The 57,671-nt window shown below is 38.0% G+C and carries 47 protein-coding genes, 1 other RNA gene and 1 pseudogene; 26 read left to right on the top strand and 23 right to left on the bottom strand.

The features are described 5' to 3' along the window. Nucleotides 1–344: 344 nt before the first annotated feature. The gene (locus tag VB797_RS01930; protein WP_323235931.1) at nt 345–1,946 is read left to right on the top strand and encodes an AAA-like domain-containing protein; all 1,602 of its coding nucleotides are present in this window, start codon (nt 345–347) and stop codon (nt 1,944–1,946) included. A gap of 207 nt (nt 1,947–2,153) precedes the next feature. Continuing rightward, nucleotides 2,154–4,823: a GUN4 domain-containing protein gene (locus VB797_RS01925; protein ID WP_323235930.1), complete on the top strand. Its 2,670-nt coding sequence runs from the start codon at nt 2,154–2,156 to the stop codon at nt 4,821–4,823. Nucleotides 4,824–5,273: 450 nt separating this feature from the next. Here VB797_RS01925 and VB797_RS01920 read toward each other — a convergent pair whose 3' ends face one another. The 4 genes from VB797_RS01920 to VB797_RS01905 form a co-directional block, all read right to left on the bottom strand. Beyond that, nucleotides 5,274–6,212 (bottom strand): peptidoglycan-binding domain-containing protein, encoded by a 939-nt coding sequence (locus tag VB797_RS01920; protein ID WP_323235929.1) that lies wholly within the window; start codon nt 6,210–6,212, stop codon nt 5,274–5,276. 139 nt (nt 6,213–6,351) lie between these two features. After that, complete coding sequence (locus VB797_RS01915; RefSeq protein ID WP_323235928.1) at nt 6,352–7,620, bottom strand: pitrilysin family protein; 1,269 nt, start codon at nt 7,618–7,620, stop codon at nt 6,352–6,354. A 110-nt stretch (nt 7,621–7,730) separates the two neighbouring features. Then, nucleotides 7,731–7,914: non-coding RNA, 6S RNA (gene ssrS, locus VB797_RS01910), on the bottom strand. Between the two features lie 71 nt (nt 7,915–7,985). Further along, nucleotides 7,986–9,146, bottom strand: a complete 1,161-nt coding sequence (locus VB797_RS01905; RefSeq protein ID WP_323235927.1) for a 5-(carboxyamino)imidazole ribonucleotide synthase — start codon at nt 9,144–9,146, stop codon at nt 7,986–7,988. A gap of 546 nt (nt 9,147–9,692) precedes the next feature. On the opposite strand from VB797_RS01905, the gene VB797_RS01900 reads away from it, so the two are divergent. The 11 genes from VB797_RS01900 to VB797_RS01850 all read left to right on the top strand — a co-directional run bounded on the left by VB797_RS01900 (nt 9,693) and on the right by VB797_RS01850 (nt 26,846). Beyond that, complete coding sequence (locus VB797_RS01900) at nt 9,693–10,016, top strand: hypothetical protein (RefSeq protein ID WP_323235999.1); 324 nt, start codon at nt 9,693–9,695, stop codon at nt 10,014–10,016. A gap of 656 nt (nt 10,017–10,672) precedes the next feature. Beyond that, complete coding sequence (locus tag VB797_RS01895; protein WP_323235926.1) at nt 10,673–12,859, top strand: GumC family protein; 2,187 nt, start codon at nt 10,673–10,675, stop codon at nt 12,857–12,859. Between the two features lie 42 nt (nt 12,860–12,901). After that, a complete protein-coding gene (locus tag VB797_RS01890) occupies nt 12,902–14,341 on the top strand; it encodes an oligosaccharide flippase family protein (protein WP_323235925.1) in 1,440 nt (479 codons plus the stop codon). Nucleotides 14,342–14,706: 365 nt separating this feature from the next. Then, nucleotides 14,707–15,678 (top strand): glycosyltransferase family 2 protein, encoded by a 972-nt coding sequence (locus tag VB797_RS01885; protein WP_323235924.1) that lies wholly within the window; start codon nt 14,707–14,709, stop codon nt 15,676–15,678. Between the two features lie 18 nt (nt 15,679–15,696). Continuing rightward, nucleotides 15,697–16,800 carry a glycosyltransferase family 4 protein gene (locus tag VB797_RS01880; protein WP_323235923.1) on the top strand — a complete coding sequence of 368 codons (1,104 nt, stop codon included), beginning with the start codon at nt 15,697–15,699 and terminating at the stop codon, nt 16,798–16,800. Next, nucleotides 16,797–18,056, top strand: a complete 1,260-nt coding sequence (locus tag VB797_RS01875) for an O-antigen ligase (RefSeq protein WP_323235922.1) — start codon at nt 16,797–16,799, stop codon at nt 18,054–18,056. The genes VB797_RS01880 and VB797_RS01875 overlap by 4 nt, the downstream gene beginning before the upstream one ends. 248 nt (nt 18,057–18,304) lie before the next feature. Beyond that, complete coding sequence (locus VB797_RS01870) at nt 18,305–21,556, top strand: amino acid adenylation domain-containing protein (RefSeq protein WP_323235921.1); 3,252 nt, start codon at nt 18,305–18,307, stop codon at nt 21,554–21,556. Nucleotides 21,557–21,747: 191 nt separating this feature from the next. Next, nucleotides 21,748–22,851: a glycosyltransferase family 4 protein gene (locus VB797_RS01865; protein WP_323235920.1), complete on the top strand. Its 1,104-nt coding sequence runs from the start codon at nt 21,748–21,750 to the stop codon at nt 22,849–22,851. 60 nt (nt 22,852–22,911) lie between these two features. Beyond that, on the top strand, nt 22,912–23,670 hold the full coding sequence (locus tag VB797_RS01860; RefSeq protein WP_323235919.1) for a WecB/TagA/CpsF family glycosyltransferase: 759 nt from the start codon (nt 22,912–22,914) through the stop codon (nt 23,668–23,670). Between the two features lie 9 nt (nt 23,671–23,679). Beyond that, nucleotides 23,680–24,855 (top strand): endo-1,4-beta-xylanase, encoded by a 1,176-nt coding sequence (locus VB797_RS01855; RefSeq protein ID WP_323235918.1) that lies wholly within the window; start codon nt 23,680–23,682, stop codon nt 24,853–24,855. Between the two features lie 548 nt (nt 24,856–25,403). Then, nucleotides 25,404–26,846, top strand: coding sequence for a sugar transferase (locus VB797_RS01850; RefSeq protein ID WP_323235917.1), 1,443 nt, complete (start codon nt 25,404–25,406; stop codon nt 26,844–26,846). A gap of 716 nt (nt 26,847–27,562) precedes the next feature. Here the strand turns inward: VB797_RS01850 and radC are convergent. From radC to VB797_RS01830, 4 genes are all read right to left on the bottom strand, one after another. After that, complete coding sequence (radC, locus tag VB797_RS01845; RefSeq protein WP_323235916.1) at nt 27,563–28,294, bottom strand: RadC family protein; 732 nt, start codon at nt 28,292–28,294, stop codon at nt 27,563–27,565. Nucleotides 28,295–28,448: 154 nt separating this feature from the next. After that, the gene (locus VB797_RS01840; protein ID WP_323235915.1) at nt 28,449–29,405 is read right to left on the bottom strand and encodes a phosphoribulokinase; all 957 of its coding nucleotides are present in this window, start codon (nt 29,403–29,405) and stop codon (nt 28,449–28,451) included. Between the two features lie 332 nt (nt 29,406–29,737). Then, nucleotides 29,738–31,576, bottom strand: a complete 1,839-nt coding sequence (gene cobJ / locus VB797_RS01835) for a precorrin-3B C(17)-methyltransferase (RefSeq protein WP_323235914.1) — start codon at nt 31,574–31,576, stop codon at nt 29,738–29,740. 148 nt (nt 31,577–31,724) lie between these two features. Beyond that, on the bottom strand, nt 31,725–32,999 hold the full coding sequence (locus VB797_RS01830; protein WP_323235913.1) for an ankyrin repeat domain-containing protein: 1,275 nt from the start codon (nt 32,997–32,999) through the stop codon (nt 31,725–31,727). 212 nt (nt 33,000–33,211) lie between these two features. Here VB797_RS01830 and VB797_RS01825 point away from each other — a divergent pair, with 212 nt between their 5' ends. Next, nucleotides 33,212–33,682 carry a DUF4079 domain-containing protein gene (locus VB797_RS01825; RefSeq protein WP_323235912.1) on the top strand — a complete coding sequence of 157 codons (471 nt, stop codon included), beginning with the start codon at nt 33,212–33,214 and terminating at the stop codon, nt 33,680–33,682. Nucleotides 33,683–33,787: 105 nt separating this feature from the next. Here the strand turns inward: VB797_RS01825 and VB797_RS01820 are convergent, their stop codons facing one another. Then, the gene (locus VB797_RS01820; RefSeq protein WP_323235911.1) at nt 33,788–34,450 is read right to left on the bottom strand and encodes a DUF1997 domain-containing protein; all 663 of its coding nucleotides are present in this window, start codon (nt 34,448–34,450) and stop codon (nt 33,788–33,790) included. A 179-nt stretch (nt 34,451–34,629) separates the two neighbouring features. On the opposite strand from VB797_RS01820, the gene VB797_RS01815 reads away from it, so the two are divergent. Continuing rightward, nucleotides 34,630–35,286, top strand: a complete 657-nt coding sequence (locus VB797_RS01815) for an NAD(P)H-binding protein (RefSeq protein WP_323235910.1) — start codon at nt 34,630–34,632, stop codon at nt 35,284–35,286. 422 nt (nt 35,287–35,708) lie between these two features. Next, nucleotides 35,709–36,389, top strand: a complete 681-nt coding sequence (locus tag VB797_RS01810) for a glycoside hydrolase family protein (RefSeq protein WP_323235909.1) — start codon at nt 35,709–35,711, stop codon at nt 36,387–36,389. Nucleotides 36,390–36,421: 32 nt separating this feature from the next. On the opposite strand, the gene menH is transcribed toward VB797_RS01810, so the two are convergent. Both menH and VB797_RS01800 read right to left on the bottom strand, forming a co-directional pair. After that, nucleotides 36,422–37,228, bottom strand: a complete 807-nt coding sequence (gene menH, locus VB797_RS01805) for a 2-succinyl-6-hydroxy-2,4-cyclohexadiene-1-carboxylate synthase (protein WP_323235908.1) — start codon at nt 37,226–37,228, stop codon at nt 36,422–36,424. 85 nt (nt 37,229–37,313) lie between these two features. Beyond that, the gene (locus VB797_RS01800; protein WP_323235907.1) at nt 37,314–37,685 is read right to left on the bottom strand and encodes a metal-sensing transcriptional repressor; all 372 of its coding nucleotides are present in this window, start codon (nt 37,683–37,685) and stop codon (nt 37,314–37,316) included. A gap of 328 nt (nt 37,686–38,013) precedes the next feature. Here VB797_RS01800 and VB797_RS01795 point away from each other — a divergent pair, with 328 nt between their 5' ends. Next, nucleotides 38,014–39,195: an HhoA/HhoB/HtrA family serine endopeptidase gene (locus VB797_RS01795; RefSeq protein WP_323235906.1), complete on the top strand. Its 1,182-nt coding sequence runs from the start codon at nt 38,014–38,016 to the stop codon at nt 39,193–39,195. Nucleotides 39,196–39,420: 225 nt separating this feature from the next. Further along, nucleotides 39,421–39,723: a hypothetical protein gene (locus tag VB797_RS01790; protein ID WP_323235905.1), complete on the top strand. Its 303-nt coding sequence runs from the start codon at nt 39,421–39,423 to the stop codon at nt 39,721–39,723. 31 nt (nt 39,724–39,754) lie between these two features. Here the strand turns inward: VB797_RS01790 and VB797_RS01785 are convergent, their stop codons facing one another. From VB797_RS01785 to xseB, 3 genes are all read right to left on the bottom strand, one after another. Then, nucleotides 39,755–39,985, bottom strand: coding sequence for a hypothetical protein (locus tag VB797_RS01785; protein WP_323235904.1), 231 nt, complete (start codon nt 39,983–39,985; stop codon nt 39,755–39,757). An 80-nt stretch (nt 39,986–40,065) separates the two neighbouring features. Next, nucleotides 40,066–40,878 carry a DUF1838 domain-containing protein gene (locus tag VB797_RS01780; RefSeq protein WP_323235903.1) on the bottom strand — a complete coding sequence of 271 codons (813 nt, stop codon included), beginning with the start codon at nt 40,876–40,878 and terminating at the stop codon, nt 40,066–40,068. A gap of 79 nt (nt 40,879–40,957) precedes the next feature. Next, a complete protein-coding gene (gene xseB, locus VB797_RS01775) occupies nt 40,958–41,164 on the bottom strand; it encodes an exodeoxyribonuclease VII small subunit (RefSeq protein WP_323235902.1) in 207 nt (68 codons plus the stop codon). A 374-nt stretch (nt 41,165–41,538) separates the two neighbouring features. Between xseB and psb28 the strand changes: the two genes are divergently transcribed. Then, nucleotides 41,539–41,901, top strand: a complete 363-nt coding sequence (psb28, locus tag VB797_RS01770) for a photosystem II reaction center protein Psb28 (RefSeq protein ID WP_416350827.1) — start codon at nt 41,539–41,541, stop codon at nt 41,899–41,901. A gap of 67 nt (nt 41,902–41,968) precedes the next feature. On the opposite strand, the gene VB797_RS01765 is transcribed toward psb28, so the two are convergent. The 3 genes from VB797_RS01765 to VB797_RS01755 all read right to left on the bottom strand — a co-directional run bounded on the left by VB797_RS01765 (nt 41,969) and on the right by VB797_RS01755 (nt 43,779). Continuing rightward, entirely contained in the window at nt 41,969–43,027 is a 1,059-nt protein-coding gene (locus VB797_RS01765; protein ID WP_323235901.1) for a spore photoproduct lyase family protein, read from the bottom strand. Between the two features lie 242 nt (nt 43,028–43,269). Then, complete coding sequence (locus VB797_RS01760; RefSeq protein ID WP_323235900.1) at nt 43,270–43,449, bottom strand: zinc ribbon domain-containing protein; 180 nt, start codon at nt 43,447–43,449, stop codon at nt 43,270–43,272. A gap of 75 nt (nt 43,450–43,524) precedes the next feature. Then, nucleotides 43,525–43,779, bottom strand: coding sequence for an AbrB/MazE/SpoVT family DNA-binding domain-containing protein (locus VB797_RS01755; protein ID WP_323235899.1), 255 nt, complete (start codon nt 43,777–43,779; stop codon nt 43,525–43,527). A gap of 166 nt (nt 43,780–43,945) precedes the next feature. Here VB797_RS01755 and rplI point away from each other — a divergent pair, with 166 nt between their 5' ends. Then, entirely contained in the window at nt 43,946–44,407 is a 462-nt protein-coding gene (rplI, locus tag VB797_RS01750) for a 50S ribosomal protein L9 (RefSeq protein ID WP_323235898.1), read from the top strand. Nucleotides 44,408–44,608: 201 nt separating this feature from the next. Then, complete coding sequence (gene dnaB, locus VB797_RS01745) at nt 44,609–47,212, top strand: replicative DNA helicase (protein WP_323235897.1); 2,604 nt, start codon at nt 44,609–44,611, stop codon at nt 47,210–47,212. Between the two features lie 114 nt (nt 47,213–47,326). Here the strand turns inward: dnaB and VB797_RS01740 are convergent, their stop codons facing one another. Both VB797_RS01740 and VB797_RS01735 read right to left on the bottom strand, forming a co-directional pair. Beyond that, nucleotides 47,327–47,851: an FKBP-type peptidyl-prolyl cis-trans isomerase gene (locus tag VB797_RS01740; RefSeq protein WP_323235896.1), complete on the bottom strand. Its 525-nt coding sequence runs from the start codon at nt 47,849–47,851 to the stop codon at nt 47,327–47,329. Between the two features lie 141 nt (nt 47,852–47,992). Next, complete coding sequence (locus VB797_RS01735) at nt 47,993–48,316, bottom strand: phasin family protein (RefSeq protein ID WP_323235895.1); 324 nt, start codon at nt 48,314–48,316, stop codon at nt 47,993–47,995. Nucleotides 48,317–48,448: 132 nt separating this feature from the next. Here VB797_RS01735 and VB797_RS01730 point away from each other — a divergent pair. Together VB797_RS01730 and VB797_RS01725 are read left to right on the top strand one after the other, a co-directional pair. Continuing rightward, nucleotides 48,449–48,759, top strand: a pseudogene (locus tag VB797_RS01730) (TIGR03792 family protein). Nucleotides 48,760–48,874: 115 nt separating this feature from the next. Then, the gene (locus VB797_RS01725; RefSeq protein ID WP_323235894.1) at nt 48,875–49,054 is read left to right on the top strand and encodes a hypothetical protein; all 180 of its coding nucleotides are present in this window, start codon (nt 48,875–48,877) and stop codon (nt 49,052–49,054) included. Nucleotides 49,055–49,065: 11 nt separating this feature from the next. Here VB797_RS01725 and VB797_RS01720 read toward each other — a convergent pair whose 3' ends face one another. Next, on the bottom strand, nt 49,066–50,952 hold the full coding sequence (locus VB797_RS01720) for a DUF3352 domain-containing protein (RefSeq protein WP_323235893.1): 1,887 nt from the start codon (nt 50,950–50,952) through the stop codon (nt 49,066–49,068). Between the two features lie 156 nt (nt 50,953–51,108). Further along, the gene (locus tag VB797_RS01715; protein ID WP_323235892.1) at nt 51,109–52,065 is read right to left on the bottom strand and encodes a Gfo/Idh/MocA family oxidoreductase; all 957 of its coding nucleotides are present in this window, start codon (nt 52,063–52,065) and stop codon (nt 51,109–51,111) included. Between the two features lie 376 nt (nt 52,066–52,441). Here VB797_RS01715 and VB797_RS01710 point away from each other — a divergent pair, with 376 nt between their 5' ends. After that, the gene (locus VB797_RS01710) at nt 52,442–52,741 is read left to right on the top strand and encodes a ferredoxin (RefSeq protein WP_323235891.1); all 300 of its coding nucleotides are present in this window, start codon (nt 52,442–52,444) and stop codon (nt 52,739–52,741) included. Nucleotides 52,742–52,906: 165 nt separating this feature from the next. On the opposite strand, the gene VB797_RS01705 is transcribed toward VB797_RS01710, so the two are convergent. Beyond that, on the bottom strand, nt 52,907–54,493 hold the full coding sequence (locus VB797_RS01705; RefSeq protein WP_323235890.1) for a SpoIID/LytB domain-containing protein: 1,587 nt from the start codon (nt 54,491–54,493) through the stop codon (nt 52,907–52,909). A 199-nt stretch (nt 54,494–54,692) separates the two neighbouring features. Between VB797_RS01705 and VB797_RS01700 the strand changes: the two genes are divergently transcribed. Further along, nucleotides 54,693–54,953, top strand: coding sequence for a sulfiredoxin (locus VB797_RS01700; RefSeq protein ID WP_323235889.1), 261 nt, complete (start codon nt 54,693–54,695; stop codon nt 54,951–54,953). Between the two features lie 295 nt (nt 54,954–55,248). Here VB797_RS01700 and VB797_RS01695 read toward each other — a convergent pair whose 3' ends face one another. Then, nucleotides 55,249–56,499, bottom strand: a complete 1,251-nt coding sequence (locus VB797_RS01695) for a CsgG/HfaB family protein (RefSeq protein ID WP_323235888.1) — start codon at nt 56,497–56,499, stop codon at nt 55,249–55,251. Nucleotides 56,500–57,014: 515 nt separating this feature from the next. Here VB797_RS01695 and VB797_RS01690 point away from each other — a divergent pair. Then, on the top strand, nt 57,015–57,614 hold the full coding sequence (locus tag VB797_RS01690) for a tRNA-(ms[2]io[6]A)-hydroxylase (protein WP_323235887.1): 600 nt from the start codon (nt 57,015–57,017) through the stop codon (nt 57,612–57,614). The last annotated feature ends 57 nt before the right edge of the window (nt 57,615–57,671 follow it).

Genomic DNA, 57,671 nt, shown 5'->3' with positions numbered 1-57,671 from the left:
ATACCTCATTCAATTCGCAAGGTATATATATTATCTTATTGCGGCTAAAATTTGGTTAATTATAGGAATGGCCGCAACTGGCATATTTTGGTCGTAGGGTGCTGTGACACTTCGCTTGATTTCTAACGCAATATAATGGTTTATGTGTCACGCACCGTTCCCTCGGTCTTGTGACAATTGCGGCCATTCCTGAATTACTTAAATGTAACGTTGCGCGATCGCAGTATTAATCATGATGTAGAAACTGCCTAGATTGCTTTTTAAGCCGGAAAACTACATACTTATCTTGTATCAAAATTTGAATCATTGGCTGTTCTTAGTCCAGTGCCATCAAGATATTGCTCATGAATGGAAATAATCAAACTCGAAAAATTTTGCTTCTGTCAGCGAACCCCAGAGGTACTGGTGTACTGCGTTTAGATGAGGAAAAGCGGGAGATTAAGGAGGGGTTGAAGCGAGCTAAGAAGCGGGAGCAATATTCAATAGATTCAGCGGAAGCTGTACGCTATAGAGATATACATAGAGCAATTCTGGAATACGAACCGCAGATTATTCATTTTTGTGGACATGGAACTGGTGAAGATGGTTTGGTTTTTGAAGATGAATCTGGTCAAATCAAATTAGTTGATGCAGAAGCTTTAGCTGGATTATTCCAATTATTTAGCGATCAAGTTGAGTGTGTTGTCCTCAATGCTTGTTACTCAGAATACCAGGCTTTGGAGATATCTCAGTATATTGATTATGTGGTGGGGATGAGTCAAGCAATTGGGGATAAAGCAGCGATTGAATTTGCGGTGGGTTTTTATGATGCACTGGGAGCGGGACAAAATTATGAGTTTGCTTATAAATTAGGTTGTAATTTAATTGGGATAGCAGGAATACCGGAGCAACACACACCCCGATTTATCGCACGGGATTCGGCAAAAACACCTCCAGAAAATCCTGCGGAAGCAGCGACAATATATATTGAACGTCAGAACATTGAAGAAAAATGCTATCAAGCAATTTTGCAACCCGGAGCGCTAATTCGCATCAAAGCAGCGCAGAAAATGGGAAAAACTTTGCTTTTGGAGAAATTACTCGGCTATTCTAGAGAGCAAGGTTATCAAACAGCAAAATTAGATTTAAAACAAGCTGATGTTAATACCCTCGCTGATTTGAAAACATTTTTACAGTGGTTGTGTGCTGATGTTTCTGACAGTTTGGAACTGGAACCAGAACTGGATAAATATTGGAATGATATTTATGGGCTGAATAAAAACTGTACTCGTTATTTTCAAAAATATTTATTACCTGTTAATGATAAGCCTTTAGTTTTTGCGATCGATAATTTTGAGCGACTGTTTGAATATCCCAATATTTTCCCTCAATTCTGCTTGCTGCTGCGGGGTTGGTATGAATCTGCTAAACAAGGAGACAGGATTGGTAAAATTTGGCAGAAATTGCGGTTAATAGTAGTTCATTCTACTGAAGCTTATCCTTCTTTGGACACCAATCACTCACCGTTTAATGTTGGAATCGCGATTGATTTACCTGAATTTAATCTGCAACAAGTACAAACTATTGCCAAGCGCTATGATAACAGTCAATTCGGACAAGAATGTTTAAATAAGTTAATGGAGTTGGTAGGGGGACATCCTTATTTAATACAGGAAGCTATTAGCAATCTCAAAACCAAACAAATAACTCTTGAGCAACTTTTAAATCTTGCACCTACAGAAGAGGGAATTTTTAGCAACCATCTGCGGGAACAATTATGGAATTTACAACATAATCCTTTGTTGGAGTCAGCCTATAAAAAAGTTGTTACAGCAAATGAACCCGTGCGACTTGATACGGAAATTGGGTTTAAACTACATAGCATGGGATTAGTGAAGCTTTTAGGTAATGATTGTGTTCCTAGCTACGATTTGTATCGTCAATATTTCTCGGAGCGTTTGGTGTAATAACCTCACCCCCTTCCCACCCTGTACACACTTATCGTCAGATCCCCCTAAATCCCCCTTAAAAAGGGGGACTTTAACTCCGCTTCCCCCCCTTGGAAAGGGGGGCTAGGGGGGATCAAAAGCCGGATGTAGGAGAGGGCAACGATAGGTTGAGATGAGGTTAAAAGAGATACCTTTTGCCAATTGCGAATTGTAAATTGATTACTTATGGTTGACCAATATATTTTCTCTGGAAGTCTACCGGAAAATGCCAGCACTTATGTAACGCGAGATGCCGATCGCGATTTGTATGATGGATTGCGATCGGGAAAGTTTTGTTATGTGTTGAATTCCCGTCAAAGTGGTAAATCCAGCTTACGTGTGCGAACAATGCGCCGTTTAAGGGAAAATGGTGTGGAATGTGCTGCGATCGATCTTTCTGCGGGTGGTATTCAAAATGTCCCACCAGAGCAATGGTATGCGGATTTGATTGATTCGCTGATTGATATTTTTGATTTGGATGTTGATTTTGGGGAGTGGTGGGGAGCAAATCAATTAAATTCTCTTGTAACCAAATTTCGCAAGTTTTTGGAAGAAATATTACTTGTTGAAGTCAAAGAAAATATTGTTATTTTTATTGATGAAATTGATAGCGTTCTCAGTCTTGATTTTCCTACTGATGATTTTTTCGCTTTTATTCGTTCCTGTTATAACCAGCGTGTTGATAATCCCGCATATAACCGTTTGACATTTTGTTTGTTGGGAGTCGCTTCACCCAGCAATTTAATTCAAGATAAACAACGCACTCCGTTTAATATTGGTAAAGCAATTTCTCTCAAGGGTTTTCAATTACACGAAGTTGAACCGTTAGAAAAGGGTTTTAGGGGAAAATTTAGTGATTCCCAAGCGGTGATGCAAGAAATTTTAGATTGGACGAAAGGACAACCGTTTCTGACGCAAAAGTTGTGTCAGTTTATGGTGGAAGAATCGGATAATAAAAATCCGCGCACTGTTGAAGAAGTTGTCAAATCAAAGATTATTGAAAGTTGGGAATCTCAAGATGAACCCGAACATTTACGCACCATTCGAGCCAGAATATTAAGGAATGAGGAACGGGCTGGGTATTTGTTGGATTTATATCAGCAAGTTCGGAGTTCTGAAGAGCAATCTGAAATAATAGATCCCCCCTTGCCCCCCTTAGAAAGGGGGGTTTATGATTCCTCCTTACCCCTCTCAGTAAAGGGGGTTTATGATTCCTCCTTGCCCCCCTCAGTAAAGGGGGTTTATGATTCCTCCTTGCCCCCCTTTATAAGGGGGGTTGGGGGGATCTCAAATTCTGCATCTTCACAAACAATTGATATTACAGCCGACAATACTTTAGAACAAAGTGAATTATTACTTTCGGGATTAGTTGCCAGACGAGAAGGGAAATTAAGAGTTTATAACCTTATATATCAACAAGTTTTTAACGAGAATTGGGTTGAAAATGAATTAAATAATTTGCGTCCCTATTCGGAAAGTTTTAAATTTTGGGTTGCTTCTGGAGGTAAAGATGAATCTCGACTGCTGCGGGGAAAGGCTTTAGTAGATGCTGAGGAATGGGGGAAAGATAAGAATTTAAGTTATCAAGATAAGCAGTTTTTAGCTGCTAGTAGGGAAAAGGAAATTCAGGAGAAAATTGCTGTTGATGAACGAGACGCGCAGTTGGAAAGGGAGAGGAAGGATAAGGAAGCAGTAGAAAAGAGAAATCTGGTATTGAGTGAAGCGAATCGGAAAGCTAAGCAGCGGATTCGGAATGGGACTATTGTTTTGAGTTTGGCTTTATTAGGAACAGTAACTTCAATAACAATTGCTGGTTGGAAAGTTTTAGAAGCACAAAAAAAACTTGAGGAAACCTACACATATGTTGCAAATCCTCTACAGCTAAAAGAATTGGTAGGAAAATTATCCCCGGATTCAGAAGAAGCTATTGATATATCTAAAAAAGCAGATGTTAAAGTCAAAGATCATCTACTTGAACAAGTGTATCTCCATACTTCTAAATCTTTAACTTATCAATATCTCAACGATTGGAAATCAGCAGAACAATCCATCAAACATAGTATGAACTTTTTAACGGGATGGAAGGAAAATAAAGGTAAAATAGCGGACAATAAATCAAACAGTGAATTTTTGCAGTTGAGGATATTCGCCTTAACTGTTCGAGGCAATGTACTCAAGCAAAAGAAGGATACTCAAAATGCAAAAGCAGCTTACCAAGAAGCATTTGATATCCTTAAAAATAGAAAAATTAACCCTTTCAAACCAGAACTTTCTATTGTAGACAAGAATACTATTGAATCTTTATACCGTGGATTAATTGAGTTACTTCTCGCTGGAAATATTACAGAAAATGACCAGCTTGATGAGGTTAGGAATTCTTTCAAACGGCACTTGTACGATGCACTTGAATACTCTTTAAAAAACCAAAGTTGGCGGGAAGCCGATCAATTAACCAATAAGCTTATGCTTTTCATTGCTAATAGAACAGAAAGAGATTACCTCTTGAACGAAGACATTGAGACATTTTCCTGTTCCGACCTGAAAAAAATTGATAATTACTGGGTACAAAATTCGGATGGACGTTTTGGCTTTAGCGTGCAAAAGCAGATTTGGATTGAGGCAGGTTTAAAAAACTACGAGAGTTTTGCTAGTAGGGTAGGGTGGTATGATAGTAGTGGAAAGACAGGATACCTTTCGATCAATCAAGTGATAGAGATTGTAGAGAAAAATTATCAAGAAGCACCTGTGGGGATACTACCTCGGGGACTAAACATACCTAACTTATCACAATTGAGATTTTACTCTACTCCGAATGAGAGATTACTCTTTTCTCGCGCTGCGACTTGTAAAGTGTAACATATAAGCGTCCCAGTTCTTTATTAAAATTTGTAAATAGAAGTTTTTTTACGAAATCATAGGCTTTTGAGAAATTCGATACCTGGCACCAAGCGGTTAGCGGTTCGAGGTTAAAGGTCAAAGGTCAAAGTTAAATAATTTTTGACTAAATTGCTCAAGCATCATTAAAACCCTTGGTAATGTTGGGTTTCACTCCGTTCAACCCAACCTACTGGCTTGTCATTGCGAGCGTAATGAAATGAAGCGAAGCAATTCCAAACCCTGCGATTGCTTCGCTACCCTTCGGGAACATCTTCGATGAATGCTCGCAATGACAAATGTTCATCCGAAGTTGATATTAATAGTGCGATCGCCATCTACCAAGCTTGACATTGCAAACAATAATGATGCGTTACCATAACGACGATAACGCACCACAAAAATCAGATATTTAATTAAATCACCATTCCCTTAACGTTTACCTCGATCTAAAAGTTGCCAAGTAGCTCCTCCAACAACACCATCGGGTTCTAAACCGTTGCGCTGCTGAAATGCTTTTACTGCTTCTGCTGTTACTGGACCAAAATCTCCATCAACACTTTTGAGAAATCCCAGGTTAGATAATTTTTCCTGTAACTCAACAACTTGAGAACCTTGCATTCCTGGACGCAAAATCGGTAGTCCTTGAGCAGTATATTGGATTCCAGGAGTTGTTTTCTGGGAAGATGTGGTAGTTTGACGAATACGTGTTGTAGCAGCTTGTCTTTGTACGGGTTTTGGTTTTTGAGTTGTGGTAGTACGAGGTTTTGGTTTGGGAGTGGTTTTAGGTGGTGTTGCAGGTTTTGGCTCTGGGTTCGGAGTTACAATCCTCACCGGATCTACAGCAGGTGTTATCGGTCTTTGTTCCTGTGTAGAATTATTCACCGCGCTAACGCTACCGAACGACTCTGTGGGTACGGGAAAGCTATCAGGAGGTGGTGTAGGGGTGCTAGCAATTTCTGTTGATGCAGTTACGTTCGGAAAAATGGTTTGCCAAGTGTTTGTATCGACAACTCCATCTGCTTTTAAACCTGCTGCTTGCTGGAAACGTGAAACTGCTTTTTGAGTTGTTTCGGTGAACATTCCATTCACTTCACCTTCATAAAAACCCAAAAGTGTTAAAGCTGCTTGTAATTCTCTTACAGGTACTCCTTCGCTACCGACTTTAAGGTTAGGACGGTTCATGTTAGCTTCTACAACTACTTGAGCAATTTTTTGCTCTGCTGCAATTGATACTCCAATTTGAGAACCAAACAGCAGGGGAGTAGAAGAAAGTAGAACTAACCAATAAATCCTATTTATCGGAAGGAAGCGAAACGATATGAGAGAGCGTAAGTACTTGATAATACTCAGTTTTCTGCTACCTATCATGGTTTTTGCCCCCGGCAAGTCTCTTACAAATACACTATCTATTAACCAGTATAAAATTAAATCGCCACAACGGTATAAATGCCTAAGAAAAGCGCCAAAATGATTATAGTTGATGCTAACTAGATGCTTAATACTGCTGCTACGCAATTACACGGTTAATCGCTTCTTCTTGACCGATTACAGATACAAATGGTTCCCTCAAGTATTTAGAAGCAGCTTTGATGGTTTGTTCAGCGGTTAAAGCGGCAATATCTGCTTGAAATTTTTGGTCGAAGGCAATTCCCAAGCCTAAAATTTCATACCAACCATATACCTGAGCAATTTGTCCGTTGGTTTGTTTACCCAAAGCGTATTGTCCGAGTATTTTGTTTTTTGCAGTTTGTAAAGCGCTTTCTTCTAATTTACTACTAGAAAGTAAATCAACTTCTCTTCGCAACCCTTCTAAAGCGGTAATTGTATTTTCCGGTGCGGTACCTATATAAACTACAAAGGAACTGGAATACTGCCTTGTGGGGTAAAATGCGGAGACATCGTAGGCTAAACCAAGCTTTTCTCGTAACTCTACAAATAAGCGGCTGGAAAGCCCGTTTCCTAAATAAGTAGAAAGCAATTTTAAAGCAGTGTAGTCAGCTTCGTGTACTGAAGCACCTAAATAACCCAACATAATTACCGATTGCTGTGTTGCTTGAGGGGTAATTACCTGTTGCGGTTTAGTTTGAGGAAATGGCACATTTATAACTGGTAGTGTGTCAATGCTTTGCCAATCACCGAGAAGCTCTTCTATCTGTTGCGCTGCATTTTCTGCGGATATACGACCTGCAATACTAATAACTATATTATCTGGGCGAAAATAAGTTTGATAATGTTTGACCAAATCCTCGCGAGTTAAATTGCTAATAGTAGTTTCATCCCCCAGTCCAGACGATGAATAAGGATGATTTTGGTACATAATTTTTCGTAACTGCTCAAATGCAACGTTGAAAGGCTGTTCCTTTTGCAAACGCACATCTTGCAGAGCAATCCGCTTCTCCATCTCTACCTCAGCTTCTGGAAAAGTTGGCGATCGCAATATTCGTGTTGCCAATTCCAAAATTTGAGTAAAATCATCTGTAACGGTTTTCAAGGATAAAACAAAGTAATCTGTTGCTGTATCCGCACTCAAACTCGCTCCCACGGACTCTACCCGTTCGGCAATTTCCAAACTTGAAAGTCCATCACACCCTTTAGTTAGGACAGCACCAAGCAAATTTGCCAATCCTGCTTTTTCTGGCTGTTCATAACAACTTCCAGCACGGATAAATATTCGAGCTGCAACAATATCAGCAGCGGAATTTTCCGAAACCAGTAGTACTATTCCATTCTTCAATTCACTACGATTAAGTACGAATTGTTTTAGTAAGCTTGTCATTCGATTTTAGGTTTTAAATTGATGAATAACTGTATTTAATCTGTTAAAAAATAAATACAAAAAAAATAAAGCCCCCAAATCAACAAGTGACTTGAGGAGCTTTATAATTTTAGTTCACCGCAACGCCGTTTTACCTAAGTTTATGACCTGGTTAAACCAGGGGGGTACCAAATTACATCGTTTAAAGTTTCCGGATACAATGCCCGGTATACTGCCACGAAATTATTCAATTCCCATATCATAAAAGTCATAGATCACAAAACTGTATGGCAGTCACCAACGTCGTAGTGCAATAAATTCATTATAGCTTTCCCTATTGTTGTTGTGTGATAAATAAATATTTTTTTTGTTATTTTTTCTTGACTTCATTGAGAATACCATACAGACTCTATATTTCGGGCAATTGTCATTGCGCGATCGCGATTTTTATCATCTAACAGAACTGTAATGTGACCCAGTTTACGTCCGGGGCGAGATTCTGATTTACCATACCAATGAAGATAAGATCCAGGAATTTTTGCCAGGGTTGAGCGTTTATCGATATAGTTGCTTGTTTGTGTTTCATAACCTAACAAATTTACCATAATAGCACAAGGACAATTCATTGCCACATTACCTAAAGGTAAATCGCAAACTGCCCTTAAATGCTGCTCAAATTGCGAGGTAAAGCAAGCATCAATAGAAAAGTGTCCGGAATTATGAGTTCGGGGTGCAATTTCGTTTACTAATACTTCGTCATCATTGGTCAGGAATAGCTCTATAGCAAATATTCCCACGAATTGCAAGGTGTTAAGTACAGTACCGGCTATATCTTGAATAATTTTTTCTGTCTGAGAATTGATATCAGCAGGTGCAATAACTCGCTGACAAACTTGTTGTTCTTGTTGGGTTTCTACAACAACAAAAGGAGAAATTTCACCACTTGTTGAACGCGCTGCAATTACGGATAGCTCTTTTTTAAAAGGGATAAATTCTTCTAATAACAAACTAGAATCCAAACACAATTTTTTTTCTAAATCGGTTAAACTTTTGATGATAAAAGTGCCTTGACCATCGTAGCCGTGACGACGAGCTTTTAAAACAGATGGGAAGCTCAATTCCCAATCATTTCGATTATTTGCGTATATATCTTGATTAACAGACGAAACCGCGAATAATGATTCGGGTAAAATGAATTTGGGAACTGGTATATCTAAATCACGCAAAAAACAACGTTGTTCGTATTTGTCTAAAAGAGGAGATAGGGCTTCGATTCGAGGACGAAAACAAACACCTTGCGAAGCAATTTGAGATAACGCTTCTAAATCGACAAATTCATTTTCAAAAGTTATCACATCGCATTTCGCGGCTAACTCATTCGTGGCTTTAGCATCATTAACCGCTGCAAAAACAGTATCGCTAGCAATCCCAACCGCAGGGTCATTGCGTCCCGGAGTTTGTACAATTAATTCTACTCCTAGTTTTTTGGCCGCAGTACCCATCATTAATGCTAATTGTCCACCACCGATTACACCAACACGCTTCATTTGCATCTATTAAGAGTAAAGTTTCTACACCATTTTTAGGATCGGTACCGTTAGCTTGTTCGCATTATTGAACCTGTACTCCGTCTTCAATGTTTGTGTTAACAAATGTTACGGCGAGTTATAAAGCTTGCGCGAGTAAGACATTGCCGATCTCAATCCCCGTTCAGTTTACCTTAAATTCCATAGCCTATAATCTCATACCTCAAACCTTTGCTGCGAAAGGTCAACTTTACATTTGTTTAAATAAATCATTGTTTTATTCTAAAAGTCTTGAGGAAACTTTACTTTCAAGCGAAAAAATAAAGTTTATTATCATTTGGCAAAAGAATAAGAGAAGTCCTGTTAATCTTGTAGTTAGTCAAAGCTTTGTTTGAGATATTTCCAAATATAAGTAGATGGAAATATTATCTTAATAAAGCGTTACATTTCATAGTTACAATTCCTGTCTTAGAGAATCGTGAACTATAAGTATTAATCGAGAACTATCTATCTATTTATTATTATTGGTAAATTATGTTGAAATTTAATCAAATTGCGAACAATCCGATGAAACATTACAATGACGAATGGATTGTCCAATGGTGTCAAGATAATGGTTGGACCGATCTATATATTGAACGCTGTAATAACTTCTGGGCTTTTCCTCCGGGAGCGGTAATGCCAGAACCAATTCCCACAAAAGTTTTAAGAATGATTAAAGCTGAAAGGGGCTTAACTTGTGAAGAACGTGTTTGGTCGATCGCAGCAGTAATCGCCACAATGATCGCCGCAGGTGTTACTTATTGGTTGAGATGTCCTATACCAATGGTTGCAGCGTTTGCATTTAATGCTGTGACTGTTGCTCAGTTGGAAGTTGAAGATGCGTATTGATGTGGATGTAGAATTGGCTTCAGATTTTAAGGGGAACCTTTTCCCCACAAATATTATATAATTTTCAAATAATTAAGTTAATCTTTTAAGCTTTACAATTTTTGTCACATTATCGCCACATTATCTAGATTAAAGTGTATACAAGCTTGAGAAAAAACTAAGAAAAACGGCTAATTGAAAAGTAAATAACCTACTTAACGCGGTTAAATTTCCCTAAACCCCCTTAAAAAGGGGTTTTTTATTGCATGAAATTTATCACTCAAAATTGTTTTCACTTGGGTGCAATACATCCCGAACCTCACCCCCTTCCCCTCTCCTTACTAAGGAGAGGGGTGCCGGAGGCGATGCGAGGTATTTTTTTTTACTTCACTCAATCAAAAATTTAGGATAATTTACTTAAGTATTTATCTATGTTATGAAGCGATCGATAGTTAATTATATTGATTTTTTGGGAAATATAACAGATACGGTAGAAGTGAAAAAATAAAGTTTTCCGTAATTGTCCGGTAGAGTAACACCTGTAAGTAAAGTTAAGCTTCAGAGTAAATGATATCCCTTAAATAATCAAAATTCTTGATGCTTAAAGCGATGTCATGATTAAATTGTTTTTTTAACTAATTTTCAAACTTTAATTTTTATATAATATTTCACTAATTATGGAATCTAGAGAATCTGTAGATTTAGATCTGCAAAAATTTTGGTACATTATTAAGCGACGCTGGTTAATTGCTACATTTTTATTTACCGTTTCAGTAGGAGTTGCAGCAGTACTAAGCTCTTTTCAAAAGCCAGTTTTTCAAGCTGAAGGTAAGCTTTTGATTAAAAAGATTAACCAAACTTCTGCTTTAACAGGATTAGGAGGAGAAATCGGACAGTTAGAAGGTTTAGATATAAAAAGCAGTCCTCTAAATACAGAAATAGAGGTAATTAGTTCCAAACCTCTTCTAATTAAAACAATCAAAAATCTAAATCTCAAAGATGATAATGGTGTACCTTATCAACCACAAGAGCTTGCAAAACTGATTAATCTTAAAGCTATTCCAGCCACTGACGTTTTACAAGTTTCCTATGAAAGCAAAAATTTCAAAGAAGCGGGAGCAGTTGTTAATGAGTTGATGAAATTGTATCTAGAAAATAATATACAAACAAATAGAGCTGCGGCTGTTGCAGCTGGTGATTTTATTGCGAAACAGCTTCCTGAAACAGAAGAAATTGTTACCAAAGCAGAACAAACTTTACGTCGTTTTCAGCAGCAGAATAATGTAATTTCCTTAGAAGAAGAATCTAGAACTGCTGTAGTAGTTCAGAAAGATTTAGAAGCTAAAATAACTGAAACAAAAATAGCTTATTCTGAAGTTATCGCTCGTACCCAAAGCCTCCAGAAGCAAGTCGGGATGGATTCTCAGGATGCGATCGCAACTGATTCTCTGAAAAGTTCGACTGGTGTACAGCAGGTTTTAGAAAACTTACAAAAAATAGAAGCAGAATTAGCAGTAGCTCAAACTCGGTTTTATGAGACACATCCAACAATACAAGATTTGATTAGTCAAAGAAATGCTTTAAAAAGGTTATTAAATATCAGAGTTGCACAATTAACTAAAAGTAATAAAAGTGTTGCAGTCGGAAGTTTGCAAATAGGTCAAGTAAAAGAAAAGCTTTCCGAGGAACTGGTAAGATCTGAAGTAGAAAGCGTAGCCTTAAAAAATCGGCTCAATTCTCTAATAAAAGCATTAGAAAATCATCAAAAAAGAGTTAATGTTTTGCCGAAGTTAGAGCAAGAAGAAATGAAGTATGAGCGACATTTAGAAACCGCTCGAACAACCAATGAAAATCTTTTAAAAAAGCTACAGGAAGTAAGGGTTACAGAAAACCAAAATCTGGGGAATGCTCGAATAATTGAGCCTGCATTTGTAAATAAAAAGTCTACACAATCAATTAAAATTATGTTTTTGATTTTAGGAGGTGCTTGCGGAATTTTAGTTGCAACAGCAATGGTTGTATTACTTGAATTAAATGATAGGTCAGTGAAAACTCTTAAAGAAATCAGAAAACTATTTGGATATACCTTACTTAGCACTATACCTTCCTTGAAAAAGAAGTCTTACCTTACCAAAGGTAGCGAATTGACTTTACCTGAAATCCCTGTAAGAGACAATCCCAATTTACCAATTGCAGATGCATACCGAATGCTTCAAGCTAACTTGAAGTTTATTAGTTCGGATAAACCATTACGAGTAATTGTAGTGACAAGTTCCGTGCCGAAAGAGGGTAAGTCAACAGTATCGGCAAATTTAGCGGCCGCGATCGCGCAATTAGGACAAAGAGTATTGCTAGTAGATGCAGATATGCAAAATCCCTTACAGCATAATATCTGGGGTGTTAGCAACGTCAAGGGGTTAAGCGATATTATTGTCGGTCAAGTTGAATTTGAAACAGTTGTGAGTGGAGGAATGCTTAGTTTAGATATCTTAACAGCAGGATTAACTACTCCCAATCCTCTATTTCTATTAGATTCGAGAAAGATGGAAACTTTAATTGAAGAATTTAAAAATACCTATGATTTTGTAATTATTGATGCACCTTCTTTGGTTAGGAGAGCGGATGCTCTAGCTTTAGGCAAAATGGCTGATGGTGTCTTATTAGTAACACGACCGGGAATACTGACATCTGGTGATGCAAATACATCCAGGGAAGCTTTAGAACGTTCTGGACAAAATGTATTAGGTCTGGTCGTAAATGGTGTAATTCCAGAAAATGAATCCGATAGCTATTTCTATCATGCAAAATATGACTCTGATAAAGATAAATCACATAAAGAAGCTATTAAATCAAAATCATTTTAAATCTTTTTAAATTAATCTATCTTTTAAAGGTGCAGCTTATCAATGGAAGGTCTACGCAAGCTTTTAGGAAATTCTTTTTCTCTACTTTTAAATCGTTTAACACAGAGTATTACAACTTTCATTTTAGTTGCATCAATTGCTCGAATTTTAGGAGCTTATGAACTAGGGCAATATATGCTTGCTTTTAGTTACTATTATGTGTTTATGACTTTAGCTTCCCAAGGGTTTAAAACGCTGTTTACGCGAGAATTAGCTCGCAATCCGACAAATACACCTGCATATTTGATTAGCGGTACTTTTTTACAGCTTCTATTTAGCATTGCTGGTTATATATTGTTAATGATTATAGTATTTTTACTTCCTTACAGTCGAGATACTTCAACAGTTTGTTACGTTTTTGGTTTAGCTATTATTCCATTTTCTCTCTCGAATGTAACCGAAGCTATTTTTCAAGCACGAGAGAAAATGCACCTAATTGCTATTAGTACGATACCAGTTTATATTCTGCGCGTAGTATTAATTATTTGGATAATGAATCTGAAACATGACATTAACCTTGTTTCAGCAATTATGGTCGCTTCGGAAAGCTTGATTTTTTTTATTGAATGGTATTTAGTTACGCAATTTGTCAAATATAAATGGCAACTCGACTGGAAGTTTATGTGGGATACAACTAAAGCTTCGGGTGCATTTATCGTGATTGAAGGTATATCCGTTATAGGTTATCGGCTTCAGGTTGTTATTCTCTCTTTATTAGGTGGTGAAATAGTAGTAGGACTATATGGTGCAGTTGCACAATTAATGCAGCCTTTTCAAATTATTTCTCATAGTCTTGTTTTAGCTATCTTTCCTAAAATGTCTCAAGCTATAGATGAGGGGAAAGATAAGCAGCGTCAAATCACGCAAACTGCGATAGAAATATTATTAATTGTGGCTTTACCTTTGATTGTCGGACTTGCATTTGTTGGCAAAGATTTATTAGTTTTACTGTATCACGACCCAAGCTTTGCTCAAGCAAAAGTAGCTCTAAATTTATTTGCTTTTGGATTAATTGCTTCATCATTTGTCAGACCGCTGAGTTACCTTTTGGTAGCAAACGGTTTTGAAAAGGTTAATTTGCGGCAAGTATTTATCACAACTATAATAGATGGCTTTTTGAGTATAGTACTTGTTTATCAATATAAATTAAACGGTGCAGCTAGTACGGGATTAATTATCGATTTTATTGCTCTATTTATTTACTTGTATGAAGTTTCAAGACGATTGTTTACATTAAATTTGTTGTCTATGATTTACCGTCCTCTGTTAATTAGTGTTTTAATGGTGCCTGTGTTTTTATTATTACAAAAGTTTAATTTAAATATTATATTTACTTTAATAATTGCTACTTTAAGCTACTTTTTATTTATAGGATTTTTAGGAATTTATCTAGTTTATCACTCCGATAACGAATGGTCTAAGTTACTACTCAAAAGAAAATAAACAGGACTTACGCGATTGTCACAAGACTCTGATGGTGCGTGACACCAAAAGCCTTATTGCTTCGTTCAAAATCACTCAAAGTGTCACACACTAGGCTGTTGACTTTGATAGTATTTTCCTACTTTTTATTAATGCAACTTTTATGTCAGTTATAATCACAACATTTTGAACCTCACTCCATCCTCCGGACACCCCTCTCCTTAATAAGGAGAGGGGAAGGGGGTGAGGTCTAGGCTAGATTGGAGATGAGGGATTTGTGATGATTTTTTAGCACTCAAAAAACCTACAGAGTCAACACCCTAGTCACACACTCTACAAGAAAAAATGTGCCAGTTGCGTAAGTCCTAATAAATAAAAAAGGTATCATGATAAATCCAGAAGTATCTGTAATTATTCTTGCCTATAACACTGAAGAATATATTGCCCAAGCGATGGAATCTGCATTGCAACAAACTCAAAAAAATATTGAATTGATTGTGGTCGATGATGCTTCTACAGACAATACCTTAGAAATTGCTAGAAGCTTCGATGACAACAGAATTAAAATATTAGCTAATCAGAAAAATTTAGGTCAAAACTATAGTACAAATCTAGCGATAAATGAAGCTAGGGGAAATTGGGTAACTCGACTTGATTCAGATGACTGGTATGCAAAAGATAGATTAGAAAAACTATTGGAGATTGCCTATAATCAAAATGTAGATATGATTGCGGATGATATTTATTTTATTCAAGATGGAAAGACTTTACCTTGGAGTACATTATTAACCCAAAGTAAATTCCGCATTAAACATAATCTCAAAATCGAGCCGATATTTTTCATTGAAAATGATTTACCTGGAACATGGGGTTTACCTTTAGGTTTAACCAAACCATTAATTAGAAGAAATTTTTTGATGCAACATCAGATTAAAAATCAAGAAAATATTTTAATTGGTGGGGACTTTTGGCTATATCTAAATTGCTTAGTACATGGAGCAAAATTTTTATTTGTACCAAAACCGAATTATTTTTATCGTTCTCGGAATGGTTCATTAGTTACTCTGAGTAAAGTTGAAAGACTTGAAGCATATTGTCAAGCAACAGAATTTTATTTAAAGCAAGATTTTATCAAAAATAATCCCCAATTATTAGCGGCTTTACAAAAACGTCTTACCTTACTGGAAAAAACTAGACCGTATTTTCAGGTTGTGGACTCAATTAAACAAGCCAATTATTTAGATGCTTGTTCAAGAATGATAAATAATCCTGACTTTTTTCATCATCTATATACCCAGCTACCAAGAATAATTCGTCGTCGATTATTTTTGTATTTTCATCAAATTATCTCATTTTAAATCCAGGAATTATAAAAAATGAAAGTTGCTTTATTACATTTTTGCTTTTACGAATACACCGTTCAATTAGCTAACGCTTTAGCAGATTATGTTGAATTAACCTTAATTCATCCCCAACAATTAACTGCACAAACTCAAGCTTTACTCGATCCACGGATTAAAGTAATTACTTTTGATAAATATCGCATCCGCGACCCGCGTAATTTATCTGCAATGGGTAAATTGATGAATATTATCTGTAAAATCCAGCCTGATGTTTTACACGTCCAAGAAACTAACGATCCTTGGTATGATTTAACATTGTTACTGAATAAAATGCCTCCCTTAGTAACAACTATTCATGATGTATTTCGTCATCCTGGAGACAGAGACAACGTACTTGGTTCAGAATATACTCGTCGAATTGCCTTTTTGCGATCGCAACAGCTAATCGTTCACGCAAATCTGCTCAAAGATGCTTTAATCGACCATTTCCACGTTCCCAAACAGCGGGTATGCGTTCTTCCTCATGGAGAATTGGGTAGTTTATATCAACGCTTAGCTAAGGATAATAATACAGTTAGAGAGCCTCATACTCTACTATTTTACGGACGCATTTGGGCTTATAAAGGTTTACATTACCTGCTTGCAGCAATGCCGTCAATTATAGAACGGTTTCCTCAAGTCAAATTGATTATTGCTGGAAAGGGAGAAAATTTACAACAATATTTTCCTAATGGCTGCGACAAAAAACATTATAAAATACTCAATCATTATATTCCGTCAGAAGACGTTGCAAGTCTTTTTCAACGCAGTACAGCAGTAATTTTACCTTATATCGAAGCATCTCAAAGTGGTGTTGCATCTCTAGCTTATGCAATGGGTACCCCAGTTATTGCTTCTAAAATCGGTGGTTTAGCTGAAATGATTTGTTCGGAACAAGACGGTTTGTTAGTTCCTCCTGCTGATGTTGAAGCTTTAGCTGATGCGATTATTCGTCTGTTAAGCGACAGCAAATTACAACATCAGATTCAAACCGCAGCACTATATCGCTGTCAAGATGATTTGAATTGGTTAAATATTGCGGCTCAAACAGTTGAGATTTACCGTAAAGCGATCTATCTCAAAGGTACTTATCGGTGAAACTAATTAAACGGCTTTTATTATTTATAGAACAGTCATTTACAGTTGTATCTTTACTGCTTTATTCTGGAGGTCCGCTAACTGTAATTTTGTCTGGTGGAGCCAATGAAGGTGACGACGACGAAGAAACAAATACTTCTTTGATTTTAATACTATTCTTCTTCAATTATCTAATAACTGTTTTCCTACTTGTTCTGCGATGGAAGAAAGTCATGCGGGTAATGAGAAAAGAAAAAATTATTTTATTATTAGTAGGAATTGCTGTTTTTTCTTTCGTTTGGTCTTCAGATCCTAAAAAGACTTTGACTCGGGGTATCGCAATAATTGGAACCACTTTGTTTGGTCTTTATTTAGCTTCACGCTATAGCATGAAACAACAGCTACAGCTATTAGGCTGGATGTATGGAATTGCTGTAATACTTAGCTTTGTATTTATTGTAGCGTTACCACAATATGGAATTATGGGTGGAATACATGAAGGAAAATGGCGAGGTATTTACAACCATAAAAATACTCTTGGTAAAGTTATTGCTCCGGGTATTGCCGTCTTTTTCTTACTTGCTGCTAACTCTAAAAAATATAGTTGGCTGTTCTGGATGGCTTTTAGTTTAGCTTTCATTCTTTTAATCCGTTCTAGTTCTACTAGTTCCCTACTGAATGGGGTCTTTTTAATTGCTGCGTCTATATCTTTTCGAGTTTTTCGATGGAGAGATAATTTTATGGTACCTAGCGCGATCGCGATCGCAAGTCTTGGTACAATTTTCTATGTGATTGTCTCCGTCGCTACAGAAGCCATCCTCACTGCACTCGGTAAAGATACTACTCTTACTGGTCGCGGAGATATGTGGCCTTATATCTTTGAAATGATTGCCAAGAAACCTTTTTTAGGTTACGGATACGGTGCGTTTTGGTCTGGTCCCGATACTCCTTCTTTCTATATTTGGCAAGCCACTGGTTGGACTCCTCCTAATTCCCATAATGGCTATTTAGACCTGTGGTTGCAAATAGGATTATTCGGTTTATTGATATATACTTTTGGATTTTTAGCTGGAACTTTGCCTAAAACATTTTACTGGTTGCGAGCGACTAAAACATCTGAAGGATTTTGGCCTTTAATATACATGACTTATATGTTACTTGCAAATGTCAGTGAAACTACGTTGATGATTCAAAACGATCTGTTTTGGGTAGTTTATGTTGCGATCGCTTTTTCGGTACAAATACCACCAGAAAGTCACAAATTATCAGCTATATAATTATTATTTCAAGCAATTATTAAACAATTGTTACTTATACAGTAGTTTGCAAATAAATGAGGTACATTCCCCTACTCCCTATTCCCTACTCCCTTATAACGATATGTCCTGTACCTCACTCAAATGAAATCGGCTGTATATGTTGATATTAGTTGCTAATTTAAGCATATTCTCTCACGATAAACAATCATAATTCTGTTAAAAAATATATAACAGATAATAAGTGCATCTTTTAGAAAATAAATATTATGTCTGAGAAAAATTTAGAATACTGGCAGCAAAAACTTAGTAGACTACCACTTTTAGAACTCCCTACAGATAAATCAAGAAGCTCTAATCAAAACTATCAGGTTGGGATAGAAACTTTTATTTTTAGTCAAGGACTCTGTAAGTCTCTTAATAATATCAATAAAAAGTCTGACAATAAATTATTTATAATCTTATTAGCTGCTTTCAAATGTCTGCTTTATAAATATACCTCTCAGGAAGATATTATAGTTGGTTCTTATATTCCTCAATCTGATTATTTAGATTTCAATACATTAGCTTTCAGAAGTTTTGTATCGGGGGATATCTCATTTGTTGAATTATTACACCAAGTAAATCAAGTAGTAACTGAGGACTTGGAACATCAAGATGTCTCTTGGGAACAACTTGTCCAAATATCCGCGACAGATACTCAAAATGATTCGGGTATTTTCCAGGTGATGTTCAGCCTGCAAGATGCACAAATAGAGACACCATTACCGATTAACGTTGATAAATTTGCATTAGATATATCACTGTTTGTAGTCGAATCTCAAGAAGGTTTGAAAGGAACAATAGTATACAATCAAGAACTATTTGAACCGCAAACTATAAAGCGGATGATTGGTCATTTCGAGAATTTACTTCAAGCTATTATTGAAAATCCCGATCGCAAAGTCAATGAATTAACAATTTTAAGTAAAATCGAACGTCATCAAATTTTGGTGGAATGGAATCAAACAGCATTTGATTATCCCCGTGACAAATGCATTCATCAACTTTTTGAAGAGCAAGTTGTTAAAACACCGAATAACACAGCGCTTGTTTATCAAAATCAAAAATTTACCTACGATGAATTAAATATTAAAGCCAATCAATTAGCTTATCATCTGCGTAGCTTAAGACTAAAACCGCAAATACCCATCGGTATTTACTTACAACGTTCGACTGAAGCAATTATTAGCATATTAGCAATTCTTAAAGCTGGAGGAACCTATATACCTTTAGACCCAGCATATCCTCAAGAGCGATTAACTTTTATGTTAAAAGATGCTCAAGTGGAAGTGTTGATTACTGATTCTAAAACCTCACCCCCAACCCCTCTCCTTACGAAGGAGAGGGGAGAAGCACAGCTTTATCGGGGTGAGGTGATAAATCTCGATACCGACTGGGAAATAATTGCTCAAAACAGTACTGAAAACCTAATAAATCTTACCAAACCAGAAAACCTAGCGTATATCATGTACACTTCTGGTTCAACGGGAATACCAAAAGGGGTTTGTGTTCTTCATCGGGGAGTTGTCAGGTTAGTTAAATCGAGTAATTACGTTAATTTAAGTGCGTCAGAAATTATATTACAAGCTGCTCCAATTTCCTTTGATGCTTCCACTCTTGAGATTTGGGGTGCTTTGCTCAATGGAGGAAAACTAGTTGTTTTACCAATTCAACAACCTTCACTCAAAGAGTTAGGAGAAATCTTAGAAAAATATCAGATTTCAACTCTTTGGTTAACAGCAGGTTTATTTCATTTAATGGTAGACGAACAAATTCAAAGCTTTAAAGGAGTTCGACAGTTGTTAGCAGGTGGAGATATTATTTCACCTATTCACGCTCAAAAATTACAGCAAACTCATCCTAACTGTCAGTTAATTAACGGTTATGGTCCTACAGAAAACACTACATTTACTTGCTGTTATTCAGTTCCCAAAACTCATCCAGCGAATAAGCCTTTACCAATAGGTTATCCCATTTCTAACACCCAAGTTTACATTTTAGATAGTCAGTTGCAGCCTGTTGCGATCGGTGTTGCTGGAGAATTATATATTAGTGGTGATGGCTTGGCTCGTGGTTATTTGAACCGACCGGAATTAACAGCAGAAAAGTTTATTCCTAACCCGTTTATTCCGGGGATGCGGATGTATAAAACCGGAGATTTAGCCCGTTTTCTTCCCGATGGGAAGATTGATTTTTTTGGTCGCATTGACCATCAGGTAAAAATTCGCGGTTTTCGGATTGAATTAGGAGAAATCGAAACCGTTCTCAATCAACATTCTGCGGTCAAAGAAGCTGTTGTTATTCCCCAAGAATACGAAGTAGGAGATAAACGTTTGATCGCTTATATTGTTCCTCGAAATCAAACAGCACTTACGAATAAAGAATTAAGAAACTTCCTGCAAAGCAGATTACCACAATACATGATACCGTCGGGATTTGTAACTTTAGCTGCTCTTCCCTTAACCCCAAATGATAAAGTAGATCGTCGTTCTCTTCCCAAACCCGATAAAGCAAATCTTAATTTAGAAGAAAAATATTTATCAGCTAGCAACGATGTAGAGCAGAAATTAGTAAGGCTTTGGGAACAAACTTTCCGTATTCAACCAATCGGGATTCAAGATAACTTTTTCTCGTTAGGTGGTAATTCTTTGATGGCTACTTCTATAGTGGCAGAAATAGAAAAAATATTTGATAAAAAACTTTCTCCAGGAATATTATTTGAGGCATCAACAATTGAAGAATTAGCAGCTATTATTGCTCAAAAAAAAGAAATTAGCTTACCCGCAATTAAAATTAATTTTAATGGTAGCAAACCACCTTTATTTATTATTGCCAATAGTGGTTTCTTATATCAAAAAATAATAGATAATTTAGATGCACAGCAGCCAGTATACATCATACAGGAACCGTTAGATAAAGTTCCGGAGATGGCATCTCGTTGTCTACAGCAAATACGCAATATTCAACCAACAGGTTCCTATCATTTGCTGGGTCATTCATACGAAGGTTTAGTTACTTACGAAATAGCTCGGCAGTTATGTGCAGAAAACGAACAAGTGGTTTTTTTGGGAATGATTGATACTCCCACACCAGAAGTTGAAAATCAAGCAAATAATGCTGAATTATGGTACAAACGCTATCAAAGGCTAAAAACAGTTTTAGGTTTTTCTTGGAAAGATAAAACCAGCTTTTTTAAAGAACGTATAGATTATAAACTTAGCAAATCATTTGAACCTTTAATGCCAACCCTTGAAAAGTTTATGAATGAATACGAAGTAAAATCATATCCAGGTAAAATAACGATTTTCTCTGCTGTATTGGAGTTTTACGGACTTGAGGATATTAACTTTGGTTGGGATAAATGGGCTGCTGGTGGAGTCGAAGTACATGAGATTCCCGGTACTCATCGTTCTATGTTATTAAAGCCAGAGAATGCCGAACTTTTTGCTAACAAACTTCGCGGTTGTTTAACGAAATAAGTAATTTCATGAGTTTTATGAATTTAATATAAATTGTATTCCAGATTCGTTTATGTAATTACCCTGATGTAAATTATTTTTCTCTGTGCGATTTTTAAAGAAGAATAAATTTAATAAAATTTTCCGGATTTAATTACAGGACAATTTTTTACCAAACCCAATTTTTTAAATTCATTTAATTTCAGGGATACATGAGCAAATTAAATATTCTTATATTAGGTGCTAACCTCGAACAAAATGGAGGGATAGCAACTGTTGAAAAACTCATGCTCAAGCACGCTGCTGATGGTGTTGAGTTTCAACATATAACTAGCCATGATGAAGGCTCGATTCTCCATAGAATTAAGGTTTTTATCAAAGCTTTCACATTACTGTTGTGGAATCTACTGACTAACAAAGTTGACATCATACACGTTCATGTTTCAGACGGTGGTAGCTTGGTTAGAAAAGCAATTATTGCCTTAACTGCTGTTATATTTAACAAACCTTTTTTAATCCATGCTCACGGTGCTGAATTCCACGTAACTTACGCTAAACTTCCCAAATTGACACAGTTGGTTTTGAGTAAAATATTTCGTTGCTGTGATAATTTTATTGTTCTTTCTAAAACTTGGAAAGAATACTATGTAAATAAGTTGGGATTGAATGAAAAGCAAGTTGTAGTTTTACCAAATCCAACTGAATTACCCGCTCAAATCCCCAACAGGACAAATAATTCATCTATTAAATTAGGCTTTTTCGGAAGAGTCGGTTCTCGTAAAGGAACATTTGATTTAATCAAAGCCTTTGCAAAAATGCCAGAGAGTCTAAAAGCACATTCTGAGTTAATTATTGCTGGAGATGGAGATATTGAGGAAGCACGTAAATTAATTGAAAGTTTGAACTTGATAAATCACATCCAACTTCTCGGTTGGATAGACTCTCAAACTAGAGATAAACTGCTTGCTGATATAAACGTATTTGTTTTACCTTCCTACAACGAAGGTTTACCAATGGCTCTTCTCGAAGCAATGGGTTGGGGTTTACCTGTAATAGTTACTCCTGTCGGTGGTATTCCCGAACTAATTACTTCGACAGAGAATGGTTTGCTAGTGACACCGGGAGATATCCAACAGCTATCTGAAGCTATGCAGGAATTAATTGAAAAAGAGTCTTTAAGAATCTGTTTGGGAAATGCAGCAAGACTTACTGTAACTCCTTTCGATGTCAAAAATTATAGTTCTCAACTCGATCAAATTTATAGTTCAGTGCTATCTAAATCGAAAAATTTTTCACCTGCTGCTGTGGGACAGTAAACCGCAGTTACGAAGATATTTTAATTATTGAAAAAATTTATAAAATACCAAGGATCAATTATGAGGGTTAATATCTGCGGAGTTAAAATTGATAACTACACCTTTAATGAAGTAATAGATCGCATTGTAGACCATGCTCTTAAAGGTGCTGTTCCTTCCTACGTGGTAACTCCTAACGCACAACACGTTCTAAGTCTTCAGCGTGATGCTCATTTTCGCAATATTTACGAGCAAGCATTTTTAGCCGTACCAGATGGTGTTTCCTTATTATGGTCTGCAAAATTCTTGCAAACACCTTTAAATGGTCGCGTTAACGGAACGGATTTATTTGAAAAACTATCTGCTGTTGCCGAACAAAAAGGACTGAAAATATTCTTGCTGGGTGGTCGTCCTGGTGCTGCTGAAGCGGCTAAAAGAACTTTGCAGGCAAGACATCCCAATATTAAAATAGTTGGAACTCATTGCCCCCCCTATGGATTTGAATCTCAACCAGAGGAATTAGCGTCGATCAATTCTAAGATTAAAGCAGCAGCACCAGATATTCTGTTTGTCGGATTAGGCGCTCCCAAGCAGGAGAAATGGATATACGATCATTATCAAGAATTAGGAATTCCTGTATCTTTAGGTATTGGAGTCAGCTTTGAGTTAGTTGCTGATATGGTGCAGCGATCGCCTATATGGATGCAGAGATGGGGTTTGGAGTGGCTGTTTCGTTTAATTGTCGAACCAAAGCGTTTATGGAAACGTTACGTGATGGGAAACCCTCAGTTTATCTGGTTGGTAATCAAGCAAAGACTTGGTTTTTATAAGCTTGCTTAGGAATGACCAATGTATCAAAAAATATTCACCAGACGAAAATTTTTATTGGGTCTAGGTGCTGTGACAGCGATGGGTGCGGTAGTTACGGGAAAAGATGAGTTAAAACGTCAGCAAATTCTGGCTTTGGACGACGCAGATTGTGAATGTATAAAATATCCTGGAGATGAATCTTTAAAACAACGTGCCGCTAAGAAAAAACTTATTTTTGGAGCTGCTATACGTTACGACCAACTTTCGAGCGATACAGAATATGCTCAAAATATAGCTAAAGAATGCTCAATACTACTTCCGGAATGGGGATTGAAATGGCACGTAAATCCAAAACCGTTGCGTCCTACACCCGAATCTTTTGATTTTACAGCAGCAGACTGGATGCTGAATTTTGCTCGCACCCACGATATGCAGTTTCGAGGTCACACTTTAGTTTGGCATGAATCTTTACCTCCTTGGTTTGAAAATACAGTCAACCATCAAAATGCGAAATCTTTCTTAGAAAAACACATTCAAACGGTTGTTGGACGCTATCGAGGAAAAATTCATTCTTGGGATGTTGTTAATGAAGCGATCGAACCAAGAGATCAACTTCCTAACGGTTTAAGAAAAACACCGTGGTTAGAATTACTTGGAGAAGATTACATAGATTTAGCTTTTCGCTTAGCACATGAAGCTGACCCCAAGGCAATGTTAGTTTATAACGATTATGGTTTAGATTACGATATAGCTAACGATGAAGCCAAGCGAAACGCCGTTATTCAACTTTTAAAACGTTTAAAATCCAAAGGAACTCCGATTCACGCTTTGGGTATTCAAGCTCATTTAAACGGTAGCGAAACTAATTTTAATCCTCAGAAACTAAAAGATTTTTTGGCTCAAGTTGCCGACTTAGGTTTCAAAATATTGATTACCGAACTTGATGTTACAGACAAAGAGTTACCGCATGATATAGAAATACGAGATAGAATTATCGCCAAAGTTTACAATAATTATCTAAAAGTAGTTTTGGAAGAACCAGCAGTAATTGCCGTCATAACTTGGGGATTAAGCGATAAATATACTTGGTTAAATGAATTTAAACCCAGAGAAGATGGCGCACCCGTTCGTCCTTTACCCCTCGATCTGAATGGAAAACGTAAGTTTGCTTGGAATGCGATCGCTCATGCTTTTGATAATGCACCAACTCGTTAGTTTATCGTTTTCATTTAACGGCAATTTTGGCTAATTAATACAAGGAAGATTATCTATAAAAATTTGGATATATAGCGCTTTTCGGTTGAGTAAAGTACCCGCATGATAATACCTCACCCGGCCTCCCTTCGCCTCTCCTTACTAAGGAGAGGCGAAGGGGGTGAGGTTCGGGATGTATTGCACCCAAGTGAGTATAATTCGTAATTCGTAATTAATGCCCCATAAATTAAATTTAGGGGCTTCGGTAGAGTCATTACCACGGATAAATCCGTCTTGCTCAGACCTTAAAATTTTACTCGTTGAAAACCGTTATAGATAGCTGGATTAAATATTTATTAACAATGTGCTGATACCAATTGTATTTCAAAAAATATTAATATAGGTTAAAAATCATGCGAAAAATAGAGATTTTATGATTACTATTAAACCAATAAAAAGCTGATATTAATTTTGTTTGATTTTATGTTTCTTATATATTATTATGTCACAATAATATCACACCATAAAAATTATGTTTAATATAGTTAATCAGGAATTTACCAAACATTATGTCTTTTGTTAGCGAGTTATCAGGAAATAAAGTTTTAGATTTACGCGCACCATCTTTAACACAACTACGCAAAAGAGCCGGTGCAATATGGCTTCGTAAAACAACTCTTATTGCAGTAGACGGAATATGCTTAGGATTCGCTTTAGAAATAGCGCAAGCCTACAATACTAGTTCTAACATTAGTTTGTTTGAGCAAAACAATTCACTTTTTATACTTTCAACTATTGCCATTCAAATTTGTCTGATTGCAACCCAAGGATTATACGAAGCCGGTGAAAAACGGCGCGACTATTCTAATCTAACCAAAACAATAACATTCTCTTATTTTCTATTAATACTTTTTGAATATCTTTATTTACAAAATAACTTTTTCCCGAGGGAAACTTTTGTCACAGCATGGCTGCTGAGCATAGCTATTACTTGTTCGGGTCGATTTATGGTAAATACTGCCATTATGCGCCTGAGAAAGCAAAATTTAATTACTTGTCCAACGTATTTAATCTGCTCTCCGCAAGATAAACAGAAAGCTATCAAACTATTAGATAAACAAAATTGTTATAATATTGTAGGTTGGAAAAATGTTGATTTAATTGCTTCATCAAAAGGTCATTTATCCGCAACCTTAGACGACATTATTAACCAAGGGGTAGCTGAAGTATTCGTTTGTTCATGGCAGTCAATACAAAGCAGAATGTATCTTTATTGGAAGTTGCGAAATGCAGGTGTTATATTACATATTTTACCGATTGAGTTACAAGCTGTAGAGCAAAGATTAGAACTGAAAATGATTGGTGGTATCCCAATATTAAATTTTATGCCACCAACTATCACAGGTAGTGATTTCTGGATAAAACGGTACTTTGATTTTTGTAGTTCGGCACTATTTATCTTATTTACGTCACCAATTTATCTGTTGATTGCTTTACTAATCAAATTTGATTCTCCAGGTCCAGTATTTTATAAACAAACTCGTATTGGTTTGCATGGAAAATCTTTCCAAGTATGGAAATTTCGCACGATGGTGACTAATGCAGACGCATTACAAAAAGAACTAGAAGCACGTAACGAAACTAAAGATGGAATTCTCTTTAAAATCAAAGATGACCCACGCATTACCAGAATAGGAAATTTTCTCCGTCGCTATAGTTTAGATGAATTGCCTCAGTTATTTAACGTTTTATTTGGAGAAATGAGTTTGGTAGGTCCTCGTCCTTTACCTGTAAGAGATGTACAGAAGTTTTCCGACCACCACTTTATTCGTCAAGAAGTTCTCCCCGGAATTACAGGTTTATGGCAAATCTCCGGTCGCTCTGATATTCTCGACTTTGAGAAAGTGATTGACTTAGATAAAACCTACATGGAAAATTGGTCGCTTTCATTAGATTTGCAGATTATCTTGCAAACCATCACAGTAATCTTAGAGAAAAAAGGAGCCTATTAGAGAAAATATTGCTGATGATTTTTCCTCCTATGCTTGAAAAGCAGGTAATATCAACATCAAAAGAATAATTAAGTTTGAAACAATAATGTAGAGACGGATGCAAAACACCTCTCTGCATTTTTTTTTGTTTAAAGTAGTGGTCGATTGCATTAATTTGACTGGTTTTCGTCACAACCCGTCAGTGGTTTTCAACCCCCGTCTAATAGCGAAAGTCCTATAAATAGGACTGAGATATAAGCCTTCAAAATTAATAATTTGGACTAGTAGTCCACCACATTAATTTTGATGGGCAATACATTCGTAGTGCGACCATCTTGGTCGCTCGTGACAATAGCGAGCGGGCTAAAAGCAACGAGCGCACACTTCGTGAACGCACTACGTTAACCCCTCATAACTTATGTGACAGACTACTAGTAGTCTGTCACACTAACTTTGATGGGTAACGCATTCGTAGTGCGACCATCTTGGTCGCTCGTGACAATAGCGAGCGGGCTAAAAGCAACGAGCGAGCGGGACGCTCGCGCTACCCTGCGGGAACACCTTGCGGTGAACGCGCACACTTCGTGAACGCACTACGTTAACCCCTCATAACTTATGTGGTGAAGTACTAGTAGTGCGTTTTATTAGTTCTGGTGCGACGCTGCGTGAATCTGCTGTCTTCCGCACACGCACTACCCGAACCTGTCAAAAATGAATGAAATAGACTACTACTAATACTAAACTCCCTGGGGATACTCATCCCATAAGGTAGTAATTTCGCGCAAACTTTGGAAATCTCCATCACCGAGTATGAGGTGATCTATCAGCGGAATGTCTAAAAATTGCGCTCCAGCTAACAGTTGACGGGTTAATTCGATATCTTCGGGGCTGGGTTCTAAGCTTGCTGAGGGATGATTGTGAGCGACTATCAAACGGGTTGCACCTTGACGTATTACTTCCCGAAATATCTCGCGTGGGGGTGCTAAAGTTTCTGTTGCGGTTCCAATGGTAATTACTTGAGTTCCTAATAAACGATTTTTTACGTCTAACAGCACTACTGCAAATCTTTCTTTTTGTTGCCACATCAAATCTTGACTCAACGCAGCAGCCGCAGCTGCTGGACTATCAATTAATGTACCTTCTCCCGGACGAGCTTGAAAAGTACGTTTACCCAATTCGATCGCGGCTAAAATCGCTGTTGCTTTTGCTGGTCCAATTCCAGGAATTTGGATCAATTCAGCAGCGCTGATATCTCGCAAGACTGCTAAAGGTTCGCGCTGATGCTTGCCTAATTCCTGTAAAATATATTGTCCCAAACCTACTGCTGATAACTTCCCAGGACCTTGACCCGTACCGAGTAGAATTGCAATTAACTCGGCAGTAGCTAAAACTTTGGCACCATAAGTTAGTAAACGTTCTCGCGGACGTTCATTTTCAGCCATATCGGCAATTCTCAGGCAGTAGGTCATAGATAAACTGGGGAATAACGATGATAAGTGTACCTACCTTTATTTATCCCAGTTTGACCTGAAGAATTTATCTTTCAAGGAAGCAAATACTTAAAATTTTGAAAATGAAAAGAGGAAGATAATTCTTAATTCACTAATCTTCCCCGGTTCAAAACTAAACTTTAACTTGTAAACCTTCTTGAGAAGTTTGTGTTGCTTTGAGCATATGGTAAGTAATTAATAGCTGGGTAAGAGCTAACGGGTAACTTTGGATACTCTCCCCGGTGGTGCCAGCAACTTTGCCTAAATCTGGATTACTTTCGCGATCGCAAACGTTTTTTAAATAAGGCATATCGGAACAGATTACTTGCTCTAATCGGTTTACCTGCTCTAATGTCGCGTGTCCGTCTACTTCTAAAACGTCAACGGGTTTGCTCATATCTCTATCTAAATCTAAGCGAATTGCTGACATGGAACTGCCATTCCCGTTAATTATTTGCGTAAAATCTGGGTGGGGTATTGTCGGACGTAATACTAAACGCACATTCAAATGTCCGTTATTTTGCTCGGAATCATCATCGGGAGGATAGAAACTGATCACAATATCCGACCATTGACGTTGGGGACGAATAAAGTTTTCTGAATCTGGTTCGCGCTGTTTGAGTTGACTTAAAACCTGTTCTTCGGTGTATCCGCGTTTTTGGGTATCTCGCTTCACTTTCCACTTTGCACGTAGAGATTCGGGGGGAGCAAGATAAACTTTGACATCGTAACATTCTCTGGCTTTACGAGTCGAATAACCAAGCAATCCTTCAACGATCACAAATTTACCGGGCTTTATATACTCCGGTGCATCTAAATCACCTGTTGTATGGTTATACACCGGCTTCAGAATTGGTAGCCCATTACGCAACTGAAAAAGGTGTTGCTGCATAATATCCAAATAGTTGCAGTCAGGATGAATAGCGGTAATACCTATCTCCGCACGCTGCTTGCGATCATACCTATGATAATCGTCCGTACAAATAACGGTGACATCTTCCGGTCCTAATACCTGTGCAATACCTTTGGTTAAGGTTGTTTTACCCGCAGCGCTGTCACCTACGATACCTAATATAATCGGACGATTCATTTTACTCCCTCGGATAGCAGAAAATGTGAATTAAAGTTGTGTACTAATTTACTGATTGTAAGGATTAATGAGAAACAACTCAATAAGCATCAAGAAGTACTTCGAGTGGAAAGCAATTACTTAGTACTCAAATCGTTCGATATCAAGCTTATTTATGACGTGCAAAGATTTTTATCGAATTGTGTAAATTAGTTAAATTTGAGTAATCAAGGGGAAACCCCCAGGACTACACTGTCTCACTACCGCAAGTGTTTCACCGCAACGCGCTGCTCTCTATCCCACAAGAGTCCAACATTTTCAATTAATAACCCTTGACCTTTAACCTTTGACCTTTAACCTGATATCCTGTATCCCCTTGGGGTTATCATCCACTCACCATAACTGCGAGTACTTTGGTTCCCAATCAAAACGGTGGTCAACATATCTACTGGTACATCTAATAATTTTTCTAAAGTAGTTATAGTAATTTGCTCGTCTTCGCGGTAAACCGATCGCACTACTGCTACTGGAGTATCGGGGTTGCGGTATTTCAGAAAAATTTCTCTTGCTTCAACTAACTGCTGAGTACGGGTTTGAGATTTGGGATTGTATAAAGCGGTGACAAAATCCGCTGCTGCTGCTGCTTCCAAACGCTTGACAATTACCTCCCAAGGGGTAAGCAAATCGCTTAAACTAACTGCACAAAAATCGTGCATTAGGGGTGTACCGACCCGCGCAGCAGCCGATTGAAAGGCACTTACTCCAGGAAATACTTCAACGCTGGGACTTTTACCATCCCAACCACTAGCTTGTAAGTCTTCCATGACTAAGCCACCCATTCCGTAAATTCCACTATCACCGGAAGATATAACTGCTACAGTCAAACCCCAACGTGCTAACTCAATTGCCCGAGATGCGCGATCGCGTTCTCTGGTAATCGGCAAAGCTTCGATGATTTGGTGTTTCTGGAGGATAGGAGCAATCAGGTCAATATATAAACCATAACCAATTACCGCATCGGCGCTAGCTACGGCTGTTTGTGCCGCTGGAGTCATTTGGTCGAGGTTTCCCGGTCCCGTTCCTACAAGCAGTAATTTACCTGCTTTACCGATGTATTCTTTTTCCGAAGCGGCAACTGCAACCGTTACGGCACCTTTTTGATTTTGGATTGAAGGACGATAAATTTGTTTGGAGACCTGTAGAGACGTTTGATTAGCTGCCATGATTGCCGCTGCTTCAGCTACGCTGGGGGTTCCTACTTCTTTCTCCACAACTTGGGAAGGATTGGGTACTGCTACCGTGCGGAGAATTTCGGATGAAAAGGTTATAATCGGTAAGTTTCGCTCGTGGCAAAGTTCTATTAAGCCAACTTCATTACTCTTAATATCAATTGTGGCGATACCTGCTATGGCGGAAAGTGAAAATTGATTTTCTGCAAATACTTTAGCGATCGCCTCTGCAATTACCTGTTTTGATGTATTTCTTTCGCAACCAATTCCTACCCATAAGACTCTGGGATGCCAATGGATGATGGGGAGAGGGGGAGAGGGGGAGAGGGGTGGAGAAGATTTATAGGTGATATAGATTTTGGCTTTTGTGGTTGGTGATTTGCTGAATTTAAAGGGATTTAGTTCGGGTAAATGATTTTGCCATAAGGTTGAACCGGCTTCTTGGATTACTTGTACATCTTCCCCTTTCGCGACTGCTGCACTAACGGCATTCCAATCACCTTCACCGCGACACCATCCGAAGGGGACACCCAACATATCTACCGCAGGTAATCCTAAACTGTTGGAAGCTCCTGTTAAAACGGCTGTTGCACCAAGTTGTAAAGCAATCAATTTTGCTAATTTATCGGCACCTCCTTGATGTCCACCACATAAACTTATAACGAATCTTCCAGTTTCATCTATTACTACCACTGCTGGATCGGTAGATTTATCTTTTAACAAAGTGGAAATTAGTCTAACCACCGCACCTGTAGCTAAACAGAAGACAAAAGCTTGATGATTATCCCACAACTCGGCTACGTGATTTTTCAGATAACCTTTGTATATTTTTGTGGAACTGATTTGGGATAGGGATTCTGGAACCCATATTGCAGCATTACTTTGGCAAAGTTGTTGAAGCTTCTTTGCACCCGTGGGAGTCGTAGCGATAAAAGCGATGGGGGAGAATTCGGCGAAAAGCAATGTGGGTTTCCTGTGGACTGAGAATCTTTGATATTTTAGTATCCCATATTTAGTTCCTGAGCTTCCGCTGATAATTCCTCTAAAGTTTGCATTCTTTTTGCATCAAGTAGTTGAGATTTGATAAAAGCCATAAATTCCCGCACTGCTTTCACTCCGCTCCAGCTGCTTGCAACATTTTGACAATACTTGGATAGCCGTTAAATTCAGCGAGCATCAATGCAGTATAACCACCTCGATTTTTCAAGTTGATATCCGCACCAGCTTCTAATAACACTTCTACCATTTTTAAATAACCCAGCGATGTTGCCCACATCAATGCTGTTGCGCTGTTTCCGTCTTTAACGTTAATATCAGCACCATGCGCTAATAATTCTTGAGTTACTGTTTTAAAATTGCGTTTTGTAGCTTCAGTTAATAGTGTTTTCCGATCTTTTAATTGAGTATTAGGATTCGCACCATTTTCCAGCAACATTTTTACAGTTTCAGTATTTCCTTGTAATGTTGCTAGAGTTAACGGTGTTTCTTCTAATGTTGCTTCTACATCGGCACCTTGTTTTATCAATGCTTTGACAATGGTGCTGTATCCCTGCAAAGCCGCTACAAGTAGGGGTGTGTCACCTAGATTATTTGTTTTGTTGACATCCGCACCAGCGTTAAGAAGTAGTTCTACAATGTCGGTGAGACCTTCCACAACTGCTATATGTAAAGGTGTTTCTGCATCTTGATCCTGCAAGTTGACATTGGCTCCAATATTAACTAAAGTTGCGACTACAGAAGTGTGTCGTGCCGCTACAGCTATGGATAATGCCGTTTCTCCATCAGTATTTTGGGCATTTACATCAATATTTGCAGTTAATAATGCTTCAACTACTCCCAAATATCCTTTTTCAGCAGCTACCATTAGTAAAGTTTCCCCTTCTTCATCCCGGAAATTTACATCAGCTTCTGCTTTGAGTAAAATTTCGACTACAGCAGAATGTCCTTGTTTAACAGCTAATTGTAAAGCTGTATCGCTATCTTTATCTTGAAGATTTACTTTAGCACCAGCATCTACTAAAGCTTGCACTACACGACTATAACCTTTGAGAGCCGCTATCATCAAAGCCGTACTGCCGTCTTCATTAACAGCATTGATATCCGCACCTTTTGATATTAATATGCGTACAATGTCAAGTTGATTTGTCGCGCTTGCTAACATTAAAGCCGTTAAACCATAACGTTTTCTTTGATAATTAATATTTGCACCCGAATCTATAAGCATTTTGACGATTTCGGTATAGCCAGAATTCGCCGCAAACATCAACGCTGTAGTACCATCTTTATCTTTGAAACTAGGTGAAACACCTGTACCCAAAACTTTTTCTACCTTCTTAATATCGCCACTTTTAGCCGCTTCTAGTAGCAAATCATTGTTTTTGCTCATTTTTTGGTTAGTTGTTAGTTATTAGGCAGTTGTTTTTAATTCCCTGTCTTACGTAATTAGTAATTTATAACTCCGGCGATCCTTATCCCAATCCAAAATCTAAAATCCAATGCCCCATGCCCAATTAATTTTCATTTTCCCATTTCCTACTCCCCATTCCCTCGACGCGCTATGCTAATTTTTATGAAGATTTCTGTATTGGGGAGAACACAATGAATTTGGAACTTTCGCCAGAAGTTAAATACTGGATGCAATTTTTTCATCCTGTTTTAATGTGGGCGCTGTTATTATGTAGTATTTATGCAGCTTACTTAGGTTTACAGGTACAGCGTACCAGAAATGCTCAGGGTGAAGAGAAGAAAGAGCTAATTAAAGGTAAATACAATATTAAGCACTTTCAAATTGGCTCGATATTGTTAGCGCTGATGGTATCGGGTTCTATTGGTGGGATGGCTGTTACCTATATTAACAATGGTAAATTATTTGTCGGACCTCATCTATTAATTGGATTGGGTATGACAGCTTTGATTGGTTTTTCCGCTTCTTTATCTCCGTTTATGCAAAAAGGAGCAAATTGGGCGCGGATGACTCATATTTTGTTGAATTTTACTATTTTAGGTCTGTTTACTTACCAAGCTATCAGTGGCGTGCAAATTGTGCAGAAGATTCTTAGTAAAGCTTAGTACTCAATTAACCCTTTATTTGGTGGAATATTAGACAGTGATATAAAGTTTGAAGTATGAAGGTGGATTATCATGCTTCATACTTCATTTTTGATGTTTTTTTTATTAATCTGAAAAAGGTACGCCTAAAGATTGATGAAAATTATCTTGAACTTTGCGTGTTAAACGACGAGACACTTGACGAACGATTTGATTGAGTAAGCGATCGCCAGTGTTTTGAATTAAGGATTTTGGTAAACGGTTGATAAATTTAGGAAATTGCACGTAAACGGTTAAATACAGTTGCCATTCGACTTTGGTAGTGGTCGATTGTGCCGGAATTTCGGCGGTTTCGCTTTCGACTAGCTGTAGCGATGCGCGATAATCTACGTCGTAACCGAGGGGTTCATAGTCAGGAACGGGAATGGTGTTAATCTGGTAAACGCCTTCTTCAGGAGGTAAAAGCTCTAAACCGATTTTTGGCTCCACCTCGTAACCAAAAGAGCCAAAACGACCGATTGTTAATTCGTAACCATTCTCCCCCAAAGGTTGCACTTTCATTGGTTGAGCGCAACGAGAAAACCATTCTGAGTGATTGTTCAAATATTCAGCAACGACCGGGGCTGGTGCGGTTAACTCCATACAGTCGCTGAATGTACAGGAAAATTTAGTTTCTTGGTCTAAATCTAACTCTAAAGATAGTTCTTGGCTATCCGATAAATTTGATGTTACAGATATAATTGTTTCCTCCGTTTCGTAAGATTTATACTCTCGATTGGTTGAAACCATAAGTGCATTCCTGTATACTTTTAAGTTTATTTAAAATAATAATTCCCATCGTAGATGAGATGTTTCGCACTACCAAGACAAATTTACCGAAACATTAACAATCTGACATAAAATTTACCATTACTCTACAATAGAGAAGAAAGAACAATGATATATGTTTCCATTGGTAGAGAATTATCATGAAAGCTTTTGTAGCAGGGGCAACAGGTGAGACGGGAAGACGCATCGTGCAGGAGTTGATGGTGCGTAATATTCCGGTTCGTGCATTAGTAAGAGATATAGAAAAAGCTAGAAGTATTTTGCCTGAAGCAGTGGACTTAGTGCAAGGTGATGTTTTAAAACCGGATTTATCTGTGGCTCTAGGAGATAGCACAGTGTTATTATGTGCGACTGGTGCAGCACCGAGTTTCGATCCCACTGGACCTTACAAAGTAGATTATGAAGGTACGAAAAATTTGGTGGATGCTGCGAAACTTAAAGGAATAGAACATTTTACGTTTGTTTCTTCGTTGTGTACTTCCAAGCTGTTCCATCCGCTAAATTTATTTTGGTTAATTTTGGTTTGGAAGAAGCAAGCAGAGGAATACCTTCAGAAAAGCGGTTTGACTTATACAATAGTGCGTCCGGGTGGATTGAAAAACGAAGACAACAGCAATCCCATCGTCATGAAATCGGCAGATACAATGTTTGACGGCAGTATTCCCCGGCAAAAAGTCGCTCAAGTTTGTGTAGAATCGCTGTTTGAACCGGCTTCCAGCAATAAAATTGTCGAAATTGTTTCCAAAGAAGATGCTACTGCTAAAAGCTTTGGAGAGTTATTTGCAGCAGTTGCTTAATAAGCGAGTAGGGAGTAATAAAATTTTAGATTTTGGATTATGTCCTTCGGACACACTTCGTGAATGGATTTTGGATTAAAGAGTTAGGAGTTAGGATTGCCGGAATTATGAATTTTTCCCCTTGTCTCCCCATCCCCCTATCCCCTTGTCTCCCTCCTCACCGAGTAAAATTTTAAGGTCTGAAGCCCCCCCGTGGTAATGACTCTACCGAAGCCCCTAAATTTAATTTATGGGGCATTAATTACGAATTACGAATTACGAATTATACTCACCTATCCCCTTTCATAATTTCGCGATCGCACAAAAATAATCATTGTTAGAATTGGAGGTGTTCGACAGTCCGGTTCAATTAATAAATATTGCCGGAATGGTTGGATTTATGATTGTTGTTATATTTTATTGAGCTATCTTAAGTAATATTAATGAGTAAAACTCTTAAAGGTTTTTACTTCAAAGGTGTTGAAAAAATTATTGGGCCCTTATCCGCTCTCCTCGCCTTTGTTTGTATGTTTCAGTGGTATATTTACGGTAGCTTTGAACCTAATAGCGACCCGGTTTTTCAGAAAAAACAGCCGCCTTTAGTGATGACAGGTGGTGATCCTTATGTTCGCGCTTTAATGCGAACTATTTCTGCAAGTGAAGCTAGTAGTAAACGTCCTTATTCTATTTTGTATGGTGGTGAACACGTCAGCGATTTGAGTCGTCATCCTGAGAAATGTGTCAGAATTCCTGTCGGACCAAATACAGGAAACTGTTCGACAGCTGCGGGTAGATACCAAGTTATTAATACCACTTGGTTTAGGATTGCTTCTCGCTATCACCCAGAGCAGCCAATGCCGATGATGTTTTGGGCTAGCTACAGTTTTGAACCGGAATATCAAGACAAAGTTGTTTATAGCTGGTTGAGCGATTCTAAGGAATGGGGAGTTAATATTGCTCAATTGTTACGAGAAGGAAAAGTAAATCAAGTTTTAAAAACTCTCTCTCCTACCTGGACAAGTTTGGGATATGGGATCGAAACTAATTCGGTCAGCAGTAGTTTACCAAGAATTTATCAGAAAGTTTTGCAAGAAGAATTAAGCGCACTCAAGAAGACTCAATGATGATTGAGGTTGTGGTGTTGACTCAATACACCCTACGACAAATTGAAAAAATCACGAATATTTTGTACAAATTTTAATGTATTCTCTAGATGAATATTGTGAGCAGCATTTTCAATAATTCTCAACTCACATAAATTATTAATTTGAGTCATTCTCCTATTTATCTCGATAAATTTTTGGTCGTTCTCTCCCACTAATAAAAGTAACGGAACTTGATTTTCGCGTAATTTCTCCCACAAAGCTGGTTGAACTCCCGTACCCATCAACCGCAAGGATTTAGCTAATTCTAAGGGATTGTTTTGCAACCGATTTGCGATCATCTGCTCAAATTGAAGATGCTTTTTGATGTTGCCGAAAATCAATTGATTGTACCAATTCTCTAGAAACTTATTAAAATCACTTCCAATACTTCTTGCTAATTTTCTAGCTATTTGTTCATCTCGTTTAATTCTTTCTAATCTTTCTTTTTCCGTCAACAAACCAGGAGAAGCGGATTCTAGAATAACTTTATAAAATCTCTGGGGAAAATGCAGCGTTAAATATAAAGCTAATCTTCCACCCATTGAATATCCGAGTAAAAAGCACCGATCAACTTTTAACTGATCCAATAACTTTATCAAAATATCGGCAGTATGAGCCATTGTATAGCAATTATCATTACCCAACATTTGAGTTTTGCCATGTCCTGGAAGGTCAATGTTTAGAAAGTAAAAATCATTTTTTAATAAAGATATAACTTCATCAAATTCATTAGTATTGCCCATAAAACCATGCAAAAAAATAATCAGTGGTTTATTTGAATTACCACTGAAATAATGAAAAATATGATTTAGACTCATTAAGATTGATTGAAACTATTACCTAAACTATTAAGAATATAGATATTCAATGGCTGACTAAATTAAAATTATAGTTACCGATTAATTAAGGTAAAAATCTATCTAAAGCTGCCTTTAATTCTTGCATTTCAACGTCTATGTTGCCATTTTTTGCGGCTCTAGCAACGCACTCTGTTAAATGTTCATCCAAAACAATCCGCGCTACTTTATCAACTGCACCTCTAACCGCAGCAATTTGCAGCAACACGTCGGGGCAAGGGCTATTTTGCTGCACCATAGTCTTTATTCCTCTAATATGCCCTTCTATACGCGATAGTCGATTAACTATTTTTCGCAAAGACTCTTCGCTATGAACGTGGGGGTGAACTGAGTGCGGATGATTGTGGCTGTGTTCTGGTTTTTTACTGTCTGTACTATTACTCAATATCTGCTCGTTTTTGTTTGAAGTTCCATTCATGGGCTGTGATTGGGGTTTAGGCAGTATTTATAATCCTAACGCAAAGCTCAAGTCAGTTAGGGTGTGTGCAATCCCCAGATTACCTCATAACAAGCTATTCGCTTTGTAAGTAAATGAAACGCTTTCTCTATTTTTGCTAATATCTTTAATAAATTGAACAGCAGGTACAGTTTGTTTCATGCCTTACAACTAAGCATAAGGGCTTAAAATGGCGATTCAGGGTTCTACAAAACGTTAATAAGTAAAACCTATGACATTACTTGCTTTCAATCATAAACATAATTGTCAAGAATAATTAACAATGAGGCTGAAAAAAACGGTCTTGGTGATGAAATTTACATATTTTCCTAAGTCAATAAGACAACTAAGTAGACATCTATTTGCAATTGCGATCGCGGTTTTGTTGAGCATTAATATTTGGGTATTACCTTCTCAGGCAGAATCTGTACTCATAGCCCAAACTAGTGCATCACCTGCGCCGATCGCCAGTAGGAGTTTTGTAACGGCCGCTGTTAATCGAGTTGGCAGTGCAGTAGTTCGGATTGATACCGAACGCACGATAAGCCGTAATCTTCCTGAGCCTTTTATGGAAGACCCATTTTTTCGGCGGTTTTTCGGCGATTCTCTACCTAAAAACTTGCCTCCGGAACAGTTGCGCGGTTTGGGTTCTGGTTTCATTATTGACAAAAGCGGGTTAGTTTTAACCAACGCTCACGTCGTTGATAAAGCAGATAAAGTAACGGTTCGTCTGAAGGATGGTCGTAAGTTTGAAGGTAAAGTTCAAGGTGCTGATGAAGTCACGGATTTAGCAGTCGTGAAGATTAATGCTGGTAGCGATTTACCAGTAGCACCCCTGGGTTCATCGAGCAACGTTCAAGTTGGAGATTGGGCGATCGCAGTGGGAAATCCTTTGGGTTTCGATAATACGGTAACTTTGGGAATTGTCAGTACACTGAAGCGTCCCAGCGCTCAAGTTGGTATTTCCTCTAAGCGTTTGGAGTTTATTCAAACCGATGCAGCGATTAATCCTGGAAACTCAGGTGGTCCTTTATTAAACGAATTAGGTGAGGTTATCGGTATAAATACGGCAATTCGTGCTGATGCGACGGGTATCGGTTTCGCGATTCCCATTGATAAAGCAAAACAAATCACCAGTGAATTACAACGCAACGGGAAAGTTGCTCATCCGTTTATAGGTATAGGGATGGATGATTTGACTCCCGAAGAAGCGCGACGAATCAACGCTAATCCTAATTCTCCAGTCAAAGTACCGGAAGTAAAAGGTATTTTAGTAGGAAGGGTTATCCCAAATTCCCCAGCAGCTAATGCGGGTATTCGTGTCGGAGATGTAATTGTTGCGGTTGATGGAAAAAGCATCAGCACCGGAGAAGAATTGCTGATTATAGTGGAAAATAGCGGTGTCGGCGAAAATTTACAGTTAAAAGTGCAAAGAGGCAATCGTACCCAACAAATATCTTTACGTACAGCTGAATTGAAAGATTTTTCTTAATTTGAGAAAATACGGGGGATCGGGAATAGTTAGGAGTTAAGAGTGAGGAGTTAAGAATTATCTTCCCCTTGTCCCCCTATCCCCCCTTCGGGTTGCGTCACTTGCTACAAGTCGGGGAACCCCTTCGGGTTCGCTAGTTTGAGGGACGGAAACCGACACCCCCAACTAGACTCACCGCCCAACGCAGTGGCTTACCATCCCCTTGTCCCCCATCACCATCCCCTTATGATCAGAACCTGTTACTCTTGGATACATACCTTAACCTTAGCGAGTCAATACAATCCACCGAGATTTGTAGAGTTAATCATGCTAGGTATGGCATTAATAATGCTGACAATTTTCACTTTTTTCACCAGCTTACCTTACTTAGTGTTGGGCTTAAGTTTGGTGGTTGGTGCATCAGTTTCTATATTAGTCAGAGAGGCGATCGCTCCAACTCCTCAAACACGAGTTACGAAGTTAATGGCGTTACTGTTACTTACTGTTAGCCTTTACGGCTTTGCTGACGTATTAAAATATTCTTACTAATAGGACTTAGCAAAAAAGCACATTTTTTCTTTTAGGGTGTGTGACTAGGGTGTTGACTTTGATAGAATTTACCCGTTTTTGGCTCATGCATTAACTGGTTCCCAGCCGGAGGCTGGGAACCCATGACCAGAGGCTCTGCCTCCACTTGAAAGCCAACAGAAAAACTGTATGAACTTTTAGCCCAAGGAACCCACAAAGTACACAGCCTAGTGTGTGACACTTTGAGTGATTTTGAACGAAACAATAAGGCTTTTGGTGTCATTACATCCCCACCTTGTAGAAGGATGGGGAATTACACGAAAAGGTTAAAGGGAGTAGGGAGTAAATGTCTCCCTATCTCCCTCAATCTTCCTCTACTGTCAGCGGAAATCTTTCTCCAGCAAGATAAGCATCGAAGTGTTTTTCAAAGTATAGCCAAGAAGTAATATCTTCTCCTTCTTTAAATGACTTTGGCGCATTTTTATATAGAGGTACGCGGTTATTGATTTCATCCTGGAGTAATTTGGGTAATTCTGATAAACCGTTTACTTTACTACCATAAGCACTGTAAATCAGTTGTCCGGGATTTTTACCCATTTTCATCCAGGGAACCCATTGTCCGATTCTATCCCAGCTAAGTTTGAGTTGAGTTACTGAAGATAATTCCGGATTGAGTAAATCTGCTGTTTTGACCGATAGTTTAAATAATTCTGCTGCTTGATAAGTTTCTTGGGGACTGTATTCGGCGAATTTGGGATTGGATGCTAGGGGATTGGGGTAAGTAGGGAATATATCGAATACAAAAGTTGTTGTATCACCTTCTACTTGAGCGGGAAATTTACCTTTAAAATAACCTTGTACGGGATTATTCGCAACGTGCATTACCGTTACCGTTTCCCCCGTAAAAGGATTCTCCCATTTATGCAATATTTCTTCTGTTTCTGGATGGAGATAATAAGTTAATTCTCTAGATGTAAAATCCCAGCTTCCTTCTTCGTGTAGAACGCATCTACTAACACTTACTCCCAACATTTTGAATAGCAATTTACGCTTTTCACCGGGTACAAAACTATAAATATTACCCCCCCACGTTAAAAAGGTTGACTCCGAAGAATCGAGAGAAGAACGTGTTTTTACCCAATGTTGGGCTTCATATTCTTGAGTTTGAAAAACCATTGCAGTTATCAATTATTAGTTAACAATTATTAATTATCACCCGCAGAGTACTTCAGCGAGCTTGTTCATTGATCATTTTTCATTGTTCATTATCCTTTAGCGTTTCAATCATTAGATCGACCTGTTGCTGTTGCTTTTGCAAAAAACTTTCACATTCGCGTAAAGATTTTACAGCAGCGCTAAATTGTTCAAATACTTCTTCTAACTGTAATTCTCCGGCTTCGATGTGAGATATTATGGTTTCGATTTCTGCTACTTTGGTTTCGTAATTCCAGTTTTTTTCCATAGTTTTATATTTAGAATTGAGTTCTTAAGCTGATGTGCAGCTAAATTGGATAATGCGAAAATTTGAAAAGGTTGTAGTGCGGTAGCGCAGCGTGTCCGTAAGGACATGCATCTTGCGATCTTGTACTATACAAATTAAATGCGTAGCAGCTTATCTGATGCTTTGTTAACGCACGTTGCGACAACGGCTGGTCAACGTTGTTGTAGAAATCCCAGTTCGTCAAGTTACCAGTAAAGTAGCGAATTGATTGCGAATTTTCGATTTTTATTAACTAATCATGACAGTATTCCTGCGATAATAAATTTCATTGCAGGAATTCTTGTATTTATATTTCTGTAGGAAACAGGTCATTGCTGTACAAATAATAAATTATCATGTCTACCCCTTCAATTCAATTTTTTGCTGGTGTTAATGAGAAATTAGGAAACGTCAGCTTGCGTCGTAACCCTAATACTGGGAAACGCATTGTTTTGATGACATTTGATCGGATGGAGGCAATAGAAAAATTGAATAGCTTTAAAAAAAAGTCTTTAAATTCAATGCTTTTGACCGATGAAGAAGGGGAAATTAATGTAACTCCTTCTTCTACTAAATTTATTTTTGCTGGTGACGAAGGTGATGAATTAAAACGAGTTGATTGTCAATTTGAAATTGAACAAGATGACCACTGGGACAGGTTTATGCGTTTTATGAATCGTTATGCTGATGCTAACGGTATGGCTTATGAAGATAGTTAAAAGAGTTAGGAGTGAGGAATTAGGAGTTAGGAGTTATTTAACCTCTAACCTTTGACCTTTGACCTTTTTAAGTCCAATACAAAATTTCAGCTTTGGGAAAACGAACTGCGATCGCGCTTTCAAAAAATGTCCGCAATTCTTTCATGGTGTCTTTGTCATAAACATATTTAACTCCTCCGAATTTATTGCGTTTAACGCTACGGGTTGATTCGTCTAGATCGAGTTTGCTGTTAGGATACCACTGTTGCAGCACTCCTTTGGAACCGGGGGTAAAGCGATGGGTAATTAATTCAAAGGTGAGGTCGCAGTCAAAATCAAGAGCAGCTTTTGCAGCATCAAGCAGCTGAGTATATTCCTCGTGCCAATTTTCAATCGGCATAATCGGCGCAATTACAAAGCCAATTTTATAACCTGCAACCGCTAATTTACGAATTGCCTGCAAACGCTGCATTACCGAAGCCGTACCACCTTCCAATGTCCGCGAAATTGAATCCGCATTAATGCTAAAACGACAGCGAGTATTACCGTCATGAGGTAGCGATAATAAGTCATCTACATTGTCAAATTTTGTCACCCAACGCAATTTTGCTTTGTCACGGGTACCGAAGTAGCGAATGCATTCAGCTAAGCTTCCAGTTAAATGCTCGATGCCTAGAGGGTCGGTATAGCAACTTACTTCATAACTAGTTGATTCTTCTGAATTTTCATATTTTTTCAGATTATCTAAAATCTCAGGCAAGTTTGCGTAAGCTCGAATTACCGGGGGTCCTTGGAGACTGCCCGCTAAGTAACAATACTGGCAGTGAGCCGGACAGCCTTGAGCAAGATGAAATTGCCAATCTGCTGAGGGTGGAATTGGAGTAAGTTTAAACTGGCTTGCCGGTGCTGTGACAACTGCTAAAGTCCGCTTTGATGTCGTGTAGGTTTCGCGCTCTGTTTCTCCCCGTAAACCTGTGATGCGATTTTGCTTAAGCTTTTGTACGGGAATTCCTAAAGATTCGATACGTGCCAATATTTGCTGCCCCCAATCTTCATTTAAAGCTGCTGGGGTAAATAATACCTGTTCTGGCATCCACAAACGCTTTTGATTAGTGGCAAGTAATGACTGAGGGGGATTAGCAAGCATAAAAATTTATAACTGAGTAATTTACAATACTGTCTCTAATTTGACAATTTAATTTAAAAGAAAAATCCCCTTGGAAGTAGATTTCAATCGTCTAAAGTAGTATAAAATTACTGTTGTCAAATCTTCCAGATGATGGAGACCTTTTATAGATTATTCTTTGCAAGCGATCGCCTTAGAGTGAACTACCTACACTGACAGCCGTACAGGTTCAGTGTAGGCTTCCCAATTCATTGGGGATTGCCTCAACCAACGGTAGATTTTTTACGTCCAGAAGATTTTGGTCTTACATCCCCTCCAAGGGCAGGTGCGCTAGTTCCTAACGCCAAGAGTCGCAATCCTTCATTTCTTATATTTACGGCAGCATTGATATCTCTATCGTGCTGTTTGTGGCAGTGTGGACAATCTACAAACCTTACGCCCAATGAATCATATCCTTTTTGTAGCGATGGGATTGGCAACCATAGCAGCAATCAAAACAGAAGTATCGAACAATACTCTCACCAATTTGAATGCTCCCTAATGCGTTCTTCCCGTAAATCGCCAATAATATCAAAATTCCCGATTATTTCTGATTCCACTATTAATACATCGCCTTGATAATATAATCTAGGCTGCTCAGAAATAGGCATGAGAATAATCTTGCCTTCTTGGACTTCTAGTTTGAGTTGAGCTTCCGTTGTTAAACCAAGTTGCTCTCTAACCTCTGAGGGAAGTTGGACGCGACCAAACTCATCAATGCTAAGTTTATTCATGGGGCAATACTACGATTAAAAGTCCGCGTTTCAATCTTACCAAAATTAACAGTTGCCAATGTCCCCCCCATTTCGCTAGAATCTGTAAGCTTTAGGCAAGCATTCAGGGTCTGTTAGCACGAAAACCCAACTGGCTTGATATTACAGTAAATAGAGAAGAACAACGATGGCTAAACGCATACAGTTAGTTTTAAATCAAGATGTTAGCAAATTAGGAAAATTAGGCGATTTAATAGATGTCGCTCCTGGCTATGCTCGTAATTACTTGCTTCCTAAAAGTTTGGCAACTTTCGTGACTCCTGGTATTCTAAGACAAGTTGAACGTCGTAAAGAATTAGAACGTCAGCGTCAGGAAGAATTGAAGCAAAAAGCAGTTGAACAAAAAACAGCTTTGGAAAACGTTGGTAGCTTCAAAATTGCTAAGCAAGTTGGTGAAAACCAAGCTATTTTCGGTACCGTTACTACCCAAGATGTAGTTGACATCATTCAAGGTGCTACTGAAATGGAAGTAGATAGACGCGGTATTACCATTCCCGATATTGGCAGTCTGGGTACTTACCAAGCAGAAATTAAGCTGCATTCGGATGTGACTGCTAAAGTCAAGATTGAAGTTGTAGCCAGCGAGTAATCTCAAGATGAAAACGAGTATCTAAGGATACATTAGATACTTTATTATTTATCCCAAAAATCTGTGCTTTAATTATTTCAAACTTATTCATTATGTGTAGAGACGTTGCACCGCAATGTCTCTACATATTGTTTGAGGACTATTAACACCACAAAAGTAATAGTTCGTCAGTTCCGTATTAAAAAAAATATCATCCGATCTATGTCTGAAGAATTAAATTTTCAAGGTAATGCAGACCGTCTCCCACCACAAAACATCGAAGCAGAAGAAGCTATTTTAGGCGGAATTTTATTAGATCCCGAAGCGATTAGCAGAATTAGCGATACTTTGAAGCCGGAAGCCTTTTACATTACTGCTCACAAAGAAATCTATACGGCAATGTTGCGACTGCAATCTCAAAATAAGCCGACCGATCTACTATCTGCGATCAGTTGGCTTAGCGATCGCGATTTACTCGAAAAAGTCGGTGGTAGAAATAAACTCTCTTCCTTAGTAGATAGAACAGTTTCAGCGGTTAATATTGATGCTTTGGCAGCCTTAGTAGTAGAAAAGTATCGACGGCGACAGTTAATTAAAGCGGGTAACGAAATAGTTACATTGGGTTACGAAACTGAAACCGAGTTCCGCACCGTAATCGATAAAGCAGAACAAAAGGTTTTCGGTATTGCTCAAGCTCGTGCAACCAGCGGTTTAACCCACGTTTCCAACACTTTAATTAATACGTTTCAGGATATTGAAGAACGTCATGAAGGAGTTTCACTACCCGGTATTCCCTGCGGTTTCTACGATCTGGATGCGATGACCAGCGGTTTTGGACGCTCGGATTTAATTATCGTTGCCGGTCGTCCGTCAATGGGAAAATGTTTACAAGCTGATGCAGAATTATTGTTGAGTGACGGTAGTATTTCTACGATTAAAGAGATATGCGATCGCGGTCAGGCAGAATTGTTAACACTCCAAGATAATTGGAAATTCCGCTTTACTCAGCCCGAAGCATTTATCGACGATGGGATTAAGCCGGTATTTGGGGTTAAAACTCGTTTGGGAAGATATATTGAGACAACTATCACCCATCCTTATTTAACTATCAATGGATGGCGCAAACTGTCCGAATTGAACGTCGGGGATAAAATTGGTGTACCTCGTAAAATCAGTGTATTTGGTAAGCAAACGATTCGCGAATGTGAAGTCAAATTACTAGCTTATTTAATCGGAGATGGTTACTTAAACGACACAACACCAAGATTTAGCAACATTAATTCTTTAATTGGGCAAGATTTCACGGATGCAGTTACAGAGTTTGCTCCTGAATTAAGAGTTAGTGAAAAGAAGCGCTCCAAACGTTCCCCAATGCTTTATGTCGAGACGAATGGAGAAGAAAATTCTTTGATTTCTTGGTTAGAAGATTTAGAGTTATGGGGCAAGAAAACAGATGAAAAGACTCTTCCTGGGGTAATTTTTAAATTAGAGCGTCGCCAAATTGCCTTATTCCTGAATCGCTTGTTTGCGATCGATGGTTGGGCTAGCGTATTAAAAAGCGGTCAGGTACAGCTAGGTTTTTACAGCGTCAACGAAAAACTAGCGCGACAAATACAGCATTTACTGCTGCGATTTGGGATTATTGCAGCTTTGAAAACCCGATTAGTCAAATATAAAGATACCAAACGTGAAGCTTGGCAACTTGATATTACTAATGCTCGTGCCATCAAAAACTTCATATCAGAAATTGGTATTTTTGGCAAACAAGAAGTATTATCGAAGATTAAAGCAGCATTACTAGAAAAAAGATATCAGTCTAATCGCGACCTAATACCCGTAGAGATTTGGAAACAGCTATCAATAGCCAAAGAAGAAGAAACTTGGACGGGTTTAGCTAAACGTGCTGGGATTCAAGGATATTCAAATATTCATGTTGGAAAACGTGCTTTATCACGAGACCGACTCTTTTCATTAGCAACAGCTTTAGAAAATATGCGGCTGCAATACTTAGCAACCAGCGATATTTATTGGGATGAAATTGTTTCCATTGAGCCAATGGGAGACAAACAAGTTTACGACTTAACAATCCCAGGTACCCATAATTTTGTTGCTAATGACATTTGCGTTCACAACACCGCATTTTGTTTGAATCTGGCTCATAATGTCGCATCACTATATAAGTTACCAGTTGCTGTTTTTAGTTTAGAAATGTCAAAAGAGCAGTTGGTACAGCGACTATTATCGAGCGAAGCAGAAATTGAAAGCACCTATTTAAGAACTGGACGTATCAGTCAAACCCAATGGGAACCCTTGAGTCGAGCAATTAGCGTACTTTCAGAAATGCCGATCTATATTGACGACACGCCGAATATTACAGTTACAGAAATGCGTAGTCAAGCTCGACGCTTGCAAGCAGAAGCCGGTACCGATATAGGTTTAGTTATCATCGATTACCTGCAACTAATGGAAGGTGGTGGCGATAATCGGGTACAAGAACTATCAAAAATTACCAGGAGCATCAAAGGTTTAGCAAGAGAATTAAACGCTCCAGTGATAGCTTTATCTCAGTTGAGTAGAGGAGTAGAAGCGCGGACAAACAAGCGTCCGATGCTGTCAGATTTGAGAGAAAGCGGAAGTATCGAACAAGATGCCGACCTCGTAGTAATGCTGTATCGCGATGAATATTACAACACCGATACCCCCGACCGAGGAATTGCCGAAGTGATCATTGCCAAACATAGAAACGGTCCCACAGGAACCGTCAAACTGCTATTTGACCCCCAATTTACCAAATTTAAAAACTTAGCAAAACCGAGTCATTATTAATAAATGAGCAGAGAGAATCAGTATAAAACCTCACCTACCTCCTGCTCCCTCTCCTTACTAAGGAGAGGGTTGGGGTGAGGTAAAGCAGGAATTTGAAATCAAAACTCCTAACTCTTAACTAACTCCTAATAATTCCACATCAAAGTTTAGAGTTGCATTGGGGGGAATTACACCACCAGCACCGCGAGAACCGTAACCCAACTCAGGGGGGATGATTAGCTTACGGCGATCGCCAACTTTCATCGTGCTGAGTCCTTCATCCCAACCCTTGATGACCTGTCCTTGACCGATTTGAAATTTGAAAGGTTCATTGCGATCTCTTGAACTATCAAACTTGGTGCCATCTTCTAAAGTACCCGTATAGTGAACGGATACAGTTTGTCCAGATTTAGGAGTTGCACCAGTCCCCTCCTTGATAACTTCATACTTTAATCCCGAAGGAGTAGTCACAATTCCGTCAGACATATTCTTATCGCTCGCTTTTGTAGTGGTACTGTCAGCTACTGTAGTAGAAGCTGGTGATTCTTGAATAGTGTTTTGTGAAGCATTAGTTTGGGGTGGTTCAGTAGAAACTTGAGCGCATCCCAAAAATACAACACAGAGCAACAAGAAACAAACACGCTTCAAAATTGCTTTCAATTTAGGTATCCTCCCTATTGTTTAATGTTCTAAAAATAGGATTACCAGTAGAACAAAACTTAGTGTAAATCAGAACAGCGATCAATGAACAATTATCAATGACCAGTTTTATACTTACAATTCCTAACTCCTAACTTTCCTTCACCGCCACAATTTGTTTTCCAAATCGCGCACTTGACGCTCCAAGCGGTCGATTCTACCGCGTAATTCGTCCACTTCCGACTGACGAGCAACTCCTAAATCTTGCAGCATATTCTTCATTTGTCGCTGCATATTTTTGTCCCAGTTACCCTGCTCGGACTTTAATCCTTCTACCACATCATCCATAACAGCTTTTGCTTGCTCTGGGTCGAGTTTACCGTCCTTAACCAGTTGCTCGCTTGCTTGCTTAAGTTTATCTGCCATTACGGAAGTTGTACCAATACCAAGCATTAATAATTCTTGCATCCAATTGTTGTTATCCATACCGCGCTCCTAATAATTCTTCCTTTATTAATTTCCTGGTTCGTGTTGTAACCAATCGAGCTATCCTGGAATTAAAATGCTAGCAAATATGCTAATTCTATTGTGGTAAAGTAACACGGGGAATGAACGCAGGTGGTAATTGAGTTACTTAAGTTTAGAATAGCGCCCGAACAGCGAGAAAATACATCCAAAGAGACGCTGAAATCTGGACAGCAGCGCTAGCTAATTATCCGGGATTTATCGGTAAAGAATTATGGATCAACCCCAACGATCCGACAGAACTCGTCATGGTGATTCGTTGGGAAACACGGGAACAATGGAAATCGATTTTAAGTGAAGAGGTAGACGCGATTACCGAAAGGTTTGATCAAGATTTGGGATTTAGTTACGAAATGGTAGAGTCATCCGAATACCAGGTACGGAAATTTCCCCATAGCGATTAGTTATAGAGTTGGGAGTGAGGAGTGAAGAGTTAGGAATTATTTATAATTATAAATAATTATAAATATAAAACTGGTCACTGATGATATGCCTAAAAAAATTCGATAATTAAAAAGTTTGTTACTGAAAGCAGGATTTACTAGTCATTCTAGAAAAGGTAGTCGTACAAATTGGTCTCACCCTTTATTGCCTGGAAAAGTAACTTTATCAACTATTGAAATTCGTCAGCAAATTAACGATGAAAATAAACAAGTAATTGTTATTACTATTGTTCATCGTTCAGAAGCTTACGAATAAATAAAAAACACTTACTTTATCTTATTTCTCACGGGTGCTAAAACAAATAACAAATCCATTTGTTCTCGTTCAACATTAGAAGAAGTTGTTGCGCTCACACTATAAACTGAACCTACAGCTTGTTTAAACATATTAAAATATTCATTATTGCTATATTGCGACGGGACAAAACCGTAAATCCATGACAGCAAAGAACCCACATTCATGTAGAAATAGCCTGCATTGGGACTAGGAAGAGAATTAGTTGCTTTCTTAAAGTTGTAAGTTGAAGGTAACGCAATATAAGGTTGAGGAACCAAATCTGCGATCGCTCCATATCCGGTGGTCACAATTAAAGTTTTATCGTCTACCCAACTGTAAGCAAGTAAGCTTTGTTTGGAATCTCCTTTAATATCCCAACTTGTAACTGGTTGATTTTTAATACTTTTTTGGATAATTTTAACTTCTCCTTTGGATACAGATGTAATCAAGGTTCCTAACTTGTTAAGAGTTGTTTCGGCTGCGGTGCGATCGCTTGTTTCAACTGCTAACCCAATTCCCATATTTGCATTAGGATTTAGCATTTTGAAAAATCCACCTTTGGTGGGAAACATAAACAAAGCAAACTCACCATCCATCCAGTTGATAATATCGCGATCAAAATCTAATCCAGTTTTACTACTAATAAATCCACGAAACATTTTTAAGCCGTTTTCTAATTCTTTTTGCGAACTGAGAATTGTGGCTATAGTTTGCCATCTTTGATTAAGATTTTCTCCATTTACAGCAGAGTATGTCGCTGCTGGCATTCGAGATAACATTGTTTGTGTTTGAATGTTAGGAGTTAGACTATTTCGAGCAAATTTAGGTGAAGGATAAGTGTTAACTTGAAAACGCACTCCTTCTTCTTGAAGTGTCACAAAGGAACCGATACTTTGATATTGTTTAAATTGTTCTGGTGAAAGAATACTATCTAAATCAAAGTTAGGTAAACCCAAACTGGGGTCTTTAACTAACTCTTTGATAAAAGCAATATAGCCAGCAGGATCTTGATACATTGCAAACAGTGGTTTATCTGTTTGAGGTTGTCTAATTGTCTGCTGAAATTGAGCATTTTGAGCTAAAGTTGCAGCTTTTTGCTGGTTGTTATTAATTAACCTTTCAATCGCTTTTGTAGAAGCACCGACTGCAAGATGTCCCGGTAAAATACCTATAACTAAACTATTTGGCTTTTTATTTTTGATCTTATTTAGTTTAGTTGGTTTAGTTGGTTTAACAGCTTTATTTAAAGGAGACTTAGGAACCGGGGGTATTGAATTATTTTCTGTTTCCGGTAAACCAGGTTTTGCAGTATCGGTTTTTGTTTCTAAAATGGTAATCCCTTTATACTCACGCTGGGTAAAGCTTCCATTCGCTTTCAATTTGCTCAAAAATGGCTGCAAACTCTGCTCGTCTTTTACGGGGGCTAAAGTTACAAAATTGGATTCAATAGTCACTTTAGAAGAACCATCACTTGGTAGAAAAGCAAAAGCAACTTGTTCTCCTAACCAAGGTTCAATATCTGTTGCATATCCATCTTTTAATTGCGATGGAATTAAAAAAGATATTCCATTCCAAACTGTTTGAAATAACTGAAAATTTCCGGCTTTCTTCCAAGTTGCTGAAGACGTATCAACCATCGCTACCAATGGTGTATTACTCGGTAGAAAATTCGCAAATTGAGTATTTGTTGTCGTGGATTGCAATCTATTTTTGAAGCCATCAAGCGCTACCTTTTGATCCAATGCACGATCAAATACATTATTCTGAGAAATATTAGACTGTATTTTTATATTATTAGCAACTACCGCTTGAGCGAAACTCGAACAGCAGAATAAATTTAATGTTGCTAAAGCTCCTACTCTTACCAATGATTTCATACCGCGTTCCTCACATACACTTGTCTTTTATCTAACACAATAAGCAAATAAATTCACTTAGTAGTATTATGTAAGATTTTCATGAAGCGGCAATGAAGATAAATGCTTAATATAATTTTAAACTTATCACTTCTAACTTCTAACTTCTAACTTTTATTAAAGCGCGATCGCAATTCCCAATTGAGCAGAACGTCTTGCAGCATCAGCGACTTTGAGAGCATACAAACTTTCTTCTGGAGTTACATACAAGGGAATTCCATCAAAAAGATAATCTAAAACCATAGCGGTATCTTGAACAAATAAACCACGACGACTACCAACTTCTATTGGGGTTGATTTCTCTGCATCTATAAAAACTCCTTCTTGAGAATTAAAAATCAATCCGCCATTTTCACCATGTACCTCGAACTTTCGTTCTGCTTCCCACATGGTTTCACCTTTAGCGTACACAACTTCAGCTAAAAGCCCGCTCGTAAAGTTGAGTTGAGCAGTACAAAAACAAGCTTGATAAAATTCCGCTTCCATTTTCCAAAATCGACTATGACAGGTAACTGCTGCGACTTCACCAAATAAATTTGTCAATCGATGCACTCTTGAAAGCGCACCCATCAACGGGAAGCCAAATTGCTGATTGTGGTGAGTCCATTTGCGAGGGGCTGGCTTTTCGGGCTTAATTGTGCTATAGCGCACGTAGAACACTTCACCGACTTTATCCAAATGCTGTTTTAAACAGTTGTGCAAACCACCTAAAAGTTCAATATGCTCGACATGAAGAAGTTTATTTTGGGACTTTGCTAAATTAATCAAGTCCGATGCTTCTGCTAAATCCAAACAGAGGGGATATTCCACAACAACGTGTTTATTAGCTTTCAATGCTGCACGAGCGATCGCACCGTGTTCTGAATTAACGTTGCTAATTATGACTAAATCAATATCTTCTTGTTCTATCAGTTGCTGCGAACTTACAGATGAACACTGAAAATCTCTAGCAAAAGCTTCTGTTTGACTCGGAACATTGCCCACAACCATTGTTAAATCAGTTCTTCGATCCTTCAACAATGCTTGCGCTCTTAACTTTGCCGCATAGCCAGTACCAAATAACCCTACCCGCACTTTTATTAATTTCCTTTACCGTCAAACCGCCAACGGATTATACATTATTCTCAGTGGCTTTTGGCAAATTATTTATATATACCATAATCTTTAACAATCATCTTGATAAGCTATTTACAAAATCGGATTTTTTTTTAGTGTCTATAAATTTTTTAAATAGTCTCGCCAAAAGCAGCCAAAATAGATAACTTAAACTTATCTATATGGACTGTACTTATCTCATTACTAATCGAGACAAAAATCTGGTAACAAAGTCTAATTTTTCTCGTAGTATCAGAATTGAAGCAAATAAAAAAAACGGCTATCCCGCAAAGATTAGCCGCATGGTTTGTTTTAGGATACTTATACTGCCGTTTGCAAAAGAGAGGATTACAAAATGGCAACATTCAAAGTGACACTAGTCAGCGAAGCCGAAGGTTTAAACCAAACTATCGACTGTGATGACGATACTTATATTTTAGACGCAGCTGAAGAAGCTGGTTTAGACCTACCTTATTCTTGTCGTGCTGGAGCTTGCTCCACCTGCGCTGGTAAGATTACAGCGGGTTCCGTTGACCAATCCGACCAATCTTTCTTAGATGATGACCAAATGGAAGCGGGATATGTATTGACTTGCGTCGCTTACCCCACATCCGACTGCACCATCGAAACTCATAAAGAAGAAGAACTCTACTAAAAGCAATCTAAGAATTGTTTTTGTAGCCAATCACTTCTTAAGAAGCAGCACCGTATGGGGAATTTATTATCCCTTTGCAGTAGCTGCTTTTTTGTATGAGGATCTAAAAGTTAGGAGTAGCGAGTAATTAATTGATTCCCCCCACCTCCCCACCTCCCCATCTCTTTATTCAATCTTCACACCATCACTAAGCATCTGAACTTGAGTACCGGGATAGTAAAACTTGAGGATTTGTTGGCTTTTCCAGCCTAGACTAGCTAGATTTTGAGCGCCAATTTGACTCAAACCGACTCCATGTCCCAATCCACCCCCGACGAAAGCGTATCCCCAAATTCCGGGTTTTCCTTTGTTAATTGGCTGTAGGTAAAATAATGTGCTTCTAGGTGCAAAAAAGGCGCTGCGAACTTCATCTTTGTATAAGTTAAAGGTGCCGATATCGGTTTTGACCGCTAGCTTGAGGATTCTTCCCCCTGAACTGCGTTCGACTACTTCAATATCCTTAACGGTTTGAAATTTCGCAAAGGGACTATTTTTAACCTTTAAAAATTTCTGTAATCCCTTGGTAATATCTTCTAAACTACTTTCTTTACGCCATCTGAACCATTGTTGCCCACTTTCATTAAATCCTTTATTCAAACTCATAAACAAACGAAAGTTTTTTTCCGAAGCCAAACTTTGCTGCGATAAATTCCAAAAATTCTGCGGTGTATCTACTACAGGTTTTAAGTAAGGACGGTTTGCTCCATCCCATACGCTGCTGAAAGCTGCGGTTACACCCCCAGTTGTCGAAGAATAAAGCGCGTCTACTAACTGGTTTTTATAAGTTAGTACTGTCCCTTTAGTTGTGGCGATCGCCTGATCTGTTTTCTCGGTGGCTCCCTTGAGTCCGTAATAAACTTGGCAGTGAGTATCGGCGCATAATTGATACTTATCTACTTCAAATCTGCGTAAATTACGCAAAACATAAGTACGCGCAATAATTGCCTGGGCTTCCATTGCAGCTTCCGGAGCATTTGCACCAATTTCATAAGGTACCACTCCGCGCAGGTAGGTTTCTAAGGGTACTTGATTAACTAAAGTATAGGTACCGTAAGCATTGGGCTGTAGTTGCAGCTTCCCGGCATAAAGATATTTCTTTTTGGCTTTTCCATTTATACTTACTTCAACTAAGCTTTTATCACTAGTAATTTGCAGATAGTTACGATTGTAGCGGTACCCATTTATTACCCAACTTGCTTGAGGTACCCGACGCAAAACTTTACTATCAACATATGCTGTTTTTTTACCAGAAGCTTTGACACTTTTTAATAACAAGCGTCGCAATAAAGGTGTATTATAAACTTCTCTTTTCGCCCACACCTGCCAGCGTTCCGGTTGAGCAATTTCTACTTCTATACCTTGTTTTCGCCACATTTCGGCACTGTTTTCGGCAGTCTCAAAGGTGCGGAAGGTTCCTAAAATCAAATGCTCATCAAGAACTGGCTGTGTCAGTGGCTGTATTGCCGTTTGGATCTTTACAGGATTTGCAGTTACTATTGTTTGCAGCTTTTTATTATCTGTAAAAGTCAACTTTAATTTATCACCTTTGGTCGGCTCTAATATCAACTCATCATTGGGGTCTGACGCAAATCGCTGCACAATCCCAATTTTCAGATCGACATCAGATTTCGTCGGGGGAACAGATGCTCCTGTTAGTCCTAATAAACACCAGGTTGTCAATACGGTACAAGATAAACGCTCTAAGGATTTCATAGAAATTAACAATTAAGGGTGTCACCCGCGCTGTACGAGCATTTTGGAAAGGCGATCGCAGCTTGATACTATTGTGTATAAATTGCTTAATAATACCACTAGCTTTTTTTAACTCATTAGTTGCAACTTAAACTCATAATGAGTATGATTTAATTAGGAATATACAACAATATTAAATATTAAGAGCTAGGAAAAGAAGATGAAAGTTGAAGAAATCCCGTTAAATTTGGTCAAGCGACCGCTTCCTCGTCAAAACGACCCTCAGAAAGTAGAAGCCTTGATGAAGTCCATAGCAGAAATTGGATTGCAAGAACCGATTGACGTTTTAGAAGTTGATGGACAATATTATGGGTTTTCCGGGTGTCATCGCTTCGAGGCTTGTCAACGTTTGGGTAAACATTCCATTAAAGCCAGGGTACGTAAAGCACCTAAAAGTGTTTTGCAGATGCATTTAGCATAGGCATCCCTGAAAACTGTAGGCAATTATACGATTTATCGCAAATAGTTGAGATATTATCTCAAGACCCTTTACTTTTTATTTCCAACGGGACTTTCCGCTGGAGAAACACCAGAGTAGCAGGGAATAGTTTTCGTTCGGATACGATTGAGTTAATTAATCGTAAATAAAAGCGCGAATTTCCTGCAACCTGGTGATTTACTATTTTTAATTAGCTGATCAAAATACATTGCCAATAAAAATTTGATAATGTCAATTCTTAATATAGAGACATCGCACTACTACATCTCCTTGTTTTTTATTCGTTTTCAGAGGATTGTGCTGAGTTGGGTGAAGGCTGAGAATAATTTTCTTGCTCTTGATTTTTAGAACATTTAGTATCAGTAGTTAGTCTCGCAATATCTTTAACTCGAAAAGATTGTCCAGGTTCCGTTATACCTATTCCTACACTAGATTGTGCATCTGTTTCAGTAAGTGTGACTGTACCAATTTTACTCCCTGTAGTACGAAGAACTCGCCCGGTTGCCGGGTCTATAACTGGATTAGGAAAGCGTTCAATAGAAAAGGTCATTCCTTCGCAATATCCATGTAATCTGCCTTTATTTAAGATGACTATATCTCTGCTGTATTTATCAAAATAAGCATCAGCAATTAGAGTTGGTTTTCTGACTAAACAAGCTAATTCATTGGAGCGACTACTTAATTTTTCAACGACTTGATTAATCGCATCTTCGGCTGCTAAGGCTAGTAATTTGTTGAAAATATTTTCATTCTTTGACTCAATAATAGTTTCTGGATTATCGCTACTATTAAGTGATAGCTCGATGGTAGAACCTCTTGTCCTAGAAGTCCAATTGCCACTATTAAGGTCGAAGTCTCCATTAGTTTTATTGCCAATGGTTACATTAATCTTAGGTACCATAACATTGGTATATGACTTATTACCTCGACCATTACCTTCAGCAGGAAGTACAATCTCACCTGTAGTAGTATCTATAACTAGAAAATTTAATTGGACTTGAACCTCGCTATTTTCTTTACTTGTTCCTAATCCTAAAAAGGTTTTCTTACGTGTTCCATTTGCCTTAAAGTGATTTACATTTCCAATTAGTACTGCTTCTATGCCATAAGCGTCACGAAGACCTCGTAGTAATTCTAAGCTAATTGTATCTTCACTTACTAATACACTTTGACCTCTAAGATTTGAATCTACCTTAGTAGGTTTTATTTGGTTCCAGTTAACTATACTAAAATTATTATCTTTGCTTAATTCATTTGCCAGAATATTACCAATTCCTTTAAATATATATTTTTCTTCTACGTATTGGTTTTCTATACTAGTGGGAGCAATAATATCAATATCAAATATAGCAATTCTTACCTTTCGTTTTGCTCCTCGATCTATATGAAATAAAGACTTATTTTCTTCGCAAAAATTCAATATCTTTGTATCTTGAGCCTCAACTGGTTTGAAGTTAATCATTCCAACACTTAAACCAAAAAATAATCCGAAAATAGACGAGGTGACGCGACGAACAAAATAATTCATTAATCTTTCCTCAATAAGTGAATTTTGGGTAAGCAGATAATTAGTTGCCCAAATCTCAAATAACAGCGCGTCCTCCTACAAATTAATTAAGTTATACACAGTATTTAATATTTTTTATGGATGTTAGCAATACAAGTTAGTATTAAAATTACATTTTTATCAAACTCTTAATATACGTTTTTTACTACAAAAATATAATATTAAAAATTGCAGCATAAACTTCATCGACTAGAGATTAAGTAAGTGGATCAAACTAAATGTAAAACCTTACCTTGTCTCCGGCTTCCCTCTCCTTACCAAGGAGAGGGATTGAGGGTGAGGTTTTATCAATTACGTTTACCTACTTAAGTTCTAATTACTTATCGGTAATTAACTAAATAATTACGAATAAACGAGCAAATGGTAAATAATCAGCGATACGTAAACCTTAATACAGATCTCCATATCTTAAAAAAGCTAATTACCTAATAAAATAGAACAATGTATATTAAGTTATAATTTTTATAATTTTCAACGTGCTAACTTCAGAACTACCAAAAATCAACATTCTCAAGCAACCGACCAATCCAGCTTGGGTAGAATTAGCAATATCTAACTTAGAAGCAATATTACTAGACCATTCTCAATGCGAACGTAAAGCAGCAGCAGCGGCAATAAACTTCATGTTTCGCTACCCTTCCAATGCCAAAATGGTAAAGGAGCTAACTAAAATTGCTCAAGAAGAATTAGAACACTTTGAGCAAGTTAACCAGTGCTTAGAAAAGCGGGATATTGCTTTACGTCCCGTGACCCCACCTCCTTACGGTGCGAAATTGAAAGCTCAAATTCGTCCGACTGAACCCCATCGATTTTTAGATTCCCTGCTTGTGAGTGCATTAATTGAAGCTCGCAGTCACGAACGCTTGGGATTACTAGCCAAACATTGTCCCGAACCGGATTTAGCCAAGCTTTATCAAGGTTTAATGGCATCAGAAGCGCGGCATTATGGGATTTACTGGGTGCTTGCAGATACTTACTATGACCGTGAAATTGTCATGCAGAGATTAGATGAATTATCAATTGCAGAAAGTGAAATCCTGGCAACCCTTTATCATGAGCCAAGGATTCATAGTTAGGAATTGGAATAGAAAGGTTAAAGGTTAAAGGTCAAAGGTCAAAGGTCAAAGGTGTAA

It is taken from the genome of Rivularia sp. UHCC 0363 (assembly GCF_034931125.1).
GTDB lineage: Bacteria > Cyanobacteriota > Cyanobacteriia > Cyanobacteriales > Nostocaceae > Rivularia.
This window is presented reverse-complemented; position numbering and strand designations above follow the sequence as displayed.

What these genes read in the sequence shown, in the direction of transcription:
- VB797_RS01930 (WP_323235931.1), top strand. Translation starts at nt 345, where the DNA reads ATGAATGGAAATAATCAAACTCGAAAAATTTTGCTTCTGTCAGCGAAC.
- VB797_RS01925 (WP_323235930.1), top strand. Translation starts at nt 2,154, where the DNA reads ATGGTTGACCAATATATTTTCTCTGGAAGTCTACCGGAAAATGCCAGC.
- VB797_RS01920 (WP_323235929.1), bottom strand. Translation starts at nt 6,212, where the DNA reads ATGATAGGTAGCAGAAAACTGAGTATTATCAAGTACTTACGCTCTCTC.
- VB797_RS01915 (WP_323235928.1), bottom strand. Translation starts at nt 7,620, where the DNA reads ATGACAAGCTTACTAAAACAATTCGTACTTAATCGTAGTGAATTGAAG.
- VB797_RS01905 (WP_323235927.1), bottom strand. Translation starts at nt 9,146, where the DNA reads ATGAAGCGTGTTGGTGTAATCGGTGGTGGACAATTAGCATTAATGATG.
- VB797_RS01900 (WP_323235999.1), top strand. Translation starts at nt 9,693, where the DNA reads ATGAAACATTACAATGACGAATGGATTGTCCAATGGTGTCAAGATAAT.
- VB797_RS01895 (WP_323235926.1), top strand. Translation starts at nt 10,673, where the DNA reads ATGGAATCTAGAGAATCTGTAGATTTAGATCTGCAAAAATTTTGGTAC.
- VB797_RS01890 (WP_323235925.1), top strand. Translation starts at nt 12,902, where the DNA reads ATGGAAGGTCTACGCAAGCTTTTAGGAAATTCTTTTTCTCTACTTTTA.
- VB797_RS01885 (WP_323235924.1), top strand. Translation starts at nt 14,707, where the DNA reads ATGATAAATCCAGAAGTATCTGTAATTATTCTTGCCTATAACACTGAA.
- VB797_RS01880 (WP_323235923.1), top strand. Translation starts at nt 15,697, where the DNA reads ATGAAAGTTGCTTTATTACATTTTTGCTTTTACGAATACACCGTTCAA.
- VB797_RS01870 (WP_323235921.1), top strand. Translation starts at nt 18,305, where the DNA reads ATGTCTGAGAAAAATTTAGAATACTGGCAGCAAAAACTTAGTAGACTA.
- VB797_RS01865 (WP_323235920.1), top strand. Translation starts at nt 21,748, where the DNA reads ATGAGCAAATTAAATATTCTTATATTAGGTGCTAACCTCGAACAAAAT.
- VB797_RS01860 (WP_323235919.1), top strand. Translation starts at nt 22,912, where the DNA reads ATGAGGGTTAATATCTGCGGAGTTAAAATTGATAACTACACCTTTAAT.
- VB797_RS01855 (WP_323235918.1), top strand. Translation starts at nt 23,680, where the DNA reads ATGTATCAAAAAATATTCACCAGACGAAAATTTTTATTGGGTCTAGGT.
- VB797_RS01850 (WP_323235917.1), top strand. Translation starts at nt 25,404, where the DNA reads ATGTCTTTTGTTAGCGAGTTATCAGGAAATAAAGTTTTAGATTTACGC.
- radC (WP_323235916.1), bottom strand. Translation starts at nt 28,294, where the DNA reads ATGACCTACTGCCTGAGAATTGCCGATATGGCTGAAAATGAACGTCCG.
- VB797_RS01840 (WP_323235915.1), bottom strand. Translation starts at nt 29,405, where the DNA reads ATGAATCGTCCGATTATATTAGGTATCGTAGGTGACAGCGCTGCGGGT.
- VB797_RS01830 (WP_323235913.1), bottom strand. Translation starts at nt 32,999, where the DNA reads ATGAGCAAAAACAATGATTTGCTACTAGAAGCGGCTAAAAGTGGCGAT.
- VB797_RS01825 (WP_323235912.1), top strand. Translation starts at nt 33,212, where the DNA reads ATGAATTTGGAACTTTCGCCAGAAGTTAAATACTGGATGCAATTTTTT.
- VB797_RS01820 (WP_323235911.1), bottom strand. Translation starts at nt 34,450, where the DNA reads ATGGTTTCAACCAATCGAGAGTATAAATCTTACGAAACGGAGGAAACA.
- VB797_RS01815 (WP_323235910.1), top strand. Translation starts at nt 34,630, where the DNA reads ATGAAAGCTTTTGTAGCAGGGGCAACAGGTGAGACGGGAAGACGCATC.
- VB797_RS01810 (WP_323235909.1), top strand. Translation starts at nt 35,709, where the DNA reads ATGAGTAAAACTCTTAAAGGTTTTTACTTCAAAGGTGTTGAAAAAATT.
- menH (WP_323235908.1), bottom strand. Translation starts at nt 37,228, where the DNA reads ATGAGTCTAAATCATATTTTTCATTATTTCAGTGGTAATTCAAATAAA.
- VB797_RS01800 (WP_323235907.1), bottom strand. Translation starts at nt 37,685, where the DNA reads ATGAATGGAACTTCAAACAAAAACGAGCAGATATTGAGTAATAGTACA.
- VB797_RS01795 (WP_323235906.1), top strand. Translation starts at nt 38,014, where the DNA reads ATGAAATTTACATATTTTCCTAAGTCAATAAGACAACTAAGTAGACAT.
- VB797_RS01790 (WP_323235905.1), top strand. Translation starts at nt 39,421, where the DNA reads ATGATCAGAACCTGTTACTCTTGGATACATACCTTAACCTTAGCGAGT.
- VB797_RS01785 (WP_323235904.1), bottom strand. Translation starts at nt 39,985, where the DNA reads ATGACACCAAAAGCCTTATTGTTTCGTTCAAAATCACTCAAAGTGTCA.
- VB797_RS01780 (WP_323235903.1), bottom strand. Translation starts at nt 40,878, where the DNA reads ATGGTTTTTCAAACTCAAGAATATGAAGCCCAACATTGGGTAAAAACA.
- xseB (WP_323235902.1), bottom strand. Translation starts at nt 41,164, where the DNA reads ATGGAAAAAAACTGGAATTACGAAACCAAAGTAGCAGAAATCGAAACC.
- psb28 (WP_416350827.1), top strand. Translation starts at nt 41,539, where the DNA reads ATGTCTACCCCTTCAATTCAATTTTTTGCTGGTGTTAATGAGAAATTA.
- VB797_RS01765 (WP_323235901.1), bottom strand. Translation starts at nt 43,027, where the DNA reads ATGCTTGCTAATCCCCCTCAGTCATTACTTGCCACTAATCAAAAGCGT.
- VB797_RS01755 (WP_323235899.1), bottom strand. Translation starts at nt 43,779, where the DNA reads ATGAATAAACTTAGCATTGATGAGTTTGGTCGCGTCCAACTTCCCTCA.
- rplI (WP_323235898.1), top strand. Translation starts at nt 43,946, where the DNA reads ATGGCTAAACGCATACAGTTAGTTTTAAATCAAGATGTTAGCAAATTA.
- dnaB (WP_323235897.1), top strand. Translation starts at nt 44,609, where the DNA reads ATGTCTGAAGAATTAAATTTTCAAGGTAATGCAGACCGTCTCCCACCA.
- VB797_RS01735 (WP_323235895.1), bottom strand. Translation starts at nt 48,316, where the DNA reads ATGGATAACAACAATTGGATGCAAGAATTATTAATGCTTGGTATTGGT.
- VB797_RS01720 (WP_323235893.1), bottom strand. Translation starts at nt 50,952, where the DNA reads ATGAAATCATTGGTAAGAGTAGGAGCTTTAGCAACATTAAATTTATTC.
- VB797_RS01710 (WP_323235891.1), top strand. Translation starts at nt 52,442, where the DNA reads ATGGCAACATTCAAAGTGACACTAGTCAGCGAAGCCGAAGGTTTAAAC.
- VB797_RS01705 (WP_323235890.1), bottom strand. Translation starts at nt 54,493, where the DNA reads ATGAAATCCTTAGAGCGTTTATCTTGTACCGTATTGACAACCTGGTGT.
- VB797_RS01700 (WP_323235889.1), top strand. Translation starts at nt 54,693, where the DNA reads ATGAAAGTTGAAGAAATCCCGTTAAATTTGGTCAAGCGACCGCTTCCT.
- VB797_RS01695 (WP_323235888.1), bottom strand. Translation starts at nt 56,499, where the DNA reads ATGAATTATTTTGTTCGTCGCGTCACCTCGTCTATTTTCGGATTATTT.